Below are 57,671 nucleotides of genomic sequence, written 5' to 3' on the forward strand. Positions count from 1 at the left end.
TTTAGGAGATGAATGGGGAGTTATCAAAATGAGTATGGGGGAAACGAAAAGTGAATAGTGAAAAAGTGGTTATTATTACGGGAGCGAATTCTGGGATTGGGAAAGCTGCTGCTTTCAAATTTGCAAAACAAGGATTTACAGTTATTATGGCTTGCCGAAATATGGAGATCAGTCGACGGGTACAAGGAGAAATTATAAAAGCTACGCAAAATCATCGTGTTAATCTTTTGAAGCTAGATGTCAGTTCCTTTGAATCGGTCCGCCAGTTTTGTTTGGAATTCAAGAAGCAATATGAAAAACTTGATATATTAATTCATAATGCAGCTTATGCTAACCATGGTGAAAAATATCGCCTGAGTGCGGATCAAATTGAACTAACCTTTGCGACGAACACTTTTGGTCCATTTTTAATGAGCCATTTATTAATTGATTGGCTGAAAAAATCAGATGATCCGAGAATTCTTCACGCCTCGAGTAATATTGTGAAACACTTTTTTGATCCGAAAAAAGAAATAGAGGTTACGAACTTAAGAGGTGAAGATAAAGAGAGTAAAACCTTCAGCTTATACAATATGTATCGAAATTCGAAAATGGCTTTAGTCATGCTCACTTTTAAAATGGCAGAAGAATTTGCGAATGATGGGATTAAAGTCAATGCGATCCAAATTAATGGCGCAACGATGTCGAAGGAAACATTACAGAAATTCAAGCCTGGATGGAGAATGATTGCGAGGATCCAAAACTTATTTTTTGCTCCACCCGAAAAATTTGCAGATTGCTATTTTGAAATATGTACATCAGATCAGTTTAAAAATGTTACAGGCAAACTACTTAATGATAAAAATCAAATCATAAATCCTACCGTAGCGAATGCAAATGTGAAAACACAAATGAAACAATTGTTTGGGTCGACCTTATATCCCGTTTACGCTGATAACAAAGACAATCAGAATAAAATTTGGGAGTTAAGCAGCGAAATAACGAAAGTTAATGGCCATACTATTATCCCTTAAAAATTGCTGAGCTTCCTTTTCTTCGTTATAATTTGGTACATATCGCGCCACTACTAGTTCAGTAAGCGTTAGGGGGAGCAACAATTGTTTTATAAAAACCTGATTGCAATTGCAATAGGTGGGGCATTAGGCACCATCTTAAGATATGTTTTAAATGTGTACACATTATTTGTCGGTTACCCGATTGGAACAGTCATTGAAAATATCATCGGTAGTATGTTACTCGGTTTTTTAACAGGCTGGTTTATCAATCGCAAGCCTCGTGAATGGGTGAAAGTAGGGTTAGGTGTTGGCTTTTGTGGAGGGTTTACAACGATGTCTACACTTGCTGCAGACACTTTATTTTTATATCAAACGATGTCTAGTTTAGAATCGCTTATTTATTTATTTGTATCATTATTTGGTGGTTTAACTTTTGCTTTTATTGGCTTATTGCTTGGTACGAAGTGGAGTGAAAAGAAGGAAGAAGAAAAAGAGGGGCAATTGTCATGAATGTTTTAATTTTAGGTTTAGGAGGAGCTCTAGGTGCGATATCCCGGTATCTTATCGGTTTAGTGATAATGCAAAAAAATCCACACCCACCCATTCCGATTGCCATGTTAATTGTTAATTTACTTGGTTCTTTCGGTCTAGGTATATTCTTTGCAACGATGTTCGGTATCATTCCATTAGGAGCTTACGATGAGGCGATATTTTTATTTTTAGGAATTGGTTTTTTTGGAGCATTTACGACGTTCTCCACCTTTAGTATGGAGACGATTGAATTAGTGAGAAAAAAACTGCTGAAAAAAGCAATCATTTATTTCACCCTTTCGATATTAGGAAGTATCGTGGCGTTTCTAGTTGGGTTTTGGTCCGGAAACATTTTAAAGTGATAGGGCAGAATCTTGGTGGATAGAAAAAAAATTTATGAGCAACCTAATGATTGGGAATTATATGTACAAAAATGATTAGGTTGGAGGAAGAATAATGGATCAACAACAAAATCAACAACAGCAGCCGTTACAAAAAGCGCAACAAGCGATGAATGAAGCAGAGCAACAAGTACAAAACCTACAACAAGCGCAACAGTCAATGAATGGAGTAGAGCAACAATTTTTACAAGCACAACAGGAAATGAATAATGCGGAGCAGGAGTTGCTGACGGAAAAACAGCAACTACAACAAGCTGAAATGGAGCTTTATGAAGCGAAAGAACAAGTAAAAAAAGAACAACAAGATGTTCAAGCTGCTCAAGCAAAGGTTCAACAAACACAAGCTAAGGCAATGGCTGAAAGAGAAAAACTTCAATAAAAACTGAACAACCTAAACGGAAATCATGGCTTCTAAAAACAGATCTAACCTTTAAGGAATGGGTCTGTTTTTTTTGTTTAAATATGGTACTGTATGATTATGGTACTGTATGATTATGGTAGTTTATTTTTGGGAGGTAATCTGTTTGAAGCATAAACGTTAGACAAAACCGAGAATAACGGTTGTCGGTAGCATGAATATGGACTTTATTACAGAAGCAAAACGTTTCCCTAAACATGGAGAAACGATTTTAGGAGAAAATTTTTTTACAAACCTGGTAGGAAGGGTGCGAACCAAGCGATTGCTGCCGCTCGTTTAGGTGCAGCAGTTTCTTTTATTGGATGTATCGGGGATGATCTTTACGGTAAACAGTTAAAAACTCAACTAATAAACGAAGGAATTAATGTAGAAGTTATCGATATGTGCAATGATAAACCAACAGGTGTAGCTCAAATAACAGTGACACCTTCAGAAAACCATATTATTGTCGTCCCTGGTGCTAATTATGAACTGAAATCCGAATGGATAGAACAGCACAAGAAAACACTCACAGGGAGTGACATTATCGTACTCCAATTAGAAATTTCACTACATATTATTGCTCAAGTCCTCACGATAGCAAATCAATATCATGTCCCTGTTTTATTAAACCCAGCCCCAGCTAAAGAACTTCCAATTGAAATACTACAAAAAGTTACCTATCTTACTCCAAATGAAACGGAGTTTTCTTTCATAACAGGGTGTACCTCAGAAAAAGAATATAAGAGAGCATTCCAGTTGCTTCACGAACAAGGCATACAAAACATCATTCTTACACGTGGTGATCTATCGGAAAGAGGATGAGCTTATATCTCACCCGAGTAAAAAAATGAATGTTGTAGATACAACAGGTGCTGGCGATGCTTTTAATGGAGCACTTGCCTTCGGGATTGCCTCCAATCAACAGCTTGATCAAGCCATCGATCTTGCGATAAAAGTAGCGGGATGTTCGGTTACTAAGATGGGCGCTCAAGCTGGAATGCCAACAATGCAAGAATTGGAGTGAGTAATATTAACAAAATATTGAAACTCACTATTTATATCAGCTTTATTATTATATTATGGCTAACCTTTTTCGGTTTCCGATTGATCGGTTATGTTGCTTCTATACACGAAAGAAGTTTGCGTCTAACTGCATGTGGAACGATTGGTTGTAATGATTTAGAGTTCTTTTTTTCTGTTTTTTGGACAGTTTCGATCTTTATAATTATCCCATTGGTCATTCCTATTTTTGTTATGTCATACTTATTGTTTAAAAATTGAAATTGTAGTAAAATTATAATCATAAAAATATTGTGATAGATTTATAAAAATATAACAAAGTTAAGCTGAAGTCACCCTGTTCTTCGTAAAATTCGTACAACTAAAAGTGCATACACCTTTAGTTTGAAATTGTTATCGACGAGAACGGACGTCTTCCGCTTTTCACTAGGGGAGGAAAAAAGGTTGACGCATTCTGAATATGAGGTTGTTGTTGAGACCAAACACAGTCATTTAAATAATGTCGAACTTCTTGGGTATATGGATGAAGCTCGTTTTGATTGGTATATGTATTGTATTTCGCTTGGTGTTGAAGCACTTGTTGTTCATATGAGTACTGATTTTAAGAAAGAAGTGTTCAATCATGATAAAATATTAATTCGGACTTGGATTGAACGAGTCGGAAATACGAGCATCGCATTGCAGCAAAAAGTAGTAAGTGAACAAAACGCTCATATTGCATCTGCACAAGTTATATTAGCAACAGTGGATAGACAAACGAGACAAAAAGTTACTGTTCCACAAGAAGTTCGTGATTTACTTGTGCAACAAGGGGTTTTGGATTTAAACCTTTTAAAGCTTAATAGTAGTTTTAGTTCATAGTAGATATAGTCTCAGGAAACGAGCCAAAAGCAGGAGTGTTAAAATTTTTTAATTGTTCAGGGCAATGTTTTAGCAATCTTGGGCTTCCGAATGGGAGTCCTTTTTGTATGTTTTCGAGTTGATCGATACTATGATTTTTAAAATAATACAAAAATTTAACAAAAATAAAATTTCATTTTTGTTAAAAGATGGTACAATTATTTTTAAAAAACAGGAAATTATTTCCTGTAAATCGATAAGGAGTACTAGCGATGTGGATAAAAACTTTTAAGATCTTATTGTATGTTGGCATTATGTTTTTGGTAGGTTATTATTATGGTGCTTTGACGAAAGGTACTGTATTTGATAACTTTTTCATAATGCTGCTTTCTTTTTTTATTTTGATATTTGTATTTGAATGGTTATGGAGTCTTTTGAAACGGAAAGATCATTCAGAAAAAAATAACCCAGATGAAGAGAATGAACAGTATATGGCTGAGGTTCAACAAGCCGTTAAAAAAGAGTGGACCATTCCCTATCGAAATCATATTATTCTAGTAAAAAATGAAATGAACAAAGAGCAATTGTATATTAATGAAAAGTTAGTGGACGAAAGTGTACGTAAACGTTGGTACGAATGGTTGTGGTCGTATCATCGATTAAACGGGACACTAGAGGACAATGGCAATCAAAAGAAGATCAAAGTAAAAATTGGCGGTGTGAAAAACTTAGTATGTAAAGTTTTCGTTGATGACGAACTAATATTAAAAGATAAACTAAAGTTTAATCTATTTATGGAGAAAATCGAGAGCGACGAGAAAAATGAAAATAATAATCTGAAATCGTAGAGTAGATCGTCTTAAGGACGGTCTATTTACGTTTACACAAAATAATTTAAATGATAATAAAAATATCGCCGATTCCATTTTAACTGACGATTCAAATTTTTATCCCGATTAACTGGCGCTAAGACTCCCACTTCAAGGCTTTGAGGCAACAAGAAAGACTAAGTGGGAGATAAGCGCCAGTAACAACTAAATGAACACAGACTAAATGCCCACGTCCTGTAGCAACGTATGTGTGACCCACATCGTGTAGGCCTCAACCATCAGTGGGGGATGAAAGAACCCCCACTGAATGAAGTTTCACTTAATGTATTGGACTGTACGGCTCAACTTTTCACATGCGAATATTAAAAAGAATTGAGGGTTTGCAATGAAAAAAACGACGATATATAAGACTGCGATAGGGAAAAAAAGAATACTTGACTCTTATGAAGATTACTTAAAAACCCTTCCTGTTGATTTTGATAGATGTTATGTTCAAACACGGTTCGGAACAACACATACTTTAATCACTGGCCCTACTGATGGTAAGCCTGTTTTTATTTTTCAAGGTGGAAATTGTATTAATCCGATGACTTTATCGTGGTTTGCTGACATATGGAAAAGTTATAGAATTTATGCTCCTGATACAATTGGACACCCTGGATATAGTGATGAAACCCGAATTTCAGCGAGTGATAATAGCTTTGCATTATGGATTTCTGATTTAATGGAAGAGTTTAAAATTCAAAAGAGTGCATTTATTGGCCCTTCTTATGGTGCTGGTATTATTTTGCGTCTTGCTACATTTTTACCTGAAAAAAGTAGCTTGTTCAATATTAGTGGCATGCGAGTCTTATGACATGGGGCATTTTCCTTCAACCGAAAGACTTGGCCAAATAAATGCTGATATTATAAAGTTTTTAAATACTCACTATTAATAGGGCGAGTTCCTCTCCAAGGGTAAAAGTGGAGGAGCTGGCCCCTTTTTTTATTGAAATTTATCTAATCGAGAGAAAAATTGTTTCACAAACTCATAAAATACTTTTTCAGTAGGAGCGAGGTCTCGATTTTTAGGGGTAATAATACCGACAGTCCGTTTAACTTCAGGTGATGAAATGGAGATTTTTACAGTTAACCTCGATTCCCTATCGTAAAAAGTACCATCGGGTAGGAGGCTAACACCGATACCTGCTGAGACAAGTCCTTTAATTGCATCCATATCCTCTCCCTCTGCCGTTATGGTAGGGGTGAAACCTGCCCTTTTGCAAGCATCGATTGCGATATCATGTAAAATATATCCTTTTGGATAAAGGACGAAATTGTCGGATCGTAAATCGCTTAGGTGTACGTTTTTCTGATCAGCGAGTCGATGATTGGCAGGGACGATTAGAGAAATACTTTCAGAAAATAAAATATCTGAAGAAATTTCAACATCGTTAGTTGGAGCTGGGCCAAGAAAAGCCAAATCAATATCACCATTTTTAACAGATTCAATTAATAAAGCATAAGACCCTTGACGTAAGTGATATGAAATATTCGGTTGATTCGCTTTAAAAGCTGAAATGACAGTTGGAAGTAAATGATTGGCCAGGCTCGTTGGATATCCTATTTTGATCGTCCCTTTTTCAGGATCTAAATACTCATCCACTTTTTCTTTTGCATAATCGATCGCTCTAATCGCTTTCTTCGTATGTTGTAAAAAGGTTTTTCCGATTGAAGTTAATTTAATGTTTCGACCTGATCGTTCAAATAATGTGACTCCTAATTCTCCTTCAAGTTTTGATATTTGCAAACTAATGGCCGACTGGGCAACATGAAGGTGTTCAGCCGCTTCAGTAAAGTGCTCACGTTCTGCCACTTCGATAAAATAACGCAATTGTCGTAGCTCCATTGATATCCTCTCCACCTATCTATATTGATTCGAGATTGTTTCTATCTAAATGATATATTGTTTATATCGATTTGAAAACCTAAAATAATACTATACAAAAAATCATTCGTGAAATAAACAAAAGGGGGAGAATATATGACATACAATCGTATACCGAAAGCGCAAGGTCTATATCGACCAGAGTTTGAACATGACGCGTGCGGAATTGGTTTATACGCTCATATTAAAGGAATAGCTACACATGATATTGTAAAAAAAGGTCTTGGTATGCTTTGTCAGTTAGACCATCGTGGAGGACAAGGAAGTGATCCATTAACGGGTGACGGTGCTGGATTGATGGTTCAAATTCCAGATGGATTTTTCAAAAAAGTATGTTCAGAGATGAACTTACCTGAAAAAGGTCGGTACGGAGTAGGGATGTTATTTTTCTCTAATGATGACAAAGAACGGATTGAAATCGAAAAACGTTTGAATGCTATTATTGAGGAAGAGGGACAGACGCTTTTAGGTTGGAGGACAGTTCCTGTCGATAAAACGAAACTTGGAGAAGGCGGTAAAGCAACCTGCCCGACAATCCGCCAAGTGTTTATCGGAGCAAGTAACGATGCCCAGAACAATTTAACGTTTGAACGGAAACTATATGTTATTCGGAAACAAGCAGAACGCTTTGCAAATGAACGTGAAGTACGGTTTTACTTTGCGAGTCTATCAAGCCAAACGATTGTTTACAAAGGTTTGTTAACTCCTGAACAAGTGGATGCTTTTTATTTAGACTTACAGGATAAGAATTTTGTGTCAGCTTTCGCTTTAGTTCATTCTCGTTTTAGTACAAATACATTCCCAAGCTGGGAAAGAGCGCATCCGAACAGATATCTTATTCATAATGGCGAAATCAATACACTTCAAGGGAATGTGAACTGGATGAAAGCTCGTGAGCAGCGGTTTATCTCAGAAGCATTTGGGGAAGATTTACCAAAAGTACTACCAATCTTAGATATAGATGGAAGTGACTCTTCTATTCTCGATAATGCATTAGAGTTTTTTGTGTTGGCTGGACGTAAACCAGCGCATGCTGCGATGATGTTAATTCCAGAGCCGTGGACAGAAAATCCTCATATGTCTAAAGAAAAGAAAGCATTTTATGAGTATCATAGCTGTCTTATGGAGCCGTGGGATGGACCAACTGCAATCTCGTTTACAGACGGAAAACAAATTGGAGCAATATTAGATCGTAATGGTCTTCGTCCCGCAAGATATTATGTGACAAAAGACGATTACATTATCTTCTCCTCTGAAGTCGGTGTCATAGATGTGGAACCGGAAAATGTTGTCTATAAAGATCGATTAAGTCCAGGAAAAATGCTTCTCATTGATTTAGAAGAAGGACGTATCATTTCGGATGAAGAAATTAAGTCTGAAATGGCGAATGCTGAACCGTATCAAAAATGGCTGGATGAGCAATTAGTTAAACTAGATGGTGAGGACAAACTGAATGAACAACCAGTCAATGACTTGTTCATTCGTCAAAAAGCATTCGGTTATACGTATGAAGATGTACAAAAATATTTGATTGCTCTTATAACTGAAGGTAAAGACCCAATTGGTTCAATGGGAAATGATAGTCCACTTGCAGTATTATCTGACCGTCCGCAATCATTGTTCAATTACTTTAAACAAACATTTGCCCAAGTAACGAATCCACCTATTGATTCGATCCGAGAGCAACTTGTAACAGCAACGGTTACTTATTTAGGAGCAGAAGGAAATATCCTTCATTCAAATCAAGAAAACTGTCAACGTATTCAATTAGATACACCTGTTTTAACAAATGGTCAACTTACACAACTAAGAAACACTAAAGACCAAAAGTTCAACAGTAGAACCATCGATACACTCTTTACAACGGATTTAGAGAGTGCGCTTGAGCGAGTTTTTGAAGAAGCGGAAAAAGCGATTCAAGATGGAGTTAGTCTATTAATCTTGTCTGACCGTCAAATGAATCAAGAAAAAGTAGCTATCCCTACATTATTAGTAGGAAGTGCTCTTCATCATTATCTCGTTCGTCAAGGGTTACGGACAAAAGTGAGTTTAATAGCTGAAACAGGAGAAGTAAGAGAAGTTCATCACTTTGCGGCATTAATTGGCTATGGGGTGGATGCGATTAATCCTTACCTCACTTTTGCTACTTACAAAAAAGCCATTGAAGAGGGTAGTTTATCGGTGAGCTACGAAGAAGCAGTGAACAAGTATGTAAAAGGTGTGACAGAAGGCGTCGTTAAAGTCATGTCTAAAATGGGAATTTCAACTGTTCAAAGTTACCGTGGTGCACAAATATTTGAAGCGGTTGGTATCGGTGCTGACGTAATTGACCGCTATTTTACAGGAACTGCATCGCAAATTGGTGGGGTAAACTTAGAAACAATTGCACAAGAAGCGGTCGTTCGTCATGAGAAAGCATACGCTGGTTCATTCGATGAAACGTTAGAATCAGGTAGTGATTTTCAATGGAGAAAAGACGGAGAATTTCACGCGTTTAATCCACACACGATCCATACGCTTCAGTGGGCGTGCCGTAAAGGTGATTATAATTTATATAAAAAGTACTCACAGATGGCGAATGAAGAAAGAATCGGGTTCCTTCGTAATTTATTTGCCTTTGATCCAACTCGAAAGACTTTACCGCTTGAAGAGGTAGAGTCAGTTGATTCAATTGTCCGTCGCTTCAAAACAGGTGCGATGTCATTTGGATCATTAAGTAAAGAAGCGCATGAAACGTTAGCAATTGCAATGAACCGTATTGGCGGAAAAAGTAATAGCGGTGAAGGTGGAGAAGATCCAAACCGTTACTCTCTAGATGAGAATGGAAATAATCGTCGAAGTGGGATCAAACAAATTGCATCAGGTCGCTTCGGTGTAAAAAGCCATTATTTAGTCAATGCAGATGAATTGCAAATTAAAATGGCACAAGGGGCCAAACCAGGAGAAGGTGGACAACTTCCAGGAAACAAAGTATACCCATGGGTTGCTGAAGTTCGAGGTTCAACGCCAGGTGTCGGATTAATTTCACCACCACCACATCATGATATTTACTCGATTGAAGATTTAGCTCAGTTAATTCATGATTTGAAGAATGCGAATCGTGATGCTCGTATTAGTGTGAAGCTGGTTTCAAAAGCTGGTGTCGGAACGATTGCAGCAGGTGTTGCTAAAGGTGCTGCAGACGTTATCGTTATAAGTGGTTATGACGGTGGAACAGGTGCGTCACCAAAAACAAGTATTAAACATACAGGGCTACCTTGGGAGCTAGGTCTTGCTGAAGCTCATCAAACCTTAATGCTGAATGGTTTGCGTGATCGTGTCGTCCTTGAAACTGACGGGAAATTAATGACAGGTAAAGATGTTGTTATGGCGGCGATCCTTGGCGCAGAAGAATATGCATTTGCAACGGCACCACTTGTGGTCTTAGGTTGTGTAATGATGCGTGCCTGTCACTTAGATACATGTCCAGTTGGTGTAGCAACGCAAAACCCTGAGCTTCGTGATAAATTTACAGGTGATCCAGATCATATTGTGAACTATATGCGTTTTGTCGCTGAAGAAGTTCGTGAATTAATGGCTGAACTTGGCTTCAGAACAATGGATGAAATGGTTGGACGTACTGATGTATTAGAAGTGAGTGGACGTGCAAAAGCACATTGGAAAGCGAAGCACTTAGATTTATCGACACTTTTATATCAACCAGAAGGTACTCGTATTCGCGAAAAGGCACAAAACCACAAAATTGATCAGTCATTAGATATTTTAGAAATCCTACCAGCTGTTCAATCAGCCATAGAAAATAACAAGCCAGTAGATGTTTCATTCCCAATTACAAACGTTCAACGTGTCGTTGGTACCATTGTCGGAAGTGAAATTTCAAAACGTTACGGTGAAGAAGGTTTAGCGGAGGATACAATTACACTACGCTTTACAGGTTCTGCTGGTCAAAGCTTTGGTGCGTTTGTACCACGCGGTATGACGCTTCACTTAACAGGTGATGTTAATGATTATATCGGGAAAGGCTTATCTGGTGGTAAGTTAATCGTAAAAGCGCCTAAACAATCTACTTTTAATACAGCTGAAAATGTTATTGCGGGGAATGTAGCATTCATTGGGGCAACGAGTGGGGAAGCGTATATTAACGGTCTTGCTGGAGAGCGATTTGCCGTTCGTAATAGTGGTGTACACGTTGTTGTTGAAGGCATCGGTGACCATGGTTGTGAATATATGACAGGTGGCCGTGTTGTGATCTTAGGTAATGTCGGTAAAAACTTTGGTGCAGGTATGTCAGGCGGGATCGCATACGTATTAGCAGATGACGCTAACGACTTTAAATCACTATGCAATCAAGAAATGATTGAATTTGAAACTTTATCGACTGAAGAAGATGTGAACGAAGTCCGTGAAATGATCTCGAAACATTTAGGATATACAGGAAGTAGTAAAGCGAATGCAATCCTAGAGAATTGGGATCAATATGTTGGGAAATTTGTAAAAGTTATTCCTAAAGACTATAAACGGATGATGAATAGCATTGAGAAACAAAAACAAGCAGGATTAACAGAGAATCAAGCGGTTATGTCGGCATTTCAAGCTAACGCTGCGCAAGAGAAAAAAGCAAAAGTATCTGTGAAAACATTAGAAGCAGTAGTTCAATAGGAAAGGAGAGGGAGACATGGGAAAAGCAACAGGATTTATGGAATATTCACGCCAAAAACCAAAAGAGAAAAATCCAGTCGCGCGATTAAGCGACTGGAAAGAGTATTCTTCAATTTTTTCTAATGATATGTTAAGTCAGCAAGGAGCGCGGTGCATGGATTGCGGCACTCCTTTCTGTCACATGGGAATGGAATTACAAGGAGTGACAACAGGTTGTCCGATCAACAACTTAATTCCTGAGTGGAATGATTTAGTTTACCGCGGAAGATGGAGAGAAGCATTAGAGCGTTTATTGATGACAAACAATTTCCCTGAATTTACAGGGAGAGTTTGTCCAGCTCCTTGTGAAGGCTCTTGTACAGTCGCGATTTCCGACCCAGCAGTTGCTATAAAAAGCATTGAGCGAACGATTATCGATAAAGGGTTTGAAAATGGGTGGATTTCCCCGCGCATTCCAGAAAAACGTACAGGTAAAAAGGTTGCGATTGTTGGTTCAGGTCCAGCTGGTTTAGCTGCAGCCGACATGTTGAATCAACAAGGACATTCAGTGACAGTCTACGAGCGTGCAGATCGTCCAGGTGGTTTACTCATGTACGGAATTCCGAATATGAAGCTTGAAAAAGAAGTCGTTGAACGTCGTATTCATTTATTAACTCAAGAAGGTATCGACTTCGTTACAAACACAGAAATCGGAAAAGATATTACTTCTGAAGAGCTTCGTGAACAGTTCGATTCTGTCATTCTTTGCACAGGAGCACAGAAACAACGTGATCTCGTCATTGAAGGAAGAGAATTAAATGGAATTCACTTTGCGATGGACTATTTAACGGACGTCACAAAAAGCTTACTAAATTCGAATTTAACAGATGGTAAATTCATCGATACGAAAGATAAAGATGTCATCGTGATCGGTGGTGGTGACACTGGTGCGGACTGTGTGGCGACTGCTCTTCGTCAAAATTGCCGCAGCGTTGTCCAATTTGGTAAACATCCTAGATTACCAGGAAAACGCACTTCCGATAATATGTGGCCTGCATATCCTAATGTATTTACTTTAGAATATGCGTATGAGGAGGCTGCAGCTAAATTCGGTGATGACCCACGTCAATATTCAATTCAAACGAAGAAAATCGTTGCCGATGTAAGTGGAAACGTAAAAGAGCTGCACACGATCCAAATGGAAAAACGAAAAGATGAAGACGGTAACTGTTTCTTTCAAGAAATTTCAGGTACAGAAAAAGTATGGCCAGCGCAACACGTATTCATTGCAATTGGATTTGAAGGAACGGAACAACCCTTATTAACACAACTTGGTATCGAAACGAAAAATAATAAAATTGCTGCTGCTTACGGTGATTATAAAACCAATGTTGATGGTGTCTTTGCTGCAGGCGATGCAAGAAGAGGTCAAAGTCTTATCGTTTGGGCGATTAACGAAGGTCGCGAAGTTGCAGCTGTAGTCAATCAATATTTAAACACAGCAGTTGCAAAGTAAATAATGGAGTCAAAACTATTTACTAAAACCAAAAAACTAGGAATCCTTACGTTTCCTAGTTTTTTGGTTTTTTCGTAGTAAGGTAGTATGATGGTAGTTTATCCCGCAACAACTGGCAGTAATACCCCCACTTCAAGACTTCGAGGAAGCAAAGAAGGATAAGTGGGGGATAAACTACCAGTAAAGACTAAATGAACACAGACTAAAGGCGCCACGTCCTGTGGCAACGTCTGTGTGACCCACATCGTGTGGGCCTCAACTAACCATCAGTGGGGGAAGAGGAAAAACCCTCACTGATGGAAGTTTCACTTTATATTTAGAAGATTTTATGGGTGGTTATTAAACTCAGCTGAGATTAATTTGGTCTGATTAGTTATGTAAGCACATCGGCGTTTACGTTTGTAAGGTTGTTAACTAGGAAATGGTATAATATTGTAATAGGGAAGCTTATTATTTTGAGAAATAGCAAAACGCCCATGTTACCTTTATCCAGCATACATAAGGAACTGTAAACATTAAGCTATTAAGATGTAAGCGATATAAAATATCAAAGAGCGTCTGGTCAGGACGCTCATCTAAAGGAGGAAATGAAGTTTGCACTACATTTACAAGGAGGTTGATTGATTAATTAATTAGCATTTAAACGCAGTACCTACAATAATAAGTAGGATGAATAATACAACGATTAACGCGAAGCCACAACCTGGAGAGTAAGCACCTGCAACTGGTCCATAACCATAGCCATGGCATCCATATCCACCGTAGTAACCCATAATAACACCACCTTCCTTATGCGGTTAATATATATTATGTAAAAGTTAAGTAGATGAAATAGACTTGTATGGAAAGTTAAAAAAATGGGTGTTTATTAGGGGGCAGTTAGACTGTTTCAAGAAAAATATCTGAGTTACAAAAAATTGAAGTTACTCAAAATGTTTATATAGGTAGTTTTGATTCATATTATTTTCTAAAGTTGGTGGATGATGAAGAATATTATATTTTTATTAATTGTAACAATTATGGCAGGATTTTTATTCTGGTTTTGTAATATGATGACTCCTCAGCCAGGTCAATCTTCTGGCAATGGGAATCTAGCTATTTTAGCAATCCCGATCTTATGTATATTATCCTTCTTCATAGTTTTTTTATTGATTCGAATTTTCCAAACTCTTTCTATGAAATTCATTCTGTTTCCAATGAGTATGGTAACCATTGTAATTTATTGGATTGCTGCACTATTTTACCAAAGAGGTTCATACATAAACTATCGAAATATATTAGTAGAAGAAAACTTAAAGGATCGTGGGTTCGTTGATTGGGAATATATTGATACAATTACAACCTTCATGTCAATTCACATTAATAACCAATTCTTTAATTTCAACACTTATTTTGTGTTTCTTTCATTTTGTATTTTTGTTACATTGACAATTGTACTAATCAAACGATTGACCGGATCTGGTGCTCAAAAGATTTTGTAAAACTACACTGCAAAATAGTTAGGGAAGTATGTTAAGGTTAAAGGTATGAATTGGTTGTAAATTGATACTAGAAAAATGTACTTTACTTACATGAATGAGGAGAACTTGTATCAACGACATATAGAAATTGGAGAAAGAGGGTTAGTATGGAAGAGAGAAAATTTCTAAGAATTATCAACATCATTCCTATCGTAATGACTTGGCTTATGTTCATAGGTTTTTTAATCTTTATTATTTGGAATGCGGATGCCTTAAGAGAAGTAAATATGCTTTCCATTTGGGTAGTCGGTCTTATCGGTGTATTTTTTGTCGCGTTATTTGGAAGTTACAAAATATGGCAATGGATACGGGTAGGGAAGTTGTGAACGAGCCCCCATTGTTACAAATCATTGATTGAAAATAAACAAAACGAGCTAGAAGGAAGGATTCCTTTTAGCTCGTTTTTCGTTGAAAATCTTATTTCTTATATTAATGTAAAGACTATGTTAAATAACTCCTTGTACGATCATTGCATCTGCTACTTTAACAAATCCAGCAATGTTCGCACCGACCACGAGGTTACCTGGAGTACCATATTCTTCTGCAGCTTTTATACTTTCTTGATAAATGTTTTTCATAATTTCATGAAGTTTTGCATCTACTTCTTCGAAAGTCCAAGAAAGTCTCATACTATTTTGTGCCATTTCAAGAGCTGAAACAGATACTCCGCCAGCATTGGCCGCTTTAGCAGGACCAAATAATACATCCGCTTCTAAGAAAATTTCGATAGCTTCTAATGTAGAAGGCATGTTTGCACCTTCACCAATAGCTTTAACCCCATTAGTGACTAAAAGTTTAGCGGACTGCTCATTGATTTCATTTTGTGTTGCACATGGTAATGCAATATCACAAGGAATGGACCAAATGCCATTACAACCTTCTAAGAAAACAGCATCAGGATGTTCGTTGACGTATTCACTAATTCTCTTATTTTCAACTTCTTTTAACCGTTTAATCGTATCCAAGTTAATTCCGTTTTTATCGTAAATATATCCACCGGAGTCACTACAAGCAACAACTTTGGCACCTAATTGCATCGCTTTTTCCATTGCATAGATTGAGACATTTCCTGACCCAGATACGGTTACGATACTATCTTTAAAGCTTGCACCTTTGTCTTTTAACATTTCTTCAACAAAGTAAACTGTACCGTATCCAGTTGCTTCTTTTCGAGCTAAGCTTCCGCCATAACCAATGCCTTTACCTGTTAATACCCCAGCTTCATAACCACCGCGTAATTTTTTATATTGACCAAACATGTAACCAATTTCTCTTGCGCCCACCCCGATATCACCTGCAGGGACGTCGACATCTGGACCGATATATTTACTAAGCTCGGTCATAAAGCTTTGAGTGAAACGCATGATCTCAGCGTCAGTTTTACCTTTAGGGTCAAAGTCTGATCCGCCTTTTCCACCACCAATTGGTTGGCCTGTTAAAGAGTTTTTAAAGATTTGTTCAAATCCTAAAAATTTAATGATACTAGCATTTACAGATGGGTGAAATCTTAATCCGCCTTTATATGGTCCGATTGCGCTGTTGTATTGAACGCGGAAACCACGATTTACGTGAACGTTACCTTGATCGTCAACCCATGGTACTCTAAAAGTAATTAGTCTTTCTGGTTCAACAATTCTTTCAAGGATTGCTTGTTTAATGTACTGAGGATTTTTAGATAAAACAGGAACTAAAGAATCAAATACTTCTTTTACCGCCTGTAGAAATTCATTTTCGTTCGGATTTCGTTTCTTAACTGTTTCATATACTTGATTTACATAATCTTGAACCTCTTGCGTATACGCTTGTTTCATTTTCTCCATCGTTTTCATATGCCCTTACCCCCAGGTTTCTATATAATTTGTCTATAAAAATTAAAAAGTTGGTATATTTTTAATTTTTTATTTCTTGGGCTTTTTTCTGTAATCTATTTTATAATTAAACAAACAATCTAAACAATATCAAAAATCGATATAGTTCATGCTTTTTTGAGATGAATAAAAACGAGGGATGTATAGTGGAAATCAGACAAATCAAATACTTTATGGAAGTCGCAAAGCGGGAACACGTAACAGAAGCAGCCGAGGTATTACATGTAGCGCAGTCTGCAGTTAGTCGACAAATTTTTAATTTAGAAAATGAATTAGGTGTCGATTTGTTTATAAGAGAAGGACGAAGAGTGAAACTGACACCCATCGGGAATATGTTTTTAGAACGAATGAAGCATGCGATGAATGTTATTGATGACGCAACACGAGAAGTAGCTGAGTATTTAGATCCCGAGAAAGGGACGATACGTATTGCGTTTCCGATTAGTCTTGCTGCTTATACATTACCAACGGCAATTTATGCTTTTCGAAAACAATTCCCTGATGCGAAATTTCAATTAAAACAAGCGCTTTATCGTGACTTAATTGACGGAGTTGTTAAAGGAAATTATAATATGGCACTTATTGGTCCTGTTCCAATGCAGGAGAAAAAAGTCAATAGCAAAATATTATTCACGGAAAATGTTGTGGCGCTTTTGCCAATGCATCATCCACTTGCGGATAGACGTTCTTTAAAGCTAATTGAATTAAAAGACGACCCGTTTGTATTACTTCCAGAAGGGTTTGTATTTCGAGACATTGTAGTAAATGCTTGTTCTGCATTAGGGTTTCAGCCGAATGTTGCTTTTGAAGGTGATGATATAGATGCATTAAAAGGCCTAGTTTCAGCAGGACTAGGGGTAACACTTATGCCAGAAGTTACATTAGTGGACAGCGTTCCTAGGTCCACGGTAAAAATACCATTAACTGAACCAAATGTAACAAGAACGGTCGGTGTTATTACACCAAAAGAACGTGTATTACTTCCTACAGAGCAGTTATTTTATGAATTTTTACAAGAATTCTTCAATAGGTTAACCTACTTTAGAGATTAAATTATTAAATAGATGTGATATGTGTTTCTTAAAAAAGGAAACTGAGTAGGAATAACGAAAATAGTTATGTATATTTTGAAAACTAGTGAGTGGAACATTTTTTGTTATTTCATTTGAAAGTGGAGGTAGAATTCTTGATACATCAAATTATGGAAGAATTAAAGGGACTTTCAACAGATCAATTAGAAGAAGTACAACGTGTAATCCAAGGTTACAAATCATCAATGATTAAAAAGGAAGCTGGTTGGAATCTTCATTATTTTGGAAGATTTATAGGAGTGGATGAGGACGAACATGGAAGAGATATCATGCGACTAGGAAAGTATAATGAAAACACTTTCGGTGTTGCCCAAGGTGGTGCTCTTTACACCTTCGCTGACATTTGTCTCGGTAAAGCTATTATTAATAGATTAAACGAAGGAGAGAAGATTTTTACTCTCGAAATGAAAATGAATTATATAAAAAATGGTTTAGGGGAAAAACTATACGCCAAACCTAATTTTTTGCATTGGGGAAACACAACCGTTGTAGCTCAATGCAATATAGAGGACGAAAACGAAACTCTCATCGCACACGCACTAGGAACATTTTACATTGTAAAACCAAGAAAATAGCTTACTTTAGATTACAGTGTTTAATGATATACTATAAATATAGAAAGAGAGTCATTTACTCTTAAGAAATTAACTGGAGGTTTTCCCATGAGACCATTACAGATTTCACCAGAAACAGCACAAAAGCTAGCTAAAACCTTAAATGTTCCTTTAGAACAAATTATGCATATGCCTCAACATATCTTAGTTGCCAAATTAGCCGAAGCTGAAGCTAAGGAAAAGAAAGAGAAGGAAACAAACGAATAAGTATATGAAACACTCGAGTACCTTAATAAGGTGCTGGGGTGTTTTTTTTGTAGAGGTGGATAATGAATAAAAAAATGGGAAAAAACATTGACAGTTCTAAATATTTATAATATTCTAATACTTGAAAAGTGATTCATATTTCATTTCACAAAAAGGTTGTGCTACAGTTGTCAGATATAATTTCTCATAGATCAAAACCTAAGACAGAGCGAGGTAGAATAACAAAACTTAAACTAATTGAAGCCGCAGAAGGAGTTTTTGGGGAGCTTGGCTTTTTTCAAGCTGGTATAACTGATATTACAAGGGAAGCTGGAGTAGCTTTAGGTACGTTTTACACCTATTTTCAATCTAAAGAAGAAATTTTTAAAGATTTAGTAACGTTTAGGTTGCATGAACTAAAAAAGGAAATCGCTTTAGAAACACATGGTATTACAGATCGTCTTGACTTAGAAAGGAAAGGCCTAAAAGTATTTTTTAAATTTATACAAAAACACCCATTTCATTATCGGTTGATGCGTCAATCAGAATTTGTCGATGAGAAATTTCATCGGAAAATATATGAATCATTTGCAGCTGGCTATATTCGGAGTCTTTCAAAATCAATGGCAAACAAGCAGATCCGAAAAATCGACCCAGAAATACTAGTTTATTGTTTTATGGGTATCTCAGATTATATAGGTATGAGATGGGTATTGTGGGAAAAAACAGAAGTCGATGACAGGATCATAGATGAACTAATGACGTTTATTTCACATGGCATTGCTAATAGTCAGATTCCTGATTTAAACAAATACATTCCCGATAACAGTGATCTCTCAATAGAATATACATAAAAGAATTTTTTATCAATTGTTCATGATTTTGAGAGATATATCAATTGTTTAGAGATTATTCAGTTAGAGGATGGGACAAAAAGAATAAAGATATCATTATTTTGAAATCGTTTACTCGACAATCCTCAGACTTTGAAGAAGACTCATATTTTGTAGGGATGTCTCAAATATTCAACTTAAAACTCATATTAGAAAAAATTAAATTTTTACAAATTTATTGGTAATAATGGGGTTGTATTCATTAATAAGAACACAATTACGAAACTTTTTATCAAGCAATAGTGCTCTCTATTTTTTTAGAAATTATTTTCAGAAATTTTCGTAAATAAACTTAGTGTTTAATTAATGAGTCAACATCCATTTTTATATTATTAAAAAAATGTAGGGGGAATGGTTATGCTATCGAAAAAACAAACAAGTATTTGGTTGACTTTGCTTCTAGCGATGATGTTAGTGATTACTGCATGTGGTTCAGGAGAGGAAGCGTCTAAGGAAAACGATTCTAGCGGAAATAATGATGAAGGTAATACTGAAGAAATAGCAAATGATGAGGTCATCACGCTCAAGTTTGCAACTTCAGCACCAGCCGATCATGCATTTTCACTGATGACTTATGTACCTTTTATTGAAAGAGTTGAAGAGTTAACTGAAGGAAGAGTAAAAATCGATTGGTATCCAGGCGGACAACTCGGTGCTGGAAGTGATTATTTATATTTAACTCGAGATGGTGTAGCTGATCTTGCGTATGTTGCTCCTGTTAATACGCCAAGTGAATTTCCGATTAGTTCAAATATTGGTCTATCTGGTTTGTTCAATCCTGATGATATTTTAAATGCATCATTAGCCCTTTTGGCAACACAGCAACAAAGTCCGATTCTCGATGAGTATGTACATCATGGAGTACGACCAGTTCTTTCGATGTGGGCTCCGCCAGCAGATGTGTGGGTAAGAGATGACGTACCATTAAGAACCCCACAAGATTTTCAAGGTTTAAGACTTGCTTCAACACATATTACGTCAAAGATTTTACAGGAACTTGGTGCGACACCAGTTAATCTAAATGCAGCTGATCAATATAGTGCTCTTGATACTGGGGTTGTAGATGGGACTATCCTTTATGCATCTACAGTAAGAGGGTTTGGTTTGTGGGAACAGATGAAATCTGGATCTAGAGGGCTTGGCATGACTCCGAACGTTTTAAACTTAATAATCAATGAAAAAGTATACCAAGATCTTCCTTCAGATATTCAAGAGGCAATATTACAAGCGGGTAAAGAAATCTCAGCCAGTGGTGCTCAAGGACAGTATGATGATGATAGTGATGCATTTAATCAGTTTGTTGAAGAAGGGATAAATATTCAGGAGTTAACTGATGCTGAACTTCAACAATGGCAAGAATTTTATGATGAGTTCAATGCAAACTACATTGAAAATGACGATGCTGCTAAAGCAATTGAACTATTCCAACAAGAACTAGAAGCTCTTCAATAAAACCAAGTTTGTATTAGAGGGGGCTATTTCAAAAGTAAACTCGGGCATCTCTGACATGGTAAATAGTTGCATAGATTCACTGCACTATAAGTTATGAATTTTGAGAAGCTAGACACTTTTGAGATAGCCTCTCTATTAATAGTAATAGTCAATATATAGACATGGGAGGGTGAGCATGGATCGGTTTATTAAGTATCATAATAAATTTGATGATTTTCTTGTAATGATAGCTGCTGGTAGTATATTTCTAATGATGCTCTTAATATTTTCAGACGTTCTTCTGAGAAATCTTTTTAATAGTCCGATTATTGGGACAGTAGAGATAACTGGGGAGTATTTGATGGCAATTATCGTTTACTTTTCTATAAGTTACACTCTTAAAGAAAGAGGGCATGTAAGTGTAGATTTATTAAAGGATAAAGTCTCCTTAGGATGGAGTAAGTTTTTTGGAATAGTTACGAATCTATTAGCCATAATTGCATTTGTTGCATTAGGCATTGCTAATTTCGGAATGGGGATGGATTATTTCTCCAATGGGATTACTTCAAGAGGTCTACTGGACTATCCACTTTGGCCAGCTTTAATGATCATTTCACTAGGCTTGTTATCATTTTGTGTTAGGTTATTAATTGATTCTATTAATATATTGAGGAATAAGAATGATCAATATACTCAGGAATAATGGACCAAGACAAGAGAAAAGGAGGTATGATACGTGCTTTTACTAATGGCTATATTATTAATTATCTTGTTATTCATAAGAATGCCAATAGCCTTTGTACTTCTTGTTGTTGGTTCAATCGGAACCATTACTTTAATTGGTTATGATCCTTTAACTGGAATTTATTCAACAACTGCCTACAGGAGTATAAATAATTTTACATTTAGTACAATCCCTCTATTTATATTGATGGCTCATTTTATGTCTAAAAGTAGAATAGCAGATGACCTATTTGAGTGTATATTAAGATGGATCGGTCATAAACCTGGTGGGGTGGGTGTTTCAACCGTTTTAGGAAGTGCAGGGTTCGGAACACTAACTGGGTCAAGTATTGCCGCAACAACCGTAATGTCTGAAATTGCTGTTCCAAAAATGATCAAAGCCAAATACCCAGACTGGTTTGCTTCTGGATTAGTGGCTACATCATCTGGAACATTAGCTGTTATGATACCTCCAAGTATTCCATTAATTATATATGGAATTCAAACGGAAAACTCTATAGGAAAACTATTGATTGCTGGAATTTTACCTGGTCTATTACTTGCTTTTTTATTATGTATAACTGTTATTTGGGTCGGTATAAAAGAAAATAGTAAGACAGAACGTTATTCTTGGAAAGAGAGATGGCAATCCACAATCAAAATATGGCCATCTGTTCTATTAATCTTGCTTGTCTTAAGTTTTATATATTTTGGATTTGGGACAACAACAGAAGCTGCCTCTTTTGGTGCCTTTGGCGCAATGGTAATTGGTTTAACCATGAGAAGGTTAAATTGGAAAATGATCGTAGAGTCACTTGTAACAACAGCGAAACAATCGGGGATGATATTCATTATTGTCGTTGGTGCACATGTATTTACGTATTATGTGACGATGACAAGAGTGACGCAAGATATTTTAGCATTTATACAAGCAAGTGGTATGTCAACGTGGATGATCTTAGCAGCTATAGTAATCCTTTACCTAATTTTGGGTATGTTTATGGATTTGTTAGGGTCACTATTAGTTACTTTACCTCTTGTTTATCCTCTATTATTAGGGCTCGGTTATGATCCAATATGGGCTGGAATTGTCATTGTATTACTTCTTGAAATTGGATTGGTAACGCCTCCTGTAGGAATTAATATATATATCACTAGTCAACATTCTGGGGTTCCAGTAAATACTGTATTAAGAGGAAGCTGGCTTTTCATAGGGGTTGTATTGTTAGCAGCAATACTCTTAATCATTTTTCCTGAAATTGTTTTGTTTTTACCATCAATAATGTAGATCTTCTATTAGTTACTTGGAGAGTTATATCTATGACTTTTCTTAATTAATAGTTATTTCAGAAAGGGTGATGCTAATGTTGAAGATGGGTGATATTTTACCTATGGTGTCTAGAAAGTATCCTAACCATATTAGTGCTGTATTTGAAGACAAAAGTTTTACTTATCAAGAAACCAATCACAGAATGTTATGTCTAGCAAATTCACTTATAGAATTGGGAATTAAAAAGGGAGATCGAGTAGCCATAATGCAGACCAACAGTCACGAATATTTGGAAGCAGCTTTGGCGATCGCACATGTAGGGGCTATATATGTTCCTATTAATTATCGACTTCGTGAAGAAGAAGTTGAATATGTCATTAAGGATTCAGGGTCTACTGTATTTTTTGTCGGTGAACGATATGTATCTTTAATTAATTCGATACGTGATCAAATTCCTGACATTAAACAGTATATCTGTTTTGAAGGTACAACTTCTTCAATGTTGAAGTATGAAGATTTATTAGCGTTGGGGACACCAAGCATTGTGGAAATTGAAAACTTTAATGATACGGATTTGTTTAAAATTCAATATACAAGTGGAACCACTGGAACTCCTAAAGGGGCAATGATTACACATAAAGCACAAATTGCAAGAATGACTTTAAATTGGAGTCAGATAACGGAATATGATCGACATTATTGTGCTGGAACAATGTTTCATATTTCAGGACTATCATCAAATATTGGAGCTTGGTTACACGGCGCCACTTGTTATATTACTAAACAATTTGATGCATTAGAAGTTGCGGAACTTATCAATAAAGAAAAAATTACATCTTTATGGCTTGTTCCATCGATGATTAATTTTTTACTAAATGTACCCAATATCGAACAATATAACTTACGGAGCGTTAAACATATTTCTTATGGGGCAGCCCCGATACCAGTTGAAATGCTCAAAAAAGCAATTTCAAAATTTAATTGTGACCTCACCCAAGCATACGGTTCGAGTGAAAATGGAGCGGTGACTTATTTGGAGCCTAAAGATCATAACTTGGATGAGAAAATTAATGTTCATCGTTTAAAGTCAGTTGGTAAAGGTGGTCCACTAGACTTTGTTAAGGTTGTTAATGAACGTGGTGAGGAAATAGCTCCTGGTGAAGTGGGTGAAATTGTTACTTTAGGGGCGGGTAACATGATCGGTTATTGGAATAAACCTGAGGCAACAAAAGAAACGTTGCAAAATGGTTGGATTCGCTCAGGTGATTTAGCTACCGTTGATGAGGATGGATATATCTATCTTTCTGGTAGAAAAAAAGACATGATCATCAGGGGTGGTGAAAATATATACCCAATTGAGATTGAAAATGTACTTTATAAGCATCCAAAAGTATTAGAAGCAGTAGTTATTGGGGTTCCTGATGATGCATGGGGAGAAACCGTTAAGGCTTGCGTTGCAATTAAAACAAACGAATCCTTAAGTTCTGAAGAAATTATCGCCTTTTGTAAAAAATACTTGGCTAGTTATAAATGTCCTACCTCTGTTGAATTTATGGATGAGTTACCTAAAAACCAGATGGGGAAAATCCTAAAGAAGGACTTAAAGATTAAATTTGCAAAACGATAACCCCACTATTCATGAAAAAGGAGAGAAATGATATATGAATTTTGATTATTCCGAAGATGAGAAAATGTTGCAAAAATCAGTAAGAAACATGTTGCAAGATAAACACCCAATTGAAAAAGTGAGAGAGTATATGGGAAATGGAAAAATCTCAGAAACTCTTACAAATTTGCTAGCTTCACAAGGGTTATTAGGACCAGTCAGTTGGAATGAGAAAACAAAATCTATAGAGGGAATAACCTACGCAGTATTAACATCATTTGAAGTAGGTAGATCGGTACTGCCATTTCCATTGATGGAAAGTTACGTGTCTGCCTATGTGTTAGAAAAATACAAATTCGAATCAATTTATAACGAAGTAACTTCAGGTACAAAAATATGTACAATTGCTTGGGAAGGTAAGACTATGAATGTGACAAGTAAAGAAGATGCGTTATTGGTAACTGGGGAGTTTACGTATGTTCCTTTTGCTAAGGATGCTAACTATATGCTCGCAAAGGTTAATATAAATAGCGAAGAAAAAGTCTTGGTTGTTAATTTAAATAATGAAAATATAGAAGTAAGAAAAAGAGACTCGATGGATGAAACGTATCCTCTATACAATGTTCGAGTGAAAAATTATCAATTCTCACAACAAGATGTTCTCACAACAGGCGAAAATTCTACATCTATATTCGATGAGATGAAGATGATTGCTAGGCTGTTGATTAGTGCAGAAATGGTAGGTGCCAGTGAAGAAATACTTGAACGAACCGTTGAATATACGAATCAAAGAGAACAATTTGGCCAATCCATTTCAAAGTTTCAGGCCATTAAACATATGGCTGCCGATATGTATCTCTTGTTAGATAGCAGTAAGGCCATTTTAGATTATACAACTGCAGTCATTGATTCCAATGCGGATGAAGATCTAATGAAAGTAACTTCAATGTTAAAGGCTTATGTTTCAGATGCTAGTAACGAAATAATAGGTACGGCAATTCAGGTACATGGAGGAATTGCATATACTTGGGAAAGTGATGTTCATCTTTATTATAAAAGAGCACGAAGAAGTTCAGTTATGTTAGGTGATTCGTATTACCATCGCGAAAAAGTTTTTCAGTCCATGCTAAATCAAAAAGCTGTACTTAAAGTGTAATGGCTGATACAAAATTTATGATAGATGCAAAAGTACGCATTAAAATAATAAAAAATACTCTTAACCTTAAAGATATGGAGGATTAAAGATGGATATTGCATTTTCAAAAGAGCATGAGGAATATCGTGAACAAGTTCGTAATTGGTTAATAGAAAACATACCGAAAAGTGATAATGGAGAATTTAGTGCTGAACAAAATCTAGATTGGGAAAGAAAACTATATGAAGGTGGATATTCTGGAATATCATGGCCTAAGGAATATGGTGGTCAGGGTAATGATATTATTTTCCAAACTATTTTTAATGAAGAATGTGCAAAACTTAATGCTCCTTCAGGAATGAATTTAATCGGCAAACAAATTTTTGGTCCGTCACTGATTGAGTTAGGAACAGAAGAACAGAAAGAAAGATTTCTTCCTAAAATCATAAGAGGAGAAGAAATGTGGTGTCAATGCTTCTCGGAACCGAATGCAGGTTCTGATTTAGCGGCGTTATCTACAAAAGCAGTGCTAAAAGGAGATAAGTGGGTAATCAACGGCCAGAAAGTATGGACCAGTTGGGCTGAACATGCAGATTATAGCATTCTTTTAGCCAGAACAGATAATGAAGCGCCGAAACACAAAGGAATTACCTTTTTTATTGTTCCGATGTCAGCAGAAGGAATTACAGTTAGATCCTTAAAACAAATGAGTGGGGAAGAAAATGATTTTGCAGAAGTGTTTTTTGATGATGTAATCATCGATAAAGACTCTGTTTTAGGTAACGTCAATGAAGGCTGGCAAGTTACGATGAGGGCGTTATCATATGAAAGAGGCGGAAATTCACTTGGGCACGCAGCACATTTTTCTGAAGAATTAACTGAATTATTAGAATTGGGCAAGCGGTTAGAAACTCAAGTTGGGGAAGCTATCACTAATAGTTCGTATTATAGACAAAAGTTGGCACAATCGTATATAGAAGTTGAAGTTTTAAGACATATGGGGTTAAAAATAGCTAATAAACTCATTAACAACCAAAAGGTGACAACTGAAGCATCTGTTCAAAAACTATATTGGAGCGAGTACCATCAAAGATTTGGAGAACTAGCAATGGAAATACAAGGGTTGGAAAGTCCATTTTGGGGTGAAGACGGTTTAAACTCAGGTAAGTTTCAACAAATCTTTATGCGTTCACGAGCTGAAACTATTTTTGCTGGTTCTTCACAAATACAAAGAAACATTATTTCTGAGAGAATACTAGGAATGCCAAGGTAAATTTAATGAGTTCTTCATATAAATATCATTCAATTGGAGGTAGAAATGGATTTTAATACAATTATTTATAAAGAATTAGTGAACGAAGGTATTGCGGAAATTATCATGAACCGACCGAAGAAACGAAATGCGATTAATAAAGAAATGATCGTAGAAATGTCAGCTGCGTTCAAACGTGCAGAAGAAAGTGAAGATATTAAAGTAATCATCTTCAGTGGGGCTGGTCCTTGTTTTTCAGCAGGACATGATTTGTCCCCGAATGAAGAATATCCTGATACATGTGATGAGCGTATTGCCTTTGAACGTAAATACTACTTCGACGAGTCGATGTACATTCGGAATATAAGAAAACCAATTATCTCAAAAGTGCATAGTCACTGTATCGCTGCAGCGTTAGCACTTGCATCTGTAACGGATATTGTCATTGCTTCTGAAGATGCCATTTTTAGTGAGCCAGTTGTACGAATGGGTGCTAATAGCCAAGAACTAATGTTTTTACCGTGGTTAATTGGAGAGAAGAAGACGAAAGAACTTTTATTTACAGGTGATGCAATAAAAGCGGATGAAGCAGTTCAGTTAGGTTTAGTGAATAAAGTCGTTCCAGTAGAACAATTAGATGATGCGGTTATGGAGATGGCGAGTAAAATCGCGCAAATGCCACCTTTAGCAATTTCTCTTGTGAAAGAATCAGTTAATAATACAATGGACATCATGGGGTATACGAACTCCATGAAAATGCATTTCGCTTCCCACCTATTAAGCCATACAACAAATGAAATTGCTGAGGGAATGGGGAAATCCAAAAGAGGAAATTTAAAAGAGTTTTTTGACCGACGAGATCAAAAATTTGTATAACAATACCGAGTAAATAGTTAAATCAAATGCTTGGTTGATTAGTGTAGATAAGATAGCTCTCTATATAGGGAGCTATCTTTTTGGGGTGTTAAGGAACAGTTGACAACTTACAAATGTTCAAGAAGTATTGCCGAGAATAGATAAATGTTAATCCAATAAAAATTGAAACCATTTCTAAAATACAACGTCAAATATATTGTATAAACAAAAAAGGGGATGGCATGATGAAGGTGTTATTTTTACTGGTGTTCGCATTTTTTTTGACAGGGTGTGGTTTGGGGAATGAACAAGCAAGTCAAGAACCTACTACTGGAGGAAGTGAAATTGTAGATGGAGAAATGACCATTAGTCTTGTGGAGGAAAGTCCACTCGTTTTTCATTATGAGGTCATGAATCAATCGGACAAAGTTGTGACAATAGAGTTTTCGAGCTCACAGCGAATCAATTATTCAATAACTACTAAAGAAGGAAAAGATATCTATTTATTTTCAAGTGTTGCTACATTTCTTCAAGCATTAGGTGAAGAGGAATTGAAGCCAGATGAACAGTTAGAATATGTGATCGATTTAAATGAATTGGACCTCCAAGAAGGTGAGTATCTACTATCAGTGTGGTTGACACCAATGGACGGGCCAACTTATAAAATAATAAAAGAGTTCACCATTGAATAAACCAAGTGAGAGTTCTAAAACATTTTAGAGCTCTTTTTTATGATTATTTTGTTAAAAAATCGATAGGATCAATGTTACCTAATTTTTGGGACAACAGCAAAATTTAGTATATGGACAAGTAGTAGCTTCATAAATTATTATAATATTAAGAAAACTAAAGAAATACTGTTCTATTTTGTTACCCGATAAAACTAAGCACTTCATGTAAGGTCAATATCAATGAGATTAACATTAAAATGACAAGACAAAGAGGTGATCCCATGACTTTTATTGGAAGATTTATGAACATTGAACTAGAGATGAATAAAACCCTAGTCGAAGAATTTTTGGGGAAAATAAAGACAGTCTATCCATACAAGTGGATCGAAAATAAAGAGGATAAAACTTTAGTTATTTATGGAGAAAAACAATATCAACTTCCTTTTAAAGAAAAAGAGGGTCTTTTCACTTTAGCGATTGAAGAATTAACAACTAGTGAAAGAACGTTTTCAATTGCATTTAATGAACTATTATTTGAAGCAAGAAAGAAGATGATGAGGATCGAGAATATATATGAAAGAAAGAAAAGAAGAATAGAAGAAAGACAAGAAGAAATTCAAGTCATACATCTGCGACGAAGTGAAAAAGCGCAACTAAGGTTAGTTGCACCAATGACTAAACAAACAGAAATGAACATCGTGAAGTTGGAAACGGATTATCTATTAATGGAATTACATGAAGCATTAGTGAAGAATGAGGAAGAGACAGTACAGTATTGTAAAAAAAGATTACAAGAGTTAGTTGAGCAAACTCAAAAAATCTTAAGCTAATGATACTTTATATGTACTGTAATGAAATTATGTACTAAGAAAATCAACAGGGGTAGTATGAGTCCCTGTTGATTTTTCTTTATTTTTAGGTACGTTTACTTGCTATAGACGGTTTTAGTTTCAGAAAAGGTACCGCTTTTTCAGGTGAAGGACGTGATTTTCTAATTAAAATCCATCGGTTGTTGGAGTAAATGGAATGTTTAAGTTTCTTTCCACTGTGCGAACTCTTTGATTTAATCGATTTAGTCGATCTGTATGAAGTTCATCATTTCGGTTGAGGCGGATAATTTCTTGGTTTATACGGCCAATTTCTTCGTTAATTCTCCCAATTTCACTGTTCAAACGAACAATTTCTTGGTTTTGTCGAGTTAATTCAGCACTTTGCTCTTGATTTTGTCTAGTAAGTTCATTCACTCTTCTATCTAGCTCTTGAGTGGTGGGTTGTTGTCTCATCATCGGTTGGTGATCCTGTTGTGATATATAAGGGTTTTGTTGGTATTGTCTATAGTAGCCACCAGGTTGTTGAATATTTACAGGATAATAAGGATACAAATTCATTATGACGCACTCCTCAAAATTTATTTGATGTGAAATACATTAATTAGCCTATGTTAAATTTTGAGGAGTGACAGGGCATACACCTAGAAATATCCTAATTAGATTAGAGCTAAGAAAAAAATTAAGCTTTTTTAGTTGATACTACTCTCCACCTAGGCCAGTTACGGATAAACAATTTAAAAATAGTAAAATTGCCGTGTTCATTAGTCCTAGCAAATATAGATTTTTTTCATAGATTAGTAGTGAGAGGATAATCTTCTCATAATAGGTTGGTAAGGAGGGATCACTATGTCTGGTACTCACAAACCAGTGAGCAACTTTGCGTTAATCGTAGTGTTGTTTATTTTGTTAATTATTGTTGGTACGGCGTTTGTTCGCCCGTACTAATATGATGTAACGAAAAAAAGTGAAGAGTCAGCATTCTTATAAAATGTTGGCTCTTTTTCTTCATTTCCTAATATTTCATTGAGCTGAGGTTGAAGTAGACTGTAAAAAATAAAACCCGCATGGAATGTATATGTCCATACGGGTAATGCTATTCTACTTATTGTTCCATCAAATTGTTTACGGGGACACTCTGTTTCTGATTCGGGTCATTAATTGGGTGAATTGTAGCTGTTCCATTATTTTGGTCTACATGCTCTATATAGACCTGTTGTCCGTTGTACATAACATTTGCCATATCGGGTGATGAAGAAATTTGTTGTGCTCGTTGTGCATCCATTATAGTTCCTCCTACTTTAGTTAAATTTAGAACATCTATTTTAATATTTGTTAAAACAAGATTACCTATACACTTTTTAGTAAATATTTCTAAGAAGTGGTTTACTACTAGTAGTATACTTACCAACGAGTAGTTGGGGGGGGAATTACTAAAAAATGGATAAAATGAGTAGGAGTTTGTTTTGGTTCAGTGGGAATGTATATTTCATTGATGCATCATCTGAAGACAGTTTGATTTTAAAGAGCAGACTAAAAACGAATGAATCTAATCATATTGTGTTATAATTACCTAGATAACTATTTAGTTACCTAGGTAATGTTTTTAGAAAGGGTGTTTATTATCGTTACTGACTTAAAGATGTTTCACTCATTACACCAATTGTCCCGTCTCTTAACAAAACGAGCAAATAAGGCACTTCAGCCATTTGGTTTATATAGTGCTCAATGGTCTGTTATTTTTACATTGAAAACGAAAGGCACATTAACACAAACAGAGTTGTGTGAGTATTTAGCTGTCGAGGCCCCGCCTTTAACACGAAACATCCAACGATTAGTAAAAAAAGAAATTGTAAGACAAGTAAGTGGAGAGGATAAAAGGATGAAGTTAATTGAACTCACCGAAAAAGCTCATCAAGAGTATCCAAAGTGGGAAAAAGCGATAACAGAAACAAATCATAAGTTACTTGAACATTTTCCGAAAGACTCGGAAGAACAGTTAGATCAGCTTTTATCACAATGGTTACATATTATAACCTCCAGAAAGGAACTTAACGATGAGTAAACCAATCCTTTGGACTAAAGATTTTATATGTATTACATTATGTAATTTGTTCGTTTTCCTAGCTTTTTATTATTTAATTGTTACCTTACCGATCTATACGATAACGGAATTAAATGGAACTGAAACAGAAGCTGGATTGATCATTACGTTATTTCTAATCACTGCTATCTTTATACGTCCATTTGCAGGGAAATGGGCGCTTTCAATTGGAAACAAAAATATTTTATTTATAGGTCTATTTATATTTATCATCTCTTCTGGTTTGTATCTTATATCGGATTCCGTATATTCGATGATGTTTATTCGGTTATTACACGGTGTAGGGTTTGGGATGGCAACAACCGCAACGGGTTCGATTGTTGCGAACGTAATACCTGATTCAAGAAAAGGAGAAGGAATGGGATACTACTCGTTGTCATTTAATATTGCTGTCGTTTTAGGCCCTTTCATAGGATTAACTGCTATCTTGCAATGGAGTACAGTTACGTTATTTTCTATCGTCGCTATAAGTAGCTTTGTAGCTTTAGCGATGGGGTTACTAGTTTCAAAGGAAAATCGTAAAATTCCAGAAGCTATGACAGGTAACCCACAAAAACATAAGCTTTCAATTGTTGAAAAAACAGCGATTCGTATTTCAATTGTAGCAGCAATATTTGCTATTATTTATTCTTCCATTTTGTCGTTCGTACCTGTATATGCTGAAGAAGTAGGTTTGATAAAAGCCGCTAGTTATTTCTTTGTGGTGTATGCTGCTATCATGTTACTTTCAAGACCTTTTACGGGAAGATGGTTGGACCAATATGGTTGCAAATAAAATTGTTTATCCGTGTATTATCATATTTGCTGTTGGTATGTTTCTCTTAAGTATGTCCACGACGACTTTCGTGTTTCTTTTGTCAGCTGCATTAATTGGCCTCGGATGGGGGACGCTTTTTCCGACATTTCAAACGATATCTGTTCAAAAAGCACCAACAGAGCGTAGGGGCTTGGCCATGGCAACATTCTTATCTATTTTTGATCTAGGAATTGGTGTAGGCTCTTTTATTGTCGGGATGATCGTTGCCCAAGTAAGCTTACATTCACTTTATTTCTACAGTTCATTCATTCTTTTACTCGGAATCGCTCTATACAATTTTATGCATGGTCGATATGTGGTGAACGAAATGAGTGTTGAAAATCAACGCGCTGGTTAAGTGCTACCGAGGAGTCTATGATAGAAGTGTAATAAGTTCAAATTAATTAAGGATGAATGGTACTAAGGAGAGGTCAGCATGGTTTGGGAAGTTCTTTTTGTTTTTTTTATCGTACTGTTTGGAGGATTTATTCAAGGAGCTAGCGGCTTTGGTTTTGGCCTCGTGGCGATGGGATTACTTCCAATTATGTTTTCTTTAAAGGATAGTACGTTACTTGTGATTTCATTATTGTTAGTAGCTTCGGTTAGTATTCTTTTAAAGATTTATAAATATATTGAATTAAAAGGTTTACTGTTGATTGTGAGTTCCGCGCTAGTTGGTAGAATTCTGGCATTTTTTGTACTAAATACTTATGGAGAAATGGATTTTTTAAAACAGGTCTTGGGCTTCTTTCTAATTGGTATGGTGTTTTATTTATATTTTAGTAAAGCAAATTCCTCCACTGCGTCAGCGATGAATCCTTTTACACCGATCGTCCTTGGATTATTAGGTGGCTTAATAGGAGGGGTCTTTGCGGTGGGGGGCCCGTTTTTTGTTTTTTATTTTTTAATTCTTTATAGTGACAAACACAAATATAACGCCAACCTTCAAATAACGGTAGTGCTTACATGTTTATTTACAATCATTTTACATGGTATCAACGGTGACTTTAATTCTACTTTTTCAATCTATTTCTTAGTTGGTTTTGTAGGGGTTTACATTGGTACAATGCTTGGACTTAAGTGGTTTGAGAAACTACCAAGTCACTTAATTAGGAAATTAGCAATGATTATGGTCTTAGCTTCGGCTGTAAACTTAATTTTCTTTAGTTAATGTTTTGATTGCACCTAAATGAAGCCTTTCTAGTAGAAAGGGAATGTTAAAAAAAAGTTCGTACGGTAGATTAGGATTGGATACTCCTAATAAAAGGAAGGATATGAACCTAAAGAAAACTTTCACAGCAAATACTACCCCAAATAAAAGGAAAAGCTCATTTAAAAACGGTTTAGTAGTTGTTTTTTTCTCATCCATGATATAAAAGACGTATCTATATTGGAACGCGTCAGGAAATAGATAGGAAAGGATAAAATAAATCCACACAACTTAAAGTTGTGTGGATTTAAAGTGAATTTTGTTCGAATCTAATGGCAAGGTAAAGCTTCACTTTATCGTTTTTTTATCTGTTTCGGACCTCTTAGTAAAAGTTTGTTTGTATGCTTGATGAGTTGTAATGGCTGCTCCAGTGGCGATAATTCCATTGGCAATCCCTTGGATTGTAAATCCAATAGTAACTATTCCTGAAATAATACCTGCGAACAATAATAGCCATAAAATCATCCAATCTTGTATTTTTGGTGTTCTTTTTAGGATGTTTCCAAGGATCATTAATGCTGGGACAACAATTAATAGTTGAGGATGTACTTGTATCTGTGAAAAAAACTCTACCAAGTGAATTCCTCCTTTTTTCTATATATATTCACAAAGTAAATCTAGTGTTATGATGGAAGGGAAATAGACATGTAAATATTTTAATAGAGAGAGGTAAACGGCGTGAAAAAGATCATTAGCTTTGTTCTGTTTATATTTTTAATGGGGTGTAGTGAACCAGCTATGGTTGAAAAGGAAGTAAAGAATTTAGCATTGAAAGCTGATGATGTGGTATTGGAGAAAGACTTGGATGAAACTGTTCCAGAGTTCTTACGAAAACACAGTGAACCAGTTGAAATCATCTTTGTTGGAGACGTGATGATGGAGATGTCGTTAAAAAACACAATCAACTCTAAAGGAGTAGATTATCCCTTTATACATGTTAAAGACGACATCTTACAAGCAGATTATGCGGTTGCTAATTTAGAAACAGCCATTACAACTTCGAACAATTCTTATGCCAAACAATATAATTTCAAATCCAATCCTAAAAAGCTAGAAGGGTTAGTCAATGCTGGTTTTGATTTAGTTTCATTAGCCAACAATCATACGCTCGATTACCAGGAAGAAGGTTTACTCGACACGATAAAATATTTAAGAGAATATGGTATCGAATATATTGGCGCTGGAAAAAATAGTGAAGAAGCTTATGCGTCTCACGAAGTTCTATTAAACGACCAAAAGGTTAAATTTTTAGCATTTTCAAGGGTTTTACCAGATGTATCATGGTATGCAACAAAGGATAAACCTGGAATTGCCAGCGGATATCAAGAAGAACGAGTAATAGAGATTATCGAAAAGGAAAAAGAAAATACAGATTACGTTTTGGTCTATATGCACTGGGGCATTGAAAGAGCTAGTCGGCCAGAACCGTACCAACGAAATTATGCGAAGAAAATGATTGATGCTGGTGCTGATGCCATTATTGGTGCGCATCCCCATGTACTACAAGGATTTGAATTTTATAATGGTAAGCCAATTGCTTACTCCTTAGGGAACTTTCTCTTCCCAGATTATATAACGGGGCCAACCGCAGAGACAGGTTTATTAAGTATTATTATTGAAGATGGAGAAGTAAAGATGAAGTTTAACCCGTTTTATATCGACAACGATGTGATTGTTGATAAAGGAGATGATTATCGTAAAAGAATGTATAAGTATTTGGAAGGTATCTCATATGATATTTTCATTGAAGATGGAGAAATCAAACCAATAAACTAAAACTCTAGTTTTCTTTGTAGCTGTTATGCAAGAGAGGCACGGTTCATTATGGAAAATCAACTTAAAATGGATCAACTATTTATTCAGTTTGATCACCTTAACGGCTATTATAAAAAGCAGTATGGTTTGATTGTAGTGAATACCTATGATATCATGCACTTAATATTGGATAAGGGGTCGAAACGATGGTTAATGAAGTAATTTTAGACGATTTAACATTGCAAGTAACAAACTATAAAGAAGAAATAGTGGTTAATCAAACAGGAGAACCTCTTAAAAAAATTAATATTGCTTTTAAAGTAAGAGGTGGCGAGGAGTATCATGATGTTACAAGTCATTTATATAAAAAGACTTTTGATGTAAAAGTTCCTCAAAAAGGAATACAGTTTAGAGCAACGATTTATAACTATTCGACTTCACGAACCGATTTTTCTAATGAAAGATGTATGGCAGATTTCCAATTATCTTTACTCGAGGTACAGTAGACCATGAAGGAATATATAGAATGAAATTAAGTATTTTAGATCAATCGCCGTTATCTTCAGGGAAAACTGCAGCCCACGCACTTCAAGCATCGATGGAACTTGCTCAAGTCGGTGAGAGGTTAGGATACTCCCGGTACTGGATTGCAGAACATCATGATTTTTCTGGTTTATCGTGTTCAGCTCCTGAAATAATGTTAGGGTATATCGGGGCTAACACAAAAAAGATTAGAATTGGAGCAGGAGCCGTATTACTTCCTCACTATAAGCCATATAAAGTTGCTGAGGTTTTTAATATGTTGGCAACTTTGTTTCCTGGACGTATAGACTTAGGAATTGGACGAGCACCGGGTGGTTCGGCGGAAGTTACGATGGCGCTTTCAGATAAATATTTGCAAAAAGTATATCAGTTACCAGATGCCTTTAAAGAATTACTTCATTTCTTGAAGGATGATTTTCCTTCAGACCATATGTATTCAAAAATATCTGCCTCCCCGTTACCGACCGAGTCACCACAACCATGGGTACTTGGAACGAGTGCTAAAAGTGCAAAACTAGCCGCAGATAACGGAACAGCATATGCATTCGGTCATTTTATGAGCGATAAAGATGGTCCTCAGATTATGAAGTCATATATCGAGAATTTTAACTCGAGCTCAAACTTACTCAAGCCAGAATCCATCATAGCTGTTTCAGCCATTTGTTCAGAAACGACAGAAAAAGCAGAGCAACTTGCTTTAAGTGGTTTGTTATGGAAAATTCAGTTAGCTAAAGGTGAAGGAAAGAAAGGTGTACCAACAGTAGAAGAAGCTGAGAGCTATTCTTATAATGAAGCTGAATTAAAAATGTTTCAAGAAATGAAGAGTAAAATGGTAATAGGTAATCCGAAAGAAGTGAGAGAGCAACTTACTGATTTACAAAAAAAATATCAAGCGAACGAAATGATGGTTGTCACCATTACTCACTCTTATGATGATCGATTGGCTTCCTATGAACTTATAGCGAACGAATGTTTATAATCATAAAATTTTGCACATCAGTCCTTGAAGGTATTGATGTGTTTTTGCCGTCAGATCTTTTAGTGAGGGATAAATTTCCAGTAACAACCAACACTAATAAACACAAACGTTGCCAGGTCCTGTGGCAACGTCTGTGTGATTGTGGGCCTCGACTAACATTCATTTTATCAAGTGAATGGAGTAAAAATGTTTGATTTAAACATAGTAAGCCTTTACCAATAGGTAGCCTATAATCCCTAAATTCATTGTGTTAAAATTAAACTCGGAAATAGTAAAAAAAGCCGAACCTCTAGAAAACAAAACGTTAGCTTTTGATCTATGACTAGTTATTATTTTAAAAACTAAATTGGTCGTAAATAGGGTATTTAACATTGTTTTCTATGGTTTCTTTCAAAGGTAGACTTCACAGATAGGAGGGAGGCTATTAGGGGCTTGTTATTACATAAGCGCTTAAGAAATTTATGATTTGGAAACTGGTACCTGATTGGATTGTAAAGTTGATAGGGCGTATTTCTTATTCAAAAAAGTTTCTGCTGTTTTTTGTTGCTATTTTTGTACCAATGCTTATTGTTATGCTGATTTTATATTCTGAAATTAAAGGACAAATTAGTCAGAGTGAAACAGAGCGTGAAGCTTTGTTGTCATTGCAAAATGTTGCTGAACTTTTACTCCATACCCAATATCATCGAGGTTTAAATCAATCTTATATGAAAGGGTATGATGAATTTAGTGAAACGATACGTGAGAGGCAAGAATTAGTTGAATTAAAAATAATAGAAATCGAACAACAAATCGAAAATCATAAGAATGATTTTTTTGATATAGACACATGGAACGAAATAAAAACTCAATGGGCGGAAGTTAAATTAACGTCTTTCCGAAAGAAGTCTCCCTCTTCAAGCGTGTGAAGGGCGTAGCCCAACGGTAAGGGGGAGATGAATTTCGGTTGGGCTTTAGCCCAAAGGCTTTTTTCTTTTGTCTTTTTTCTCGTTATGTTATAATCAGTCTTATAAAGAATAAGGATTGATATAACAATGAAGTTAGATAGTAATAACCATTCAGTATTCTTGATGTATTATCACCTTGTATTAGTTGTGAAATATCGAAGAAAGGTCATTGATGATACTATTTCAAACTATGCAAGAGATAAATTCGTGTCGTTGAGTGAGAAATACAATATTACATTAGTCGAGTGGAACCATGATATTGACCATGTACATATTCTTTTCAAAGCACAACCTAATAGTGAATTGTCCAAATTTATCAACGCCTACAAAAGTGCAAGTTCAAGACTCATCAAGAAGGATTTTCCTCATGTTCGTAAAAAGTTGTGGAAAGAAATGTTTTGGTCAAGAAGCTTTTGTTTATTGACTACTGGTGGTTCGCTTATTGAAGTGGTGAAAAAATATATTGAAAATCAAGGAATGAAGTGAGGTGATTTGATATGGCTAAACAAAACAAGGCTTATAAGTTTCGACTGTATCCAACAGATGAACAGGCTTTGATGATACGCAAAACTTTTGGTTGCGTTCGTTTTGTCTACAATAAAATGTTAGCCGAACGAAAAGAAACGTACGAAAACCTGAAAGATGATAAAGAAGCATTGAAAAAGGTGAAGCATCCCACTCCTGCTAAATATAAAAAGGAGTTTGCATGGTTAAAAGAAGTAGACTCATTAGCCCTAGCAAATGCACAACTAAACTTGAATAAGGCATATAAAGCATTCTTCAATCGTAATGCAAAGTTTCCAAATTTCAAAAGTAAGCGACATAACCAAAGCTACACAACGAATGTCGTAAATGGGAATATTCAGTTGTTGGATGGTCATATCAAATTACCGAAACTAAAAATGGTGAAAATCAAACAACATCGAAACATTCCTTCTGACCATACAATCAAATCTTGTACAGTTTCTATGACTTCATCAGGAAAATACTATATTTCCATTCTCACAGAGTACGAAAAAGAGATTAAGAGTAAGGACATTGAAAATGTTGTAGGTTTAGATTTTGCGATGAATGGGTTATTTGTTGATAGTGAAACAGGTAAGAAAGCCAATTACCCACGTTTCTATCGACAAATGATTGATAAATTAGCAATTGAACAACGTAAACTTTCTCGCAAAAAGAAGGGGTCCTCAAATTGGAACAAACAACGTATTCGAGTGGCTAAAATCCAAGAAAAAGTCGCCAATCAACGAAAAAACTACTTACATCATCAATCGAAAGCATTAGTTACATCTTATGATGCGGTTATTATCGAGGACTTGGATATGAAAGGGATGTCACAAGCTCTAAAATTCGGGAAAAGTGTCGCTGATAACGGTTGGGGAATGTTCACTTCTTTCTTACACTACAAGCTAAAAGAACAAGGGAAACAACTTGTCAAAATAGATAAATGGTTCCCATCTACTAAAACTTGTTCGAGTTGTGGTTCGATAAGAGAAATACGATTATCGGAACGTACCTATCAGTGCGATTGTGGGCTAAATCTTGATAGAGATTACAATTCGGCGCTAAATATCAAAAAAGAAGGCATACGCTTATTAGCAACTGCCTAATGCAAATATAAACTCTTGGAACAAGAGGGTTAGCTTGGTCAAATTCGTCAGCTACCAAAAGTGGCGATTACCCAAGAAGCCCCCACTTCAAACAACCCGTAAGGGTGGTAAGTGGTGGGTAGTTCACACCCTGATCCACAAATGAATCGTCTTAGCAATGCAATTAATGAAGATTTACTTTTGGGAACAGAAAAAATAGGCCAATTACGTTCGTTTTCATCAAGAATCAGTCTTGAAGAGACACTAACTGAACAGGAGAAAAACGAGTTATTATTGATGATTGGCGGTATTCAATTATTTATAGATGACTTTGAGATGAAAACCTATTATTTAAGTCATTATAATCGAGAGCAAAATATATTATACGAGAAGCAACAATTCATTAACGAAACTGTTATGTTTTTGGAATTGCTTAAAAGTGATGACTTTTTATTAAAAGATACGGAAGTGATTTTTAACCAGGCGACAGCAGCCATAAATAGGGGCTTTCTGTTATATGAAAAAGGTAATTTGATATTACTCGATCATCTTAATGAAATGCAAAAGTCGTATCAAATAAAACAAATCATTTTGTTTTTAATTATTATATTTTCTATTTTGTTAATATACCTTTTCTTTGGAGGTGTATATGTTTCAGTTATGCAAACGATACAAGCACTACAAACTGGAACATCACAATGGATCAAAGGTGATTTACGGTCAAGAATTCAAGTGAAGACGAAAGATGAGTTAAAATATGTTGGTGATTCCTTTAATCAACTTGCTGGAAATTTCGAAAAAAATCTTGAAGAAAATCGACGGATACAACTAGATTTACAACATTCACTTAAGAAAAATAATCAATTAGCGACAGCAATAAATAACTTAGAAATTGGAGTCATAATAACCGATCCAATACTACCAGATAATCCAATTACCTTTGTAAATGCTGGTTTTGAAAAACTAACTGGGTACAGAGCAGAAGAAGTGATTGGTCGTAAACCTAGTCGTTTGCAAGGAGAAAAAACGTCAACCAAAGCAAAAAAACGAATAAGAGAAGGAATTAAAAACAGAGAATCTTTTTCTATTGAGATTTTAAACTATAGGAAAGATGGCGAGCTGTTTTGGAATTTATTAAGCATTACACCTGTTTATGAGGATGGGAAATTAGTAAATTTTCTTGGAATTCAAACGGACATTACAAAACAGAAAAAAGCCGATGAAAAGATTTATTCACTCGCATACGCTGATCAGTTGACTCATTTGCCAAATCATAACAGGTTACAAATGATTGTAAAGAAAAATATTAAATCGTTGATGCAGGAAGCGACAATTCTTAGATTAGATGTAGCGAGATTTAAGAATATTAATCATGTGCGAGGCTTTACTTTAGGGGATTTCACATTAGTAGAACTTGCGAAACGATTAGAACATATATTGACAGGAAAAGGGGGTTTTTCTCGTCAGTATGGTGATAAATTCACTATTTATTTACCACATATATCCAATAAACAAGAGGTAGAGCAAATATTAAAGGAAATTCATAAACAATTACATGAACCATTTAAAATTGATGGTTATACGTTTTATCTAGAGGTATCTATTGGTGTGAGTCAATTCCCGAAAGATGGAACAGACTTTATTACACTCATGCAGCATGCTGAAGCTGCTTTATTCAAAGCGAAAGGCACCGATGGCCACTTCTATGTGTATTATCAATCGGAAATGCACAAAAATTTTCACGAGGAATATAGCATAGAAAATAATTTAAGAGTAGCAATTGAGAAAGAAGAACTATTTTGGACTTATCAACCAAAGCAAGATTTAAAAACGGGTATCATTACAGGAATGGAAGCTCTTATTCGTTGGAACCATCCTGAATTAGGGGTCATTTCACCTTTTAAATTTATACCAATCGCTGAAAAAACAGGGTTAATTTATCAAATTGGAGAATGGGTTCTGCTTGAAGCGTGTAAACAAAATAAAAAATTTCAAGAACAAGGTTTACAACCGCTAATAGTTTCAGTTAATATTTCAGCCAAACAATTCAGTAATAAGGAATATTTATTAACTACGATCGATCGAATAATAGAACAAACAAAGTTAGACCCTAAGTATCTAGAGATTGAATTAACAGAAAGTGTATTTCAAAATCCTGCAATAGTTGAACCTGTTTTAGCAGAAATCAAAAAACGACAAATCCAAGTTTCAGTTGATGACTTTGGAACGGGTTATTCATCGTTAAGTTACTTAAAATTATTTCCAATCGATGTGTTAAAAATCGACCGTGCATTTATTAAAGACCTTTTAGAAAATAATAATGATCAAAAATTAACCAAATCAATGATTGAAATTGGACATGGCTTAAGTTTAAAGGTTATAGCTGAAGGGGTAGAGACAAGTCGTCATATTGAGCTATTAAAAACGATGAATTGTGATGAAGTCCAAGGGTACTATTTGGCGAAACAATTAACAGCCGATGAGTTTGTGGAGTTTATGAGGATGAATAACTAAAAGAAGAGCGTGACGCAACTACTCGAAAGTTTGCACGCTCTTTTTTTCACTGGTGTGTGTTTAAGAATATTCATCAAACGGATAACGATCATATTTTTCATACGGATAGTAACTAGAAGACTCGATAAACGGATAAGCTGGTATATCTCGCTTCGCTTTCTCTAAACTTGCTCTAAAATCGTCTAGTTGGTAATGAAGCTGATTTAACTGTTGTTCTTTTTGTAACCATATTTTTTTATAATGTCTTGAAGTTAGTAGAAGAATGATAAGCGGGATCCCGCCAAATAAAAAAAGGTTGAAATCCTTCCTTTGGTGCGATCCAAATGAAAAATAGAAAAATAAAAGCCATTAAGAGCCATAGGACGATAAAACAACACATAAGCAATGGACTTTCTAAAAAGCTTTCGATTTTTTGTTTTTCATAGAATATCTGACGGGAGCGATTTATCATGGCATAGTAACGGTTTTTAATTTCTTGGTCGGACATGTCTCTGATGTTTTTCATCGTGAACCCTCACTTGCTATATAGTATGAATATGTGTATTCACTAGGTTAACCAACTAGTAATCTCGAAAGGTGTCCGAAGAACTGAGAATAAAATGGCTGTAAAAAAGGCTCTTCACTAAAGGATAACGTAAATAAATTAAATAATAAAGAACTTCCAGAGCAATAATTACTCTCAAAACATATTAAGAACATCAAAGCGGAAAAAAGAAAATGATAGAAGTGTAAGGCGAGAATAAGGGGGATAACGATCAACTCTTCATCATGTTACATGAAACATGACTTAACACGTGTTTACTCAAACGAGTGCGTGTTTTTTTGCGCTAAGTTTACTTTAGTGAATGGATATACTAGTGTATGATTGGAAATTTAATTTTTTTAAAATATTTTTCAAACACTTTGCCTATTTCATCCGTTATCTATATGAAAGATGCAAAATACAAGTGCACATGTTCCTGCAGGACAAATCGTGAGCTTTTGGAAGTGAAGAAAAACTCACTCCCTATCGATCAATTCTATGTAAAACAAAAATGAGTAAAAAGTGAGTGGTACAAATGGAAACGAGTGAAGTGTATGAGAAATTAAAAGAAGATCTCCATCGTTTTGCTCGGTCAATTGCAAGACATGAACAGGAAGCTAATGATCTCGTGCAAGAGGCTCTAGTTAAATCCTTAAAGGAAGAACAATTATATAGTTTACCTGATTACAAGCAACGCGCCTGGTTTTTTCGGGTCATGAAAAATCAATTAATTGATGATCGCAGAAAAGAAAAAAGGGTAATGGCCTGGGAGGAAGATTTCGACTTTCCAGTACAAGCGTTAGCAGTCAATCCGATAGAAGTCACAGAATTACTCTCTCATTTACCGCGGGAATTAAGTGACTTGATCTTTAAAAAGTATTGGCTCGGATTATCTAGTAAAGAAATCGGTAAACAATTAGGTCTTCCCGCCGCATCGGTACGGTATAAGCTTCAAATTGCAATCAAGCGTTTACGAAAAATTATAGAGGAGAGATAAACCATGAATCAACAAATTGGAAATGTAGGACTTCTTAATCTAATGAATGCGACAGAAGATAGTATTAAAGGAATTGAGAGAATAGAAAATATCGGAATGGTTATTTATCGAAAAGAAAACGCACACTTATTATCTGCATTAAGCATTGGTAATATCGGAAAAAGCATGGAAGTTCCTGAAGGCTATAGTCTTTATAATGGCATTTTATATATTGATGAGTCGTATTTGTGCTCAATCAATCAATCAACTCAACTGCTTGTGAATGGGATGGTAATTATCGATAAAAATGTAAAAACCGAGCAGTTAAATCAAGAATGGTTACAGCTTATGGTGAATGGGAAAGTATATAGTCCAACCTTCCTTGCTGGTGCTGTAAGTCAACTTCTTTCGAAAGCTTCATTAGTTATTGAGACGTACGAGGAAGAACCCCCACGGATTGAAAATGGTGAATTTACGATGACGAATTCTTTTCTGTTATCGATGGACAATCCATTACATTTAATTGTGAATGGGAAACTTCAATTAGCTCAAGATTTAGATATGAATCTTTTTGATGAAAAAATCAATAAACTAGAAATCAATGGACTAGCTTCGATTTATGAAGAGCAGGAAGCGTACTTGTATAAAAAAACCTCCTCTTTAACGTCTAGTGTCGTTCGAGTTATACCAACTGGCTTTGAACAAGTAAAAAAACAATTGAGGCTAAATGCAAAATCCATTCGACGCTTAAAAAAAGCAAAACTATTTACAAAGAAACCGATTGTTATAGAAAGTGATGTGACAAGAGAAGCACTCACTCAAGCAATAGAAAAAATAGATTCAACGTCGGTTATCGTTTGCCATGAAGAAGTAGAAGACTTAGTGTTTGAGTGTTGTGTGCAACTGGAAACAGAAGTGTTATCGTATGAGCATAAGTTTGTCTATATTGAAGGGGAAGAAGAGTGGTCGAACCATCAATTTCTTGCACTTGATCAACCTGCCAATTTTATCGTGAATGGACAACTTACACTTGATCTGGATGTTACTGAAGATGTGCTCCGTGAAAAAATGTTAACTTTAGATATTTTTGGTGAGGTCATTGTTCCTGAGAAAAAATATAAAGGATATTTTCAAAACGTTATTCGATTGAATACTGGAACGGTTAAAGAAAAAGGTAAAATGGAAAAGTCTCACTTTTTAGATAACGTCGGGGAACTCTCGTTATAAAATGTCGTGGAGGGGATTAAATTGATTTATTTCAAAGAAGGCCTTGTAAAAGAAAGTATTCCTGAGCGACAAAAGGAAGCTCAGGAATATAGGATATTAAAGCAAATGAAATCGAATAAAAAAAGAAGGACAGCTAGTATATGGAAGTGGATGATAGCTACTCATAGTCTGCTTATAGGTACGATCAGAATTAAACTAAAACTTCGAACATCAAGTACAATGTGTAAAAAAATTAAATAATTAAACATAGGATAGGCAAAGTGGAATGAACCACTTTTCTATCCTTTTTACTCTTCAAAATAACAGATATTTTAGGTAGAGTTAGATTGTTTTGAATTTTTCTTTTAAAATTGTTATAATTTGTAAGTGCTTTTATCATAAAACTTATAACTGTGTGTAATAAAGAATAGAATGAGTTTGTTAATAGAGGGGAGGGTTCTTTATGGAAGTTTATAAGGGTAAAAAACACATTGATGGTGAATATGATTATGTTTTGTTCAAAGAGAAACTATTGGATATGTATACATCTGTCGTAGCTGAAATTACAAAAGGTGAAAATCTGCCTGCCATTTTAGAACAGATAACTCGTAAATTAAAAACGATATTTAATTCAGAAATGTTCTGTTCAATTTTATTAACGGATGGTGGAAGAAAACTAATATTAAACGACACGACAAGTGGCTTAGAACTCCTAAAGGAAGGTCTACAATCGGCTTTAGCAGAGAAGCGCAATGCTGATCAAAGTAGTACGTTCATTTATAGTAAGATCGAGACGGAGCGTAGTTTTGATGCAATTCGTGATCAACTATATAGACTCGGCATTTGTGCTTATTGGTCTACCCCTATTTCGAGTGCTGGAAAAATAATCGGTTGTTTGACTATTTTCCACTCAAACCTAAAAAATCCAACCACTTTTGAGAAACAGGCCATGAAGGACAGTGCTAGCCTTTTGGCTCTTTCGATTAATCAAGTTAAACGGAATGAATTCCTAGTTCAAGTAAAAGAAAGTGAGGAGCGTTTCCGATCATTCTTAGAATATAATCCGATACCCACTTTTGTTTTTTCGCGAGATGGAAAGGTGATTGACTATAATAAAGTCATAAAGCCTATATCTGGATACGAAAGAGAAGAAATTGTAGGTAAAGATATAATTTCGTTTGTTCAACCTAAAGATTTTGATAAAGTGAAATATCATTTTAATGAGGCTAATAAAGGGAAGATTCAAAAATTCGAATGTGTTGCTAAGCAGAAAGACGGAGGTGAGCTTAACTTAAATGTAACTTTTCTTCCGTATACGATTAATGGTAATGTTGAACGGATCTATGGATTTGCTCGTGAATCGACATATGAAAAACAACTTGAATTACAATTATTAGATACATATAAGGAAATCGAACAATTATTTATCAATCATGAAGGAATGATTTTTAAATTTAAAAAGAAAAATGACCAATTTATTCATACGTTTGGAGACGGTCAATTACTACGAAAATTAGGTTTACGGAAAGAAGATTGTATTGGAAAATCATTATACGAGTTCCTACCAGCTGAAACCGCTGCCCAGAAAGTGGTTTTCTATGAACAGGCATGGAACGGTAGAGAGATAACCTATGAGGGTGAAATTAATGATGTTCGCTATGTTGCATCGCTTAAGCCTTTGTTAAAGGAAGGAAAAGTGGTTGAGGTTATCGTTACTTGTAATGACATTAGCGAATTAGAAAAAGTTCATGAAGATTTAAGAACAACAAAAGAATTACTCGAGTCTTTTATTGAAAATACAGTCGATGCAATCGCAACTATTGATCTGGAAGACAATATTACTACTGTTAATCAGGCGTATGTAGAGATGTTTGGGTGGCAAGAAAAAGAATTAATAGGGAAAAAAACGCAAGTCATACCAGATGAATATAAGGATGAATATTTTCACTTTACCAATATGGCTTTAGCAGGTAAAAAGGTACAAATTGAAGAGACTATTCGGCGAAAAAAAGATGGCACATCATTTTCAGTTAGTATTACGAAATCTCCAATTAAAGATAAAAATGGTGTGGTAATTGGTGCTGCATCGATTATTCGCGATATAACAGCACAAAAAAGAATTGAGCAACAACTCGAAGAAAATAAACAGCGTTATCAATCGTTATTTTACGCCAATCCTGATTTAGTTTACAGTTTAGACATAAATGGAGTATTCCTCAATGTAAATCCTGTTGTAGATAAAATAATTGGATATGCCCCTGAAGAATTAGTAGGAAAAAAATATGATCTATGGGTTGACAAAAAATCGTTAAAGAATACAAAACTGTACTTTAAAAAAGCGTTAAAAGGAGTATCACAAACATATGAAACAATAGTAAACCATAAAAATGGACATAAAGTTACTTTAAAAGTAACGAATGTTCCAATTGTTATAAACGAAGCAATCGTTGGAGTGTTTGGGATATCAAAAGACATAACAAAAAGAAAAAGAACAGAGGAATATATTCGGAAAACTGAAAGATTAACCGCTATTGGAAAGCTTGCAGCAGGGATTGCTCACGAAATACGAAACCCGTTAACGTCTGTAAAAGGTTTTTTACAGTTTATGCGAGAACAAAGTAATGATAAAAGTTATTTTGATCTCATGCTCGTTGAAATAGACCGAATTGAATTGATTACAAATGAATTTCTAATTTTGGCTAAACCTCAAGTGAAAAATTATAATTATAAGTCAGTAGATTCCATTTTGTACAGTTTTCTTCCTTTAATCGAAACACAAGCTATTTTAAATAATGTTCAAATAGTGACTGAAATAGAAAAGCACCTTCCAAACATTTATTGTGATGTTAATCAAATTAAACAAGTCTTTCTAAATATTATAAAAAATTCAATTGAATCGATGTCCAACGGAGGAGAAATTAAGATTACAGTTAAAAAAAGTCATGAGTATATTTTAATTTCAATCAAAGACCAAGGGTGTGGGATCCAGCCAGATCGGCTTAGAACGATAGGTGAGCCTTTTTATAGTACGAAAGAAAAAGGGACGGGTTTAGGATTAATGGTTAGTTTTAATATTATAAAGGAACATCATGGTGATATTCACATTCAAAGCGAGCTCGAGAAAGGTACACAAGTCAATATCCTTCTTCCTTATAGCGAGCAAACCGTCAGAGATTTCTTAACAATTGATAGTGACTTGGATATAGGATGATTACAAATAAATTTATTTGAACAAAAAGACCAACTTCAAAAATATGAAATGCTCCCCATTGTTAGGCACCTATTACCAATGGGGGACATTTTTCCATTCATTCGCAACAACGGCAGTAATATCCCCCCACTTCAAGACTTCGAATAATCACAAGAGGATAATTGGGGGATATTACTACCAGTAAATGCTAGAATTGCAAAAAAAATATAGTAGTGTAATAAAATATTAGATTTCAATGAACATAACTACTAAAGAATGGACTGGAAAATTAAAGAGTTTACAAAATTTAAGGGGAATGAATTTTCAAAAAACGGTTACTATTAACAATAAAATCTATTATAATTTAGTGAGGCGAAACATTGCTATTTATTAATTTATATAATCATCAAGACAATATATTGCTATAGAATGAGGGATGACATTGGTTACAAACCTATTAAAACGATTAGAAGAAATTTATCCTGAAATGGTAGAGTTAAGAAGATATTTACATCAAAATCCTGAATTATCATTTGAAGAAGTGAATACACCCATTACAATCGCTGAGTATTTAGAAGAATTAGGGGTAGAGGTCAAACGTAGTGTTGGTGGGCGAGGTGTTGTAGGTATAATTCGTGGAGGAAAACCAGGAAAGACAGTTGCTATTCGAGCTGACTTTGATGCGTTACCGATCCAAGAAGAAAATGATATTCCATATAAGTCAAACGTCCCAGGCGTTATGCATGCATGTGGACATGATGCGCATACAGCGACACTTTTGGGCATTGCGAAAGTATTTATGGAAAATCGTGAGGAACTCCACGGAAATGTTGTATTAATTCATCAATTTGCCGAAGAAATATCTCCTGGCGGGGCAAAACCAATGATCGTAGATGGTTGTCTTGATGGCGTTGATGCGATTTTCGGTACACATATTTGGTCAACAATGCCAGTCGGCAAAGTGTCTTATTGTTCAGGGCCTGTTATGGCAGCTGCTGATGCATTTGATATAGAAATCATTGGAAAAGGTGGGCATGGTGCGGTACCTCATGAAACCATTGATTCAATTACGGTTGCTGCTACATTTGTTACGAGTCTTCAGCAAATTGTTAGTCGTAATATTGATCCATTAAAATCGGCAGTCATTAGTATAGGATCGTTCCATGCTGGGAATGCGTTTAACGTAATCGCCGATAAAGTTAAAATTAACGGTACCGTTCGTACATTTGATCCAGAAGTTCAGGATCAAATAATTGAAAAGTTAGAACGGTATTTAAAAGGAATATGTGATACTGCTGGGGCAACTTATAAGTTTGACTATCGAAAAGGCTATCCAGCTGTAGTAAATCATGAAGAAGAAACGATGCATTTAGCAAAAGTTGCAAAGACCATTGTAGGGGAAGCTAACGTGAAACAGATGGCACCGATGATGGGCGGAGAAGATTTTGCTTACTACTTACAACACGTACCAGGAACTTTCTTTTTTACTGGAGCTGGAAATGAAGAAAAAGGAATCGTTTACCCACATCATCATCCGAAATTTAATTTAGACGAAAAATCGATGCTTATCGCCGCAAAGGTGTTAACGAAAGCTGTCTTTGAATATATGAAGGACGGTGCTTTAGTAAATGGGAATGAAAGAGATGTTGTACAGCAAACAACGTAAACTTCATATGGTGGTGTAAAGTGAGTTGAACTAGATATAGATGGTAATAAATAGGCTTAAGCCAGCTGATGCTATGACTGGCTTAAGCTAGCCATTATTGTTCTTGAGCCAAATGGTTAGAAATCCATAAGTTAATGCAGTTCCAGTTAATGTAAAACCTAAAGGGACAAGTAAATCCGCAGAATATCTTTCCAATTCACTCAAATTATCTGGGAAAAATGTAAGGATAAAAGAAATAAAGACAAGGGTTGGCAATAGAAGAGGCGCCTTTTTGTCTTTTAAAAATTCATCCTTAATGACAAGAACAGTAATTAACATACTAATAGTAACGGTAGTAAATAGCGCTAATATCCAGACTGTTAAAAAAATTGAATCTAACCGTTCAATAAAGCCACCAGGAACTTCGAGTGTTTTTACAACTTCCATTAATGGGAATGTTGTTGCTTTCGTGATTTCAAAGCCAAGTACACCATAAGACAAAATAATGATGATCATGTAAATGAATGGAATGGTAACAGACACTAAGTTAATAGGTAGAGAACGTAGATCCTCTTTTTTAAAATAAGCCATAAGCATGAAAAAAAAATAAAGACCACCAACAAAAGGGTGAGAGGTAGAAAATGAACCGTTGAAAATTGGAATTATTCCTTCAGATAAAACAGGAGTGATTTCGGTTGGATCAAAATGTATCCCAGCAAACAAAAACATCCCGAATAGTATAACTAAGATAATAGGTAACAGCATTATATTAATATGAATGACTCCTTGTACTCCTTTCGAAACACAATATGTAACTGTCAATAAGAAGACACTAACTATAATTTCAACGGGTGTATCATCTAATAGAAATGAGTTAACTGTTATCCCTAAAACTCTAGCTACTAATGCAATTATGAAAAGATTATGTATGCTTCCTAAATTTAATGAAACAAATGTTAATGAGAACTCCAAATGAGACATCCGGAAATGATTGATATTTTGCACTTATTTTATCACTCCGTAAGATAACTTTTGTATGTGAAATAATCTAACAATGGGCTATTTTTCCTATTGTTAGGCAAAAGTTAAGTCCTTATACGAAATGGTAAATTAAATAAGCAGATTACTCTACATCCATCAAGTAGGTAAAGTGGATATGGAAGATATTTGGTTAATAACAAATTCCATATACATATTAATTTATTATTGCACAATAAATTTACTTAGTAACAAAATGTACAAAACACTAAGTACGGTCATAATCAAAGTGAAAAGCCAATTGTTTTTAATCCCTACATAAAAGGATGATCGATTGACAGCTTCGCTAACGATTAGATTTAAAGGGTTGGTAGGACTAAGTACTGTTGAAAACGACCAACTAACCATCATCGTAAACGCTAGATATTCAGAAGATAATCCGAGGTCTTGAGGAGAAATTTGAATTAAAAAAGGAATTACGAATATAGCTGGATGAAATCCGACGATAGAAAAAGTAATAACACTAAAAATTATCATAAATAATAGCAGAGTTGTTGATACATTTGAGATAGAAACTAAGAAATCTATCATGAAATTAAAAACAGGAGTATTAACGATTGCGGTAGAAAATATGCCGGCGCTTATAAAAATAATAATTTCATTATTCATTTTAAAAATATTTCTGGAATGATAGATTTGGACATATCGTTTAAATTTCCTAGCTTTTCTTTGTACAGCAGCTAATAAAATAGATGAAGTTGAAGCCACAACAGCAACAATTAGTAAAACGGGTAAAGTAGTTAAAAATTCTATTATTAGGACAAGTAACATTAAGGTACAAATTACGCCAACCATCTTTATGAGTGGAAACAAATGATGGTTTTCGAATTTAGGTTCGTTTTCTTCCAGACTATCCATTGAAATAGCACGCTTGGAAATTCTAAAAATAAAGTAGCCAATTAATAATTGAACTATAGCAAATGGAAATGCAATCTTTATGTAATTAATAATTGAAAGGTCTAAGTAAAAAAGGACTAAGGCAACAGAAGAAAAATATGGTGACCATAAAACAACTGTAGAAAATCCTCGTAGATAGACGTTTGATACAAGATCTGATGATAGATGGATCTTGGAAACTGTTTCATCAATTACTCTTATTGCACCTAGATTAAGGACAGGTCCAACAAAAAATATACTAGAGGTAATTTTAAAATATTGTTTAAATGGTGTGGAGCGATTAAGAGTAAAAAAAGCTTTGAGTGATTTAATATACCCATTCATTTTAAAAGGTATAGAGATTAAGGGTACTAAGGTTAATAAAATGATGATAGGGATGTTTAAAATAATACCGTCTATTAAGTTATTTATTCCTCTTTCGAAGTAGAAATTGCAGGAGATACCTAGTATGAATAATAATAGGCTAAAAACTTTTGACAATAATTTAGCCTTTCTAAAATATAGTAGAAAAACAAAACAGGACACTATAGATAGGGTTACTTTTAAGCTAAAAAACTCTAAAAAATAGTATAGAAAGTAGAGAACAATTAACACAATTAGGAAGAGCCCTTTTGAATCATGAAGTTTTTTACATAGCAGGTTAATTCCATGTTTCAATTTTTTGTTCTCCTTTCTAGTCATGTTTAGACTCTATTTGAAAATAGTAGAGGCTGACTCAGGCAAAGATCTGGGGAATATAATATTATATGTTATTATTTGTAATTTTGAGTCTTATACCGTGAGTAAAACTCAGGAGTACAGATGAGTCAGCCTCGGATAATTTAATTTTTTTAGCATCAAGAATAATGAAACAGATCTAATTTTTCTAAAATAGAATTATGTCGTTTTCACTTCATAGCCATTAATCACTTTTTCGTTGGTTTCACTTACATTAATAATTCGATTGATGGCATCAATATAAGCTGTGGTACTTGCTACGATAATGTCCACATCCATGCCTCTGCCTTGGAATATCGAGTTACCTGAACTCACTTTGACAAACACTTCACCTAGTGAATCCTTACCTTGTGAAACAGATGTTATTTTATAGTCTACCAATTCAACATCAAGGTTGATAAGGGTATCAATCGCATTAAAGATAGCATCGATAGGGCCGTTTCCTTTGGCGATTCCTTCAATGACTTGTTGATCTTTCCCGTTTATATTTACAAAAGCTCGATATTGCTTGTTATTTAAGACTTGTAGACTTACATCCTGGAATGATAGATAGTTAGTGCCTTCGTTAGGCTGTTCACTTTCTAACAGTGCAATGATGTCATTATCAAAAATTTCTTTCTTTCTGTCTGTTAACTCCTTATATTTTGTAAAGATTTCTTTTAGTTGTTGATCGTCTACATGATAACCAAGTTCCTCATATCGTTTCTTCAATGCATGACGGCCTGATAGTTTTCCGAGTACAAGCTTCGTTTCTGAAAATCCAACACTTTCTGGTTTAAGAATTTCATACGTTGATTTGTCTTTGATTACCCCATCTTGATGAATACCAGAGGAGTGCGCATATGCATTACCACCAACAACCGCTTTATTAGGCGGGATAGAAATACCTGTTAACCTACTGACTAAGTTGCTAGTTTTAGCAATTTCTTTTAAGTTGATGCCAGTTTTTCTTTGATAATGTTCACTTCTTGTTTCAATTAGCGCTGCAACTTCTTCTAATGCTACATTACCAGCTCTTTCACCAATTCCATTGATACACCCTTCGATTTGCAGCGCACCAGCCTTCATTGCTGCAATGCTATTACTAAGGGCTAGACCAAGATCATCGTGACAATGACAGCTTAATATGACTTTTTCGATTCCGCGAGTATGGTTCAAAATATATTGAAATAGTTCTGTATATTCCTCTGGGGTAGTGTAACCTACAGTATCAGGGAAGTTTAATACGGTTGCACCTGCTTCAATCACTTTTTCTGAAATCTCACGTAAAAACTCAAGTTCTGTTCGAGTAGAATCCTCACATGAAAATTCAATATGGTCAAAAAACTGTGAAGCATAAGCTACACTTTCAACAGCTTTATCTACGACTTCTTGCTTTGTCATACCTAACTTACGTTCACGGTGAATAGGGGAGGTAGCAATGAAGATATGAATTCCAACATTCGTAATTCCTTTAAACGCTTTTACCACTTCGTCAATATCATTTTTGTTCGTTCGTGCAAGACTAACAACTAATGGCTTATGGACAGCTTCGGCAACGGCTCTAACCGCTTTCGCATCTCCAGGAGAAGCTGCTGCAAATCCAGCTTCAATGATATCAATCCCTAATTTTTCTAATCTTAATGCAATCTTCACCTTGTCATTTTCATTAAGGTTTACACCTGGCGTTTGTTCACCATCTCTTAACGTCGTGTCGAAAAGTATCACTTGGTCTTTTTTCATTTCTTCTCCTCCTTTTAAATAAAAAAAAACCTTACTTTCCTAGAGGGACGACGAATCGTGGTACCACCCTCTTTTACTGTTGTCTTACGACTAACAGCCTTGGTAAGTAAAGGTTTACTTTGCATTGTAACGGTTTGCATACCGGTCCTTCTTACTTATATGTTCAGAAGGCATCTCTAAGGCGAGAAAGAAATGGATCTTCACCTGTTTTCACCAACCACAGGCTCTCTGAAAGAAGATTTACATTTCTGCTCCTTGTCATCGACATTTTATAATTTGAAAATTTAGAAATATCTTACTATATAACCATATATGATTTCAATGGTTTTCTAAAAAAAACATTTATTAAATTATTATTCAAAGCTATTTTTATTGATATACCAATACTTCCCAAGTGGGGAAACTGAAAATATTTTTTTAGGTAGAGTTAATAACATTTAAATTTTTAAAAAATTCTGTTTACTTTTAATTTTAAGGTATGATATTATTACCTCAAGATATCGAAATAAGATAATCGGTATCGTAATACGATAACTCTATAACTTCGTTTTCAAGAGAGCAACTAAGAGAATTTTTTTTTTGAAGGGTATGGAAGCGGTTACAATTCACATATGGAATTTAGAGAGGGGGACTAAACTCAACTTAGTTATCCAAATTTGAAAACAAGAGAGGAGGATAATAGTTTGGTAAACAACCAAGATCTCAAAAAACTGGAAGAACAAAAAGCTATCGAAAAATTAAATGAAGAGGCACCTGATCCAAAGCAAAGGCAATTTCAATCATGGTTTGGCAAAGTTGTTATGTTTTTAGCTTTTGTCTATGCGATGTATCATGTCGTTACAGCATTGATGCCTTTACCGAACTTAATGCAAAGAAGTATTCATGTAGGGTTTGGGTTAATTCTAGCATTCCTTTTATACAAAACCCATCAAAAAACGAAAATAGGAAACCGAATTTCTATAGTTGACATTCTAGCTATATTAATAGCAATTTTATCTACCATTTACATCGTAGTTAACTACCTCGATATCATGAGAAATCCTTCTTCATCAACTACTCTAGGATTAACTCTTGGATTTCTATTATTGCTCATCATCTTAGAAGGAGCTAGAAGGGTTATGGGGATGGCCTTCCCAATAATCGCTATCATTATGTTAGGATACGCCTTTCTAGGACCTCATCTTCCATCGTTTCTTGCACACAGGGGTGTATCATTCACTCAAATGTTCCAACAATTATATCTTTCGCCTCTTGGATATTTTGGGCAGGTAACTGGGGTGATCGCTTCAGTCATTAGTGTCTTTATCATATTTGGCTCTATATTAATTGTTACTGGTGGAGGTCGAACCTTCATGGATATAGCCCTTCTTATTGCGGGAAAAAGAACGGGTGGACCTGCTAAAGTAGCCGTTGTATCAAGTGGTATGTTTGGACTTATTAACGGTAGTGCTGCCGCTAATGTTGCAGTAACAGGAAATTTTAATATTCCAATGATGAAAAAACTAGGCTATAAACCAGCGTTTGCTGGTGCTGTTGAATCTACTGCATCGAATGGGGGACAATTAGTTCCACCTATAATGGGAGCAGCAGCGTTTGTCATGGCCGAAATTATTAACACCCCTTACTCTGAAATTATTAAAGCAGCGATAATACCAGCGATGTTATTTTATCTAGGAGTATTAATGAGTGTTCATTTCTACAGTAAAAAGAAAAATATTAAAGGATTACAGGACTCGAGTGAAGTTCAGTCAGCTAAAGAAGTGTTGAGGTTTTCCAAATTGATACACTTATTTGGACCAATTGCTGCTTTTCTATATTTTATTGTGAGAGGTTTTACTCCGCAGAACGCTGGGTTTTGGGCGATTGCGATAGCTGTAATTTTATTTTTAATCTTTGACAAACAGTCAATTGTGACGAAATTTGGGAAACTTTATAAAGGTTTTGTTAACGGGGGAATTGGCATTATTATGATGGCTATTCTCGGTAGTACAGCACAAATTATTGTTTCTGTACTCGGCCAAACAGGTCTGGGAGTAAGATTTTCATCAATCATAGCAAATATTAACGATGTAAGCTTATTATTTGGATTGATTGTTGCGATGGTGATTGCTATCATCCTTGGAATGGGCATACCAACAGTTGCCGCTTATGTTGTAGCTGCTTCAGTATTAGGGCCACCTTTAGTATCGGCAGGTTTAGATCCGATCACAGCACATCTATTCTTATTTTATTTTGCTCTAATATCTGGGATAACGCCGCCTGTCTGTACTTCGGTATATGTAGCCGCTGCAATTGCCAAGGCCAACTGGTTACGCACATCATTTTGGGCACTTCTTATTGGATTAAGCGGATTTATCATTCCGTATATGTTTGTTTATGGTAATGAACTACTTCTGAACGGTACCGTAGGCGCTATATTAATAACTACTTTAACTGCAATGATCGGGGTAATTGGATTATCGGCAGCAACGATGGGATATTTGATCCGTGATAATAAAGTTTACGAAACAATCATTTTAGCCATTGGCTCATTGTTGTTAGTTATACCACATGTTGCTTTAGATCTTATAGGGTTTCTACTAATTTCTATTATCTTTGTTGTTCAATTCATCAAAAATAGAAAAAGTGTAATTTCTGGAGTTGGAACTGTCAAAGCATAAGTTCAATTTTTTTCAATAAAAAATAACGAGTTAGAGGAGAGTGAAGTTTGTTGAAAAAAGGATATTTGTTAATTGTTGCGCTTTTTATGGGGATGTTATTACTTGTCGGTTGTAGTGAAGGAACAAGTTCCGAGGAACAAAATGAAGGTACTGGAAGTAATGAAGCAAATGAAGGGCAAGAGGAAACAGAAGCATCAGACGGAGTTACCTTAGAAAACACTTTTTTAAACGTAGGTGCTACAAGTCAATCATCGGGACTATATAGTTATTTTGTTGCGATTGCAAATAGTGTTGAAAAGGCAACAGATGGAAAAATTAATATGACTGTAGTTGAAACGGGTGCATCTGTAGATAACCTCGTTCGTTTACAACAAGGTTCAATTGATATTGGTTTAGGAACAGAATCAATAAATTATAAAGCATTAAATGGACTAGATGATTGGGAAGATAAACCAATGCCAGAACTTCGCAACTTATTTGCTTTCCTTCCAATTGCTTTACCATTTACTGTTAGTGAAGAATCAGGAGTAACTTCTATTTCTGACCTTGATGGAAAATCATTCTTCCCAGGATTTACAGGAAGTGCAACTGAAACAACTACACAAGAAGTACTAAACCTTTTAAATATTGAACCAAATTATTTTCTTGGTGGACTAGAAGACGGGGTTAATGCGGTCAAAGATAGAAGAGCCGTCGGTATGGTTAAAACAGGTGTTGGTACAGAGCCAGACCCAACCGTAGTAGAAATCAATACAACTTTACCTCAAAAGTTGATTGGGTTTAATGAAGAAGAAAAGAAAATCGTTGAATCTGAACTAGGTTTACCATTTATGATTATTCCAGCTGGTAGTTTTCCAAACCAAGAAGAAGATATCGAAACGGTTGTCGTAGTAATGGACGTATTCACAAGTACAGATTTACCTGAAGAGGTAGCATACCATATCGTGAAAGCATCGGTAGAAAATAAGTCGATGCATGAAGACGCATATGGGGGAGTAAAACCATATGACTATATTGAAGCAACACTTGATTATGCAACGACACCTCTTCACGCAGGCGTGGTAAAATATTTCCGTGAAATTGGGGTTGATATTCCAGATCACTTAATTCCACCAGAAAGCAAATAAAAATTACTAAGTTCATCCAAAAATTCCAGTAATTAACCTATAATTAATATTATCAAAAGAATTACTAATTGACGATTTAGAGAGGAAGATATTGATGAACGAGATGGATAAAAATTACTCGATGAAGTCCATTCATCGAACGATCAAAATATTAAAGTCATTTACATTTGAAAGACAGTCTCTTTCTATGACAGAACTACATGAAATAACAGAAATTACTAAGCCGAGTTTACAGCGGATTTTAGCCACATTGGTATATGAAGGGTTCTTACAAAAAGATGAAAGTACGAAAAAATATAAGCTTGGAATGGAACTTTACTTTCTCGGAAATCTCGTTCAAAAAGATTCGACCTTATTGAATACAGCCTTGCCTGTGATGCAACGACTCAGAGATGAAACTGGTGAATCAGTCACTTTAAATGTTATTTACAACAATAAGCGAAAATGTATAGGTTACTGTGAAAGCAGACATGAACTAACGACACTTACT

General features: G+C 35.3%; 55 protein-coding genes, 1 pseudogene and 1 other annotated feature (1 of these 57 cut by a window edge). Of the genes and pseudogenes, 46 read left to right on the top strand and 10 right to left on the bottom strand.

All coding sequences use genetic code 11. From position 1 onward, the window contains the following. The first annotated feature begins 50 nt into the window (after positions 1 to 50). From BK574_RS01865 to BK574_RS01905, 8 genes and pseudogenes are all read left to right on the top strand, one after another. Positions 51 to 1,013: an SDR family NAD(P)-dependent oxidoreductase gene (locus BK574_RS01865; protein ID WP_078427252.1), complete on the top strand. Its 963-nt coding sequence runs from the start codon at positions 51 to 53 to the stop codon at positions 1,011 to 1,013. A gap of 84 nt (positions 1,014 to 1,097) precedes the next feature. Continuing rightward, the gene (locus BK574_RS01870; protein ID WP_078427253.1) at positions 1,098 to 1,505 is read left to right on the top strand and encodes a fluoride efflux transporter FluC; all 408 of its coding nucleotides are present in this window, start codon (positions 1,098 to 1,100) and stop codon (positions 1,503 to 1,505) included. After that, on the top strand, positions 1,502 to 1,888 hold the full coding sequence (gene crcB / locus BK574_RS01875; protein ID WP_078427254.1) for a fluoride efflux transporter CrcB: 387 nt from the start codon (positions 1,502 to 1,504) through the stop codon (positions 1,886 to 1,888). Before BK574_RS01870 ends, crcB begins: the two co-directional genes overlap by 4 nt. A gap of 94 nt (positions 1,889 to 1,982) precedes the next feature. Continuing rightward, entirely contained in the window at positions 1,983 to 2,306 is a 324-nt protein-coding gene (locus BK574_RS01880) for a hypothetical protein (protein ID WP_078427255.1), read from the top strand. A gap of 300 nt (positions 2,307 to 2,606) precedes the next feature. Continuing rightward, positions 2,607 to 3,351 (top strand): annotated as a pseudogene (locus BK574_RS01885) (ribokinase). 440 nt (positions 3,352 to 3,791) lie between these two features. Beyond that, the gene (locus tag BK574_RS01895) at positions 3,792 to 4,208 is read left to right on the top strand and encodes an acyl-CoA thioesterase (RefSeq protein WP_078427258.1); all 417 of its coding nucleotides are present in this window, start codon (positions 3,792 to 3,794) and stop codon (positions 4,206 to 4,208) included. A 251-nt stretch (positions 4,209 to 4,459) separates the two neighbouring features. Further along, positions 4,460 to 5,035, top strand: a complete 576-nt coding sequence (locus BK574_RS01900) for a hypothetical protein (RefSeq protein ID WP_078427259.1) — start codon at positions 4,460 to 4,462, stop codon at positions 5,033 to 5,035. A gap of 367 nt (positions 5,036 to 5,402) precedes the next feature. Further along, entirely contained in the window at positions 5,403 to 5,873 is a 471-nt protein-coding gene (locus BK574_RS01905; protein WP_078427260.1) for an alpha/beta fold hydrolase, read from the top strand. 129 nt (positions 5,874 to 6,002) lie between these two features. On the opposite strand, the gene gltC (BK574_RS01910) is transcribed toward BK574_RS01905, so the two are convergent. Further along, positions 6,003 to 6,905 carry a glutamate biosynthesis transcriptional regulator GltC gene (gltC, locus tag BK574_RS01910; protein WP_078427261.1) on the bottom strand — a complete coding sequence of 301 codons (903 nt, stop codon included), beginning with the start codon at positions 6,903 to 6,905 and terminating at the stop codon, positions 6,003 to 6,005. 135 nt (positions 6,906 to 7,040) lie between these two features. Between gltC (BK574_RS01910) and gltB the strand changes: the two genes are divergently transcribed. Then, complete coding sequence (gene gltB / locus BK574_RS01915) at positions 7,041 to 11,603, top strand: glutamate synthase large subunit (protein WP_078427262.1); 4,563 nt, start codon at positions 7,041 to 7,043, stop codon at positions 11,601 to 11,603. A gap of 16 nt (positions 11,604 to 11,619) precedes the next feature. After that, positions 11,620 to 13,098: a glutamate synthase small subunit gene (gene gltD, locus BK574_RS01920; protein ID WP_078427263.1), complete on the top strand. Its 1,479-nt coding sequence runs from the start codon at positions 11,620 to 11,622 to the stop codon at positions 13,096 to 13,098. 632 nt (positions 13,099 to 13,730) lie between these two features. Here gltD and BK574_RS01925 read toward each other — a convergent pair. Beyond that, a complete protein-coding gene (locus BK574_RS01925; RefSeq protein ID WP_078427264.1) occupies positions 13,731 to 13,871 on the bottom strand; it encodes a YjcZ family sporulation protein in 141 nt (46 codons plus the stop codon). Between the two features lie 207 nt (positions 13,872 to 14,078). Between BK574_RS01925 and BK574_RS01930 the strand changes: the two genes are divergently transcribed. Together BK574_RS01930 and BK574_RS01935 are read left to right on the top strand one after the other, a co-directional pair. After that, complete coding sequence (locus tag BK574_RS01930; protein ID WP_142247861.1) at positions 14,079 to 14,579, top strand: hypothetical protein; 501 nt, start codon at positions 14,079 to 14,081, stop codon at positions 14,577 to 14,579. 146 nt (positions 14,580 to 14,725) lie between these two features. Then, positions 14,726 to 14,944, top strand: coding sequence for a hypothetical protein (locus BK574_RS01935; protein ID WP_075386412.1), 219 nt, complete (start codon positions 14,726 to 14,728; stop codon positions 14,942 to 14,944). Positions 14,945 to 15,064: 120 nt separating this feature from the next. Here BK574_RS01935 and gdhA read toward each other — a convergent pair whose 3' ends face one another. Continuing rightward, a complete protein-coding gene (gene gdhA / locus BK574_RS01940) occupies positions 15,065 to 16,447 on the bottom strand; it encodes an NADP-specific glutamate dehydrogenase (protein ID WP_142247862.1) in 1,383 nt (460 codons plus the stop codon). A 185-nt stretch (positions 16,448 to 16,632) separates the two neighbouring features. On the opposite strand from gdhA, the gene gltC (BK574_RS01945) reads away from it, so the two are divergent. The 13 genes from gltC (BK574_RS01945) to BK574_RS02005 all read left to right on the top strand — a co-directional run bounded on the left by gltC (BK574_RS01945) (position 16,633) and on the right by BK574_RS02005 (position 29,043). After that, on the top strand, positions 16,633 to 17,538 hold the full coding sequence (gene gltC, locus BK574_RS01945; RefSeq protein ID WP_078427266.1) for a glutamate biosynthesis transcriptional regulator GltC: 906 nt from the start codon (positions 16,633 to 16,635) through the stop codon (positions 17,536 to 17,538). Between the two features lie 134 nt (positions 17,539 to 17,672). Continuing rightward, positions 17,673 to 18,152 carry a PaaI family thioesterase gene (locus BK574_RS01950; RefSeq protein ID WP_078427267.1) on the top strand — a complete coding sequence of 160 codons (480 nt, stop codon included), beginning with the start codon at positions 17,673 to 17,675 and terminating at the stop codon, positions 18,150 to 18,152. A gap of 87 nt (positions 18,153 to 18,239) precedes the next feature. Next, positions 18,240 to 18,398 (top strand): YycC family protein, encoded by a 159-nt coding sequence (locus BK574_RS01955; protein WP_078427268.1) that lies wholly within the window; start codon positions 18,240 to 18,242, stop codon positions 18,396 to 18,398. A 167-nt stretch (positions 18,399 to 18,565) separates the two neighbouring features. Beyond that, positions 18,566 to 19,231 carry a TetR/AcrR family transcriptional regulator gene (locus tag BK574_RS01960; protein WP_158211493.1) on the top strand — a complete coding sequence of 222 codons (666 nt, stop codon included), beginning with the start codon at positions 18,566 to 18,568 and terminating at the stop codon, positions 19,229 to 19,231. A gap of 396 nt (positions 19,232 to 19,627) precedes the next feature. Further along, the gene (locus BK574_RS01965; protein WP_158211494.1) at positions 19,628 to 20,722 is read left to right on the top strand and encodes a TRAP transporter substrate-binding protein; all 1,095 of its coding nucleotides are present in this window, start codon (positions 19,628 to 19,630) and stop codon (positions 20,720 to 20,722) included. A 175-nt stretch (positions 20,723 to 20,897) separates the two neighbouring features. Beyond that, positions 20,898 to 21,404, top strand: coding sequence for a TRAP transporter small permease (locus tag BK574_RS01970; protein ID WP_078427271.1), 507 nt, complete (start codon positions 20,898 to 20,900; stop codon positions 21,402 to 21,404). A 33-nt stretch (positions 21,405 to 21,437) separates the two neighbouring features. Then, positions 21,438 to 22,712, top strand: a complete 1,275-nt coding sequence (locus BK574_RS01975; protein ID WP_078427272.1) for a TRAP transporter large permease — start codon at positions 21,438 to 21,440, stop codon at positions 22,710 to 22,712. A gap of 76 nt (positions 22,713 to 22,788) precedes the next feature. Next, complete coding sequence (locus tag BK574_RS01980; RefSeq protein WP_158211495.1) at positions 22,789 to 24,321, top strand: class I adenylate-forming enzyme family protein; 1,533 nt, start codon at positions 22,789 to 22,791, stop codon at positions 24,319 to 24,321. Between the two features lie 34 nt (positions 24,322 to 24,355). Next, on the top strand, positions 24,356 to 25,456 hold the full coding sequence (locus BK574_RS01985; protein ID WP_078427274.1) for an acyl-CoA dehydrogenase family protein: 1,101 nt from the start codon (positions 24,356 to 24,358) through the stop codon (positions 25,454 to 25,456). Between the two features lie 88 nt (positions 25,457 to 25,544). Next, positions 25,545 to 26,708, top strand: a complete 1,164-nt coding sequence (locus BK574_RS01990; protein ID WP_078427275.1) for an acyl-CoA dehydrogenase family protein — start codon at positions 25,545 to 25,547, stop codon at positions 26,706 to 26,708. Positions 26,709 to 26,753: 45 nt separating this feature from the next. Then, positions 26,754 to 27,563, top strand: a complete 810-nt coding sequence (locus tag BK574_RS01995) for an enoyl-CoA hydratase (RefSeq protein WP_075386422.1) — start codon at positions 26,754 to 26,756, stop codon at positions 27,561 to 27,563. Between the two features lie 224 nt (positions 27,564 to 27,787). Further along, positions 27,788 to 28,234 (top strand): BsuPI-related putative proteinase inhibitor, encoded by a 447-nt coding sequence (locus BK574_RS02000; protein ID WP_218970526.1) that lies wholly within the window; start codon positions 27,788 to 27,790, stop codon positions 28,232 to 28,234. 281 nt (positions 28,235 to 28,515) lie between these two features. Beyond that, on the top strand, positions 28,516 to 29,043 hold the full coding sequence (locus BK574_RS02005) for a hypothetical protein (protein WP_139313830.1): 528 nt from the start codon (positions 28,516 to 28,518) through the stop codon (positions 29,041 to 29,043). A gap of 165 nt (positions 29,044 to 29,208) precedes the next feature. Here BK574_RS02005 and BK574_RS02010 read toward each other — a convergent pair whose 3' ends face one another. Next, on the bottom strand, positions 29,209 to 29,601 hold the full coding sequence (locus BK574_RS02010) for a hypothetical protein (RefSeq protein ID WP_078427277.1): 393 nt from the start codon (positions 29,599 to 29,601) through the stop codon (positions 29,209 to 29,211). A 288-nt stretch (positions 29,602 to 29,889) separates the two neighbouring features. Here BK574_RS02010 and BK574_RS02015 point away from each other — a divergent pair, with 288 nt between their 5' ends. Beyond that, the gene (locus BK574_RS02015) at positions 29,890 to 29,988 is read left to right on the top strand and encodes a YjcZ family sporulation protein (RefSeq protein WP_075386426.1); all 99 of its coding nucleotides are present in this window, start codon (positions 29,890 to 29,892) and stop codon (positions 29,986 to 29,988) included. 157 nt (positions 29,989 to 30,145) lie between these two features. Here the strand turns inward: BK574_RS02015 and BK574_RS02020 are convergent, their stop codons facing one another. Next, positions 30,146 to 30,325 (bottom strand): small acid-soluble spore protein H, encoded by a 180-nt coding sequence (locus BK574_RS02020; protein ID WP_078427278.1) that lies wholly within the window; start codon positions 30,323 to 30,325, stop codon positions 30,146 to 30,148. 378 nt (positions 30,326 to 30,703) lie between these two features. On the opposite strand from BK574_RS02020, the gene BK574_RS02025 reads away from it, so the two are divergent. The 4 genes from BK574_RS02025 (at position 30,704) to BK574_RS02035 (ending at position 33,111) form a co-directional block, all read left to right on the top strand. Beyond that, positions 30,704 to 31,105, top strand: coding sequence for a MarR family winged helix-turn-helix transcriptional regulator (locus BK574_RS02025; RefSeq protein WP_238457916.1), 402 nt, complete (start codon positions 30,704 to 30,706; stop codon positions 31,103 to 31,105). Next, entirely contained in the window at positions 31,098 to 31,919 is an 822-nt protein-coding gene (locus BK574_RS02030; RefSeq protein ID WP_338020577.1) for an MFS transporter, read from the top strand. The genes BK574_RS02025 and BK574_RS02030 overlap by 8 nt, the downstream gene beginning before the upstream one ends. Further along, positions 31,906 to 32,298 (top strand): MFS transporter, encoded by a 393-nt coding sequence (locus BK574_RS29015; RefSeq protein WP_338020578.1) that lies wholly within the window; start codon positions 31,906 to 31,908, stop codon positions 32,296 to 32,298. Before BK574_RS02030 ends, BK574_RS29015 begins: the two co-directional genes overlap by 14 nt. A gap of 78 nt (positions 32,299 to 32,376) precedes the next feature. Further along, positions 32,377 to 33,111 carry a TSUP family transporter gene (locus tag BK574_RS02035; protein WP_078427279.1) on the top strand — a complete coding sequence of 245 codons (735 nt, stop codon included), beginning with the start codon at positions 32,377 to 32,379 and terminating at the stop codon, positions 33,109 to 33,111. Between the two features lie 327 nt (positions 33,112 to 33,438). Here the strand turns inward: BK574_RS02035 and BK574_RS02040 are convergent, their stop codons facing one another. Next, the gene (locus BK574_RS02040) at positions 33,439 to 33,726 is read right to left on the bottom strand and encodes a phage holin family protein (protein WP_238457917.1); all 288 of its coding nucleotides are present in this window, start codon (positions 33,724 to 33,726) and stop codon (positions 33,439 to 33,441) included. Between the two features lie 102 nt (positions 33,727 to 33,828). On the opposite strand from BK574_RS02040, the gene BK574_RS02045 reads away from it, so the two are divergent. From BK574_RS02045 to BK574_RS02075, 8 genes are all read left to right on the top strand, one after another. Beyond that, on the top strand, positions 33,829 to 34,926 hold the full coding sequence (locus tag BK574_RS02045) for a CapA family protein (RefSeq protein WP_238457918.1): 1,098 nt from the start codon (positions 33,829 to 33,831) through the stop codon (positions 34,924 to 34,926). A 48-nt stretch (positions 34,927 to 34,974) separates the two neighbouring features. Continuing rightward, positions 34,975 to 35,127, top strand: a complete 153-nt coding sequence (locus BK574_RS27275; RefSeq protein ID WP_158211496.1) for a hypothetical protein — start codon at positions 34,975 to 34,977, stop codon at positions 35,125 to 35,127. Continuing rightward, positions 35,112 to 35,411, top strand: coding sequence for a DUF3219 family protein (locus tag BK574_RS02050; RefSeq protein ID WP_078427280.1), 300 nt, complete (start codon positions 35,112 to 35,114; stop codon positions 35,409 to 35,411). Before BK574_RS27275 ends, BK574_RS02050 begins: the two co-directional genes overlap by 16 nt. 20 nt (positions 35,412 to 35,431) lie before the next feature. Then, positions 35,432 to 36,427 carry an LLM class flavin-dependent oxidoreductase gene (locus BK574_RS02055; RefSeq protein ID WP_078427281.1) on the top strand — a complete coding sequence of 332 codons (996 nt, stop codon included), beginning with the start codon at positions 35,432 to 35,434 and terminating at the stop codon, positions 36,425 to 36,427. A gap of 461 nt (positions 36,428 to 36,888) precedes the next feature. After that, positions 36,889 to 37,335: a hypothetical protein gene (locus tag BK574_RS02060; protein ID WP_078427282.1), complete on the top strand. Its 447-nt coding sequence runs from the start codon at positions 36,889 to 36,891 to the stop codon at positions 37,333 to 37,335. Between the two features lie 126 nt (positions 37,336 to 37,461). Further along, positions 37,462 to 37,860, top strand: coding sequence for an IS200/IS605 family transposase (tnpA, locus tag BK574_RS02065; protein WP_078427283.1), 399 nt, complete (start codon positions 37,462 to 37,464; stop codon positions 37,858 to 37,860). 11 nt (positions 37,861 to 37,871) lie between these two features. Further along, a complete protein-coding gene (locus tag BK574_RS02070) occupies positions 37,872 to 38,987 on the top strand; it encodes an RNA-guided endonuclease TnpB family protein (RefSeq protein WP_078427284.1) in 1,116 nt (371 codons plus the stop codon). Between the two features lie 114 nt (positions 38,988 to 39,101). Then, on the top strand, positions 39,102 to 41,480 hold the full coding sequence (locus BK574_RS02075; protein WP_078427285.1) for an EAL domain-containing protein: 2,379 nt from the start codon (positions 39,102 to 39,104) through the stop codon (positions 41,478 to 41,480). Between the two features lie 235 nt (positions 41,481 to 41,715). On the opposite strand, the gene BK574_RS02080 is transcribed toward BK574_RS02075, so the two are convergent. Next, a complete protein-coding gene (locus tag BK574_RS02080) occupies positions 41,716 to 41,985 on the bottom strand; it encodes a hypothetical protein (protein ID WP_078427286.1) in 270 nt (89 codons plus the stop codon). Between the two features lie 553 nt (positions 41,986 to 42,538). Here BK574_RS02080 and BK574_RS02085 point away from each other — a divergent pair. The 5 genes from BK574_RS02085 (at position 42,539) to BK574_RS02105 (ending at position 49,041) form a co-directional block, all read left to right on the top strand. Beyond that, entirely contained in the window at positions 42,539 to 43,000 is a 462-nt protein-coding gene (locus tag BK574_RS02085; protein WP_078427287.1) for an RNA polymerase sigma factor, read from the top strand. 3 nt (positions 43,001 to 43,003) lie between these two features. After that, the gene (locus BK574_RS02090; protein ID WP_078427288.1) at positions 43,004 to 44,206 is read left to right on the top strand and encodes a hypothetical protein; all 1,203 of its coding nucleotides are present in this window, start codon (positions 43,004 to 43,006) and stop codon (positions 44,204 to 44,206) included. Between the two features lie 21 nt (positions 44,207 to 44,227). After that, positions 44,228 to 44,446: a hypothetical protein gene (locus tag BK574_RS02095; protein WP_078427289.1), complete on the top strand. Its 219-nt coding sequence runs from the start codon at positions 44,228 to 44,230 to the stop codon at positions 44,444 to 44,446. Positions 44,447 to 44,648: 202 nt separating this feature from the next. Then, a complete protein-coding gene (locus tag BK574_RS02100) occupies positions 44,649 to 47,396 on the top strand; it encodes a PAS domain S-box protein (protein WP_078427290.1) in 2,748 nt (915 codons plus the stop codon). A gap of 421 nt (positions 47,397 to 47,817) precedes the next feature. Further along, positions 47,818 to 49,041, top strand: coding sequence for a M20 family metallopeptidase (locus tag BK574_RS02105; protein ID WP_142247864.1), 1,224 nt, complete (start codon positions 47,818 to 47,820; stop codon positions 49,039 to 49,041). 87 nt (positions 49,042 to 49,128) lie between these two features. Here the strand turns inward: BK574_RS02105 and BK574_RS02110 are convergent, their stop codons facing one another. From BK574_RS02110 to BK574_RS02120, 3 genes are all read right to left on the bottom strand, one after another. Then, positions 49,129 to 49,992: a GerAB/ArcD/ProY family transporter gene (locus BK574_RS02110; RefSeq protein ID WP_158211497.1), complete on the bottom strand. Its 864-nt coding sequence runs from the start codon at positions 49,990 to 49,992 to the stop codon at positions 49,129 to 49,131. A 231-nt stretch (positions 49,993 to 50,223) separates the two neighbouring features. Next, positions 50,224 to 51,279, bottom strand: a complete 1,056-nt coding sequence (locus tag BK574_RS02115) for a hypothetical protein (protein WP_218970527.1) — start codon at positions 51,277 to 51,279, stop codon at positions 50,224 to 50,226. 552 nt (positions 51,280 to 51,831) lie between these two features. Continuing rightward, positions 51,832 to 53,394, bottom strand: a complete 1,563-nt coding sequence (locus BK574_RS02120; RefSeq protein ID WP_078427294.1) for a 2-isopropylmalate synthase — start codon at positions 53,392 to 53,394, stop codon at positions 51,832 to 51,834. Positions 53,395 to 53,434: 40 nt separating this feature from the next. Then, positions 53,435 to 53,665: a binding site (T-box leader), on the bottom strand. A 412-nt stretch (positions 53,666 to 54,077) separates the two neighbouring features. Here BK574_RS02120 and BK574_RS02125 point away from each other — a divergent pair. The 3 genes from BK574_RS02125 to BK574_RS02135 all read left to right on the top strand — a co-directional run. Further along, a complete protein-coding gene (locus BK574_RS02125) occupies positions 54,078 to 56,054 on the top strand; it encodes a TRAP transporter permease (RefSeq protein WP_078427295.1) in 1,977 nt (658 codons plus the stop codon). A gap of 47 nt (positions 56,055 to 56,101) precedes the next feature. Next, positions 56,102 to 57,181, top strand: coding sequence for a TAXI family TRAP transporter solute-binding subunit (locus BK574_RS02130; RefSeq protein ID WP_078427296.1), 1,080 nt, complete (start codon positions 56,102 to 56,104; stop codon positions 57,179 to 57,181). A gap of 94 nt (positions 57,182 to 57,275) precedes the next feature. Continuing rightward, a protein-coding gene (locus BK574_RS02135; protein ID WP_238457919.1) for an IclR family transcriptional regulator crosses the window boundary here: on the top strand, positions 57,276 to 57,671 show its start. 408 nt of this gene lie beyond the right edge of the window; the window shows 396 of its 804 coding nt (coding positions 1-396); it begins with the start codon at positions 57,276 to 57,278; the stop codon falls past the right edge of the window.

The sequence above is a fragment of the Alkalihalobacterium alkalinitrilicum genome (genome assembly GCF_002019605.1).
Classification (GTDB): domain Bacteria; phylum Bacillota; class Bacilli; order Bacillales; family Bacillaceae_F; genus Alkalihalobacterium; species Alkalihalobacterium alkalinitrilicum.

Excerpts from the sequence above, each read along its gene's own strand:
- BK574_RS02035 (WP_078427279.1), top strand. The coding sequence starts at position 32,377 with ATGGTTTGGGAAGTTCTTTTTGTTTTTTTTATCGTACTGTTTGGAGGA.
- BK574_RS01970 (WP_078427271.1), top strand. The coding sequence starts at position 20,898 with ATGGATCGGTTTATTAAGTATCATAATAAATTTGATGATTTTCTTGTA.
- gltB (WP_078427262.1), top strand. The coding sequence starts at position 7,041 with ATGACATACAATCGTATACCGAAAGCGCAAGGTCTATATCGACCAGAG.
- BK574_RS01925 (WP_078427264.1), bottom strand. The coding sequence starts at position 13,871 with ATGGGTTACTACGGTGGATATGGATGCCATGGCTATGGTTATGGACCA.
- BK574_RS01980 (WP_158211495.1), top strand. The coding sequence starts at position 22,789 with ATGTTGAAGATGGGTGATATTTTACCTATGGTGTCTAGAAAGTATCCT.
- BK574_RS02050 (WP_078427280.1), top strand. The coding sequence starts at position 35,112 with ATGGTTAATGAAGTAATTTTAGACGATTTAACATTGCAAGTAACAAAC.
- gltC (WP_078427261.1), bottom strand. The coding sequence starts at position 6,905 with ATGGAGCTACGACAATTGCGTTATTTTATCGAAGTGGCAGAACGTGAG.
- BK574_RS02070 (WP_078427284.1), top strand. The coding sequence starts at position 37,872 with ATGGCTAAACAAAACAAGGCTTATAAGTTTCGACTGTATCCAACAGAT.
- BK574_RS01990 (WP_078427275.1), top strand. The coding sequence starts at position 25,545 with ATGGATATTGCATTTTCAAAAGAGCATGAGGAATATCGTGAACAAGTT.
- BK574_RS01935 (WP_075386412.1), top strand. The coding sequence starts at position 14,726 with ATGGAAGAGAGAAAATTTCTAAGAATTATCAACATCATTCCTATCGTA.
- BK574_RS02120 (WP_078427294.1), bottom strand. The coding sequence starts at position 53,394 with ATGAAAAAAGACCAAGTGATACTTTTCGACACGACGTTAAGAGATGGT.
- BK574_RS01900 (WP_078427259.1), top strand. The coding sequence starts at position 4,460 with ATGTGGATAAAAACTTTTAAGATCTTATTGTATGTTGGCATTATGTTT.
- tnpA (WP_078427283.1), top strand. The coding sequence starts at position 37,462 with ATGAAGTTAGATAGTAATAACCATTCAGTATTCTTGATGTATTATCAC.
- BK574_RS01985 (WP_078427274.1), top strand. The coding sequence starts at position 24,356 with ATGAATTTTGATTATTCCGAAGATGAGAAAATGTTGCAAAAATCAGTA.
- gdhA (WP_142247862.1), bottom strand. The coding sequence starts at position 16,447 with ATGAAAACGATGGAGAAAATGAAACAAGCGTATACGCAAGAGGTTCAA.
- BK574_RS27275 (WP_158211496.1), top strand. The coding sequence starts at position 34,975 with ATGGAAAATCAACTTAAAATGGATCAACTATTTATTCAGTTTGATCAC.
- BK574_RS02020 (WP_078427278.1), bottom strand. The coding sequence starts at position 30,325 with ATGGATGCACAACGAGCACAACAAATTTCTTCATCACCCGATATGGCA.
- BK574_RS02005 (WP_139313830.1), top strand. The coding sequence starts at position 28,516 with ATGAACATTGAACTAGAGATGAATAAAACCCTAGTCGAAGAATTTTTG.
- BK574_RS01995 (WP_075386422.1), top strand. The coding sequence starts at position 26,754 with ATGGATTTTAATACAATTATTTATAAAGAATTAGTGAACGAAGGTATT.
- BK574_RS01955 (WP_078427268.1), top strand. The coding sequence starts at position 18,240 with ATGAGACCATTACAGATTTCACCAGAAACAGCACAAAAGCTAGCTAAA.
- BK574_RS02030 (WP_338020577.1), top strand. The coding sequence starts at position 31,098 with ATGAGTAAACCAATCCTTTGGACTAAAGATTTTATATGTATTACATTA.
- BK574_RS02100 (WP_078427290.1), top strand. The coding sequence starts at position 44,649 with ATGGAAGTTTATAAGGGTAAAAAACACATTGATGGTGAATATGATTAT.
- BK574_RS02010 (WP_078427277.1), bottom strand. The coding sequence starts at position 29,601 with ATGAATTTGTATCCTTATTATCCTGTAAATATTCAACAACCTGGTGGC.
- BK574_RS01880 (WP_078427255.1), top strand. The coding sequence starts at position 1,983 with ATGGATCAACAACAAAATCAACAACAGCAGCCGTTACAAAAAGCGCAA.
- BK574_RS02060 (WP_078427282.1), top strand. The coding sequence starts at position 36,889 with ATGATTTGGAAACTGGTACCTGATTGGATTGTAAAGTTGATAGGGCGT.
- BK574_RS01905 (WP_078427260.1), top strand. The coding sequence starts at position 5,403 with ATGAAAAAAACGACGATATATAAGACTGCGATAGGGAAAAAAAGAATA.
- BK574_RS02090 (WP_078427288.1), top strand. The coding sequence starts at position 43,004 with ATGAATCAACAAATTGGAAATGTAGGACTTCTTAATCTAATGAATGCG.
- BK574_RS29015 (WP_338020578.1), top strand. The coding sequence starts at position 31,906 with ATGGTTGCAAATAAAATTGTTTATCCGTGTATTATCATATTTGCTGTT.
- BK574_RS02055 (WP_078427281.1), top strand. The coding sequence starts at position 35,432 with ATGAAATTAAGTATTTTAGATCAATCGCCGTTATCTTCAGGGAAAACT.
- BK574_RS02015 (WP_075386426.1), top strand. The coding sequence starts at position 29,890 with ATGTCTGGTACTCACAAACCAGTGAGCAACTTTGCGTTAATCGTAGTG.
- BK574_RS01965 (WP_158211494.1), top strand. The coding sequence starts at position 19,628 with ATGCTATCGAAAAAACAAACAAGTATTTGGTTGACTTTGCTTCTAGCG.
- BK574_RS01930 (WP_142247861.1), top strand. The coding sequence starts at position 14,079 with ATGATGAAGAATATTATATTTTTATTAATTGTAACAATTATGGCAGGA.
- BK574_RS02080 (WP_078427286.1), bottom strand. The coding sequence starts at position 41,985 with ATGAAAAACATCAGAGACATGTCCGACCAAGAAATTAAAAACCGTTAC.
- crcB (WP_078427254.1), top strand. The coding sequence starts at position 1,502 with ATGAATGTTTTAATTTTAGGTTTAGGAGGAGCTCTAGGTGCGATATCC.
- gltD (WP_078427263.1), top strand. The coding sequence starts at position 11,620 with ATGGGAAAAGCAACAGGATTTATGGAATATTCACGCCAAAAACCAAAA.
- BK574_RS02085 (WP_078427287.1), top strand. The coding sequence starts at position 42,539 with ATGGAAACGAGTGAAGTGTATGAGAAATTAAAAGAAGATCTCCATCGT.
- BK574_RS02000 (WP_218970526.1), top strand. The coding sequence starts at position 27,788 with ATGAAGGTGTTATTTTTACTGGTGTTCGCATTTTTTTTGACAGGGTGT.
- BK574_RS02115 (WP_218970527.1), bottom strand. The coding sequence starts at position 51,279 with ATGAATGGGTATATTAAATCACTCAAAGCTTTTTTTACTCTTAATCGC.